Annotated in this window: 63 protein-coding genes, 1 tRNA gene and 1 pseudogene (1 of these 65 running past the window's edge); 35 read left to right on the top strand and 30 right to left on the bottom strand. The window is 70.3% G+C overall.

Features of this window, described 5'->3' with window-relative positions:
- Window positions 1-1,025, top strand: the 3' portion of a protein-coding gene (locus RTL41_RS19715) for an argininosuccinate synthase (protein WP_312166947.1). It extends 205 nt beyond the left edge of the window; 1,025 of the gene's 1,230 nt are visible here — the last part of the coding sequence; the start codon falls outside the window, past its left edge; the stop codon is at window positions 1,023-1,025.
- A gap of 372 nt (window positions 1,026-1,397) precedes the next feature.
- Here RTL41_RS19715 and RTL41_RS19710 read toward each other — a convergent pair whose 3' ends face one another.
- Window positions 1,398-1,604, bottom strand: coding sequence for a KTSC domain-containing protein (locus RTL41_RS19710; RefSeq protein ID WP_312166946.1), 207 nt, complete (start codon window positions 1,602-1,604; stop codon window positions 1,398-1,400).
- A gap of 133 nt (window positions 1,605-1,737) precedes the next feature.
- On the opposite strand from RTL41_RS19710, the gene RTL41_RS19705 reads away from it, so the two are divergent.
- The 3 genes from RTL41_RS19705 (at window position 1,738) to RTL41_RS19695 (ending at window position 3,744) form a co-directional block, all read left to right on the top strand.
- Complete coding sequence (locus RTL41_RS19705; RefSeq protein ID WP_312166945.1) at window positions 1,738-2,142, top strand: MAPEG family protein; 405 nt, start codon at window positions 1,738-1,740, stop codon at window positions 2,140-2,142.
- A gap of 297 nt (window positions 2,143-2,439) precedes the next feature.
- A complete protein-coding gene (locus RTL41_RS19700; protein WP_312166944.1) occupies window positions 2,440-3,078 on the top strand; it encodes a LysE family translocator in 639 nt (212 codons plus the stop codon).
- An 84-nt stretch (window positions 3,079-3,162) separates the two neighbouring features.
- Entirely contained in the window at window positions 3,163-3,744 is a 582-nt protein-coding gene (locus RTL41_RS19695; RefSeq protein ID WP_312166943.1) for a CC0125/CC1285 family lipoprotein, read from the top strand.
- Between the two features lie 11 nt (window positions 3,745-3,755).
- Here the strand turns inward: RTL41_RS19695 and RTL41_RS19690 are convergent.
- The 6 genes and pseudogenes from RTL41_RS19690 to RTL41_RS19665 form a co-directional block, all read right to left on the bottom strand.
- Window positions 3,756-6,139: pseudogene (locus RTL41_RS19690) on the bottom strand (EAL domain-containing protein).
- Between the two features lie 84 nt (window positions 6,140-6,223).
- Window positions 6,224-6,478, bottom strand: coding sequence for a hypothetical protein (locus RTL41_RS19685; RefSeq protein ID WP_312166942.1), 255 nt, complete (start codon window positions 6,476-6,478; stop codon window positions 6,224-6,226).
- Window positions 6,471-6,782 (bottom strand): hypothetical protein, encoded by a 312-nt coding sequence (locus RTL41_RS19680; protein WP_312166941.1) that lies wholly within the window; start codon window positions 6,780-6,782, stop codon window positions 6,471-6,473. The genes RTL41_RS19685 and RTL41_RS19680 overlap by 8 nt, the downstream gene beginning before the upstream one ends.
- Window positions 6,783-6,888: 106 nt before the next feature.
- Window positions 6,889-7,023 (bottom strand): hypothetical protein, encoded by a 135-nt coding sequence (locus tag RTL41_RS19675; protein ID WP_312166940.1) that lies wholly within the window; start codon window positions 7,021-7,023, stop codon window positions 6,889-6,891.
- Between the two features lie 130 nt (window positions 7,024-7,153).
- Window positions 7,154-7,228 (bottom strand) — tRNA-Gly (locus RTL41_RS19670).
- A gap of 85 nt (window positions 7,229-7,313) precedes the next feature.
- Window positions 7,314-8,054, bottom strand: coding sequence for a DUF6065 family protein (locus RTL41_RS19665; protein ID WP_312166939.1), 741 nt, complete (start codon window positions 8,052-8,054; stop codon window positions 7,314-7,316).
- Between the two features lie 93 nt (window positions 8,055-8,147).
- Here RTL41_RS19665 and RTL41_RS19660 point away from each other — a divergent pair, with 93 nt between their 5' ends.
- The 4 genes from RTL41_RS19660 (at window position 8,148) to RTL41_RS19645 (ending at window position 10,539) form a co-directional block, all read left to right on the top strand.
- Complete coding sequence (locus RTL41_RS19660) at window positions 8,148-8,660, top strand: prolyl-tRNA synthetase associated domain-containing protein (protein ID WP_312166938.1); 513 nt, start codon at window positions 8,148-8,150, stop codon at window positions 8,658-8,660.
- Between the two features lie 86 nt (window positions 8,661-8,746).
- The gene (locus tag RTL41_RS19655) at window positions 8,747-9,646 is read left to right on the top strand and encodes a co-chaperone YbbN (protein ID WP_312166937.1); all 900 of its coding nucleotides are present in this window, start codon (window positions 8,747-8,749) and stop codon (window positions 9,644-9,646) included.
- A 14-nt stretch (window positions 9,647-9,660) separates the two neighbouring features.
- A complete protein-coding gene (locus RTL41_RS19650) occupies window positions 9,661-10,326 on the top strand; it encodes an LON peptidase substrate-binding domain-containing protein (protein ID WP_312166936.1) in 666 nt (221 codons plus the stop codon).
- Between the two features lie 9 nt (window positions 10,327-10,335).
- Window positions 10,336-10,539: a Trm112 family protein gene (locus tag RTL41_RS19645; protein WP_312166935.1), complete on the top strand. Its 204-nt coding sequence runs from the start codon at window positions 10,336-10,338 to the stop codon at window positions 10,537-10,539.
- A gap of 123 nt (window positions 10,540-10,662) precedes the next feature.
- On the opposite strand, the gene RTL41_RS19640 is transcribed toward RTL41_RS19645, so the two are convergent.
- Both RTL41_RS19640 and RTL41_RS19635 read right to left on the bottom strand, forming a co-directional pair.
- A complete protein-coding gene (locus tag RTL41_RS19640) occupies window positions 10,663-11,916 on the bottom strand; it encodes a UbiH/UbiF/VisC/COQ6 family ubiquinone biosynthesis hydroxylase (protein WP_312166934.1) in 1,254 nt (417 codons plus the stop codon).
- A 51-nt stretch (window positions 11,917-11,967) separates the two neighbouring features.
- Window positions 11,968-12,387 carry a hypothetical protein gene (locus RTL41_RS19635; protein ID WP_312166933.1) on the bottom strand — a complete coding sequence of 140 codons (420 nt, stop codon included), beginning with the start codon at window positions 12,385-12,387 and terminating at the stop codon, window positions 11,968-11,970.
- A 130-nt stretch (window positions 12,388-12,517) separates the two neighbouring features.
- Here RTL41_RS19635 and RTL41_RS19630 point away from each other — a divergent pair, with 130 nt between their 5' ends.
- The 5 genes from RTL41_RS19630 (at window position 12,518) to RTL41_RS19610 (ending at window position 16,875) form a co-directional block, all read left to right on the top strand.
- Window positions 12,518-12,796, top strand: a complete 279-nt coding sequence (locus RTL41_RS19630) for a helix-hairpin-helix domain-containing protein (RefSeq protein WP_312166932.1) — start codon at window positions 12,518-12,520, stop codon at window positions 12,794-12,796.
- Window positions 12,793-13,365 carry an AAA family ATPase gene (locus RTL41_RS19625; RefSeq protein WP_312166931.1) on the top strand — a complete coding sequence of 191 codons (573 nt, stop codon included), beginning with the start codon at window positions 12,793-12,795 and terminating at the stop codon, window positions 13,363-13,365. The genes RTL41_RS19630 and RTL41_RS19625 overlap by 4 nt, the downstream gene beginning before the upstream one ends.
- Before the next feature lie 145 nt (window positions 13,366-13,510).
- Complete coding sequence (locus RTL41_RS19620; RefSeq protein ID WP_312166930.1) at window positions 13,511-14,611, top strand: HlyD family secretion protein; 1,101 nt, start codon at window positions 13,511-13,513, stop codon at window positions 14,609-14,611.
- Window positions 14,612-14,623: 12 nt separating this feature from the next.
- On the top strand, window positions 14,624-16,267 hold the full coding sequence (locus RTL41_RS19615; protein ID WP_312166929.1) for a DHA2 family efflux MFS transporter permease subunit: 1,644 nt from the start codon (window positions 14,624-14,626) through the stop codon (window positions 16,265-16,267).
- Window positions 16,267-16,875: a TetR/AcrR family transcriptional regulator gene (locus tag RTL41_RS19610; protein ID WP_312166928.1), complete on the top strand. Its 609-nt coding sequence runs from the start codon at window positions 16,267-16,269 to the stop codon at window positions 16,873-16,875. The genes RTL41_RS19615 and RTL41_RS19610 overlap by 1 nt, the downstream gene beginning before the upstream one ends.
- Here RTL41_RS19610 and RTL41_RS19605 read toward each other — a convergent pair whose 3' ends face one another.
- Complete coding sequence (locus tag RTL41_RS19605) at window positions 16,876-17,481, bottom strand: TetR/AcrR family transcriptional regulator (RefSeq protein WP_312166927.1); 606 nt, start codon at window positions 17,479-17,481, stop codon at window positions 16,876-16,878.
- 102 nt (window positions 17,482-17,583) lie between these two features.
- On the opposite strand from RTL41_RS19605, the gene RTL41_RS19600 reads away from it, so the two are divergent.
- Window positions 17,584-18,327 (top strand): 3-oxoacyl-ACP reductase family protein, encoded by a 744-nt coding sequence (locus tag RTL41_RS19600; protein WP_312166926.1) that lies wholly within the window; start codon window positions 17,584-17,586, stop codon window positions 18,325-18,327.
- Between the two features lie 101 nt (window positions 18,328-18,428).
- Here the strand turns inward: RTL41_RS19600 and RTL41_RS19595 are convergent, their stop codons facing one another.
- Complete coding sequence (locus RTL41_RS19595) at window positions 18,429-19,244, bottom strand: enoyl-ACP reductase (protein ID WP_312166925.1); 816 nt, start codon at window positions 19,242-19,244, stop codon at window positions 18,429-18,431.
- Window positions 19,245-19,385: 141 nt separating this feature from the next.
- On the opposite strand from RTL41_RS19595, the gene RTL41_RS19590 reads away from it, so the two are divergent.
- Window positions 19,386-19,931: a GNAT family N-acetyltransferase gene (locus RTL41_RS19590; protein WP_312166924.1), complete on the top strand. Its 546-nt coding sequence runs from the start codon at window positions 19,386-19,388 to the stop codon at window positions 19,929-19,931.
- Here the strand turns inward: RTL41_RS19590 and fabB are convergent.
- From fabB to RTL41_RS19575, 3 genes are all read right to left on the bottom strand, one after another.
- On the bottom strand, window positions 19,928-21,139 hold the full coding sequence (gene fabB, locus RTL41_RS19585; RefSeq protein ID WP_312166923.1) for a beta-ketoacyl-ACP synthase I: 1,212 nt from the start codon (window positions 21,137-21,139) through the stop codon (window positions 19,928-19,930). The genes RTL41_RS19590 and fabB overlap by 4 nt on opposite strands.
- Window positions 21,140-21,155: 16 nt before the next feature.
- The gene (gene fabA / locus RTL41_RS19580) at window positions 21,156-21,683 is read right to left on the bottom strand and encodes a 3-hydroxyacyl-[acyl-carrier-protein] dehydratase FabA (RefSeq protein ID WP_312166922.1); all 528 of its coding nucleotides are present in this window, start codon (window positions 21,681-21,683) and stop codon (window positions 21,156-21,158) included.
- An 82-nt stretch (window positions 21,684-21,765) separates the two neighbouring features.
- Window positions 21,766-22,275 (bottom strand): SH3 domain-containing protein, encoded by a 510-nt coding sequence (locus tag RTL41_RS19575; protein WP_312166921.1) that lies wholly within the window; start codon window positions 22,273-22,275, stop codon window positions 21,766-21,768.
- Between the two features lie 140 nt (window positions 22,276-22,415).
- On the opposite strand from RTL41_RS19575, the gene RTL41_RS19570 reads away from it, so the two are divergent.
- Complete coding sequence (locus RTL41_RS19570; RefSeq protein ID WP_312166919.1) at window positions 22,416-23,402, top strand: D-glycerate dehydrogenase; 987 nt, start codon at window positions 22,416-22,418, stop codon at window positions 23,400-23,402.
- 194 nt (window positions 23,403-23,596) lie between these two features.
- Here RTL41_RS19570 and RTL41_RS19565 read toward each other — a convergent pair whose 3' ends face one another.
- Window positions 23,597-24,337, bottom strand: coding sequence for a HesA/MoeB/ThiF family protein (locus tag RTL41_RS19565; protein ID WP_312166917.1), 741 nt, complete (start codon window positions 24,335-24,337; stop codon window positions 23,597-23,599).
- Between the two features lie 89 nt (window positions 24,338-24,426).
- Here RTL41_RS19565 and hslV point away from each other — a divergent pair, with 89 nt between their 5' ends.
- The 3 genes from hslV to hslU are packed head-to-tail and all read left to right on the top strand — an operon-like array spanning window position 24,427 to window position 27,138.
- Window positions 24,427-24,990 carry an ATP-dependent protease subunit HslV gene (gene hslV, locus RTL41_RS19560; protein ID WP_312166915.1) on the top strand — a complete coding sequence of 188 codons (564 nt, stop codon included), beginning with the start codon at window positions 24,427-24,429 and terminating at the stop codon, window positions 24,988-24,990.
- The gene (locus tag RTL41_RS19555) at window positions 24,977-25,819 is read left to right on the top strand and encodes a DUF4440 domain-containing protein (RefSeq protein ID WP_312166913.1); all 843 of its coding nucleotides are present in this window, start codon (window positions 24,977-24,979) and stop codon (window positions 25,817-25,819) included. Before hslV ends, RTL41_RS19555 begins: the two co-directional genes overlap by 14 nt.
- A 14-nt stretch (window positions 25,820-25,833) precedes the next feature.
- A complete protein-coding gene (hslU, locus tag RTL41_RS19550) occupies window positions 25,834-27,138 on the top strand; it encodes an ATP-dependent protease ATPase subunit HslU (RefSeq protein ID WP_312166912.1) in 1,305 nt (434 codons plus the stop codon).
- Window positions 27,139-27,150: 12 nt separating this feature from the next.
- Here the strand turns inward: hslU and RTL41_RS19545 are convergent, their stop codons facing one another.
- Window positions 27,151-27,621, bottom strand: coding sequence for a DUF2244 domain-containing protein (locus RTL41_RS19545; protein WP_312166911.1), 471 nt, complete (start codon window positions 27,619-27,621; stop codon window positions 27,151-27,153).
- A gap of 86 nt (window positions 27,622-27,707) precedes the next feature.
- On the opposite strand from RTL41_RS19545, the gene nth reads away from it, so the two are divergent.
- The 4 genes from nth (at window position 27,708) to RTL41_RS19525 (ending at window position 31,637) form a co-directional block, all read left to right on the top strand.
- Window positions 27,708-28,376, top strand: a complete 669-nt coding sequence (gene nth, locus RTL41_RS19540; protein ID WP_312166909.1) for an endonuclease III — start codon at window positions 27,708-27,710, stop codon at window positions 28,374-28,376.
- A gap of 28 nt (window positions 28,377-28,404) precedes the next feature.
- Window positions 28,405-29,316: a transcriptional regulator GcvA gene (gcvA, locus tag RTL41_RS19535; protein WP_312166908.1), complete on the top strand. Its 912-nt coding sequence runs from the start codon at window positions 28,405-28,407 to the stop codon at window positions 29,314-29,316.
- 90 nt (window positions 29,317-29,406) lie between these two features.
- Window positions 29,407-29,532, top strand: a complete 126-nt coding sequence (locus RTL41_RS19530) for a hypothetical protein (protein ID WP_312166907.1) — start codon at window positions 29,407-29,409, stop codon at window positions 29,530-29,532.
- Between the two features lie 92 nt (window positions 29,533-29,624).
- A complete protein-coding gene (locus RTL41_RS19525) occupies window positions 29,625-31,637 on the top strand; it encodes a PBP1A family penicillin-binding protein (RefSeq protein ID WP_312166905.1) in 2,013 nt (670 codons plus the stop codon).
- Window positions 31,638-31,641: 4 nt separating this feature from the next.
- Here the strand turns inward: RTL41_RS19525 and RTL41_RS19520 are convergent, their stop codons facing one another.
- On the bottom strand, window positions 31,642-31,926 hold the full coding sequence (locus RTL41_RS19520) for a hypothetical protein (RefSeq protein ID WP_312166903.1): 285 nt from the start codon (window positions 31,924-31,926) through the stop codon (window positions 31,642-31,644).
- Between the two features lie 129 nt (window positions 31,927-32,055).
- On the opposite strand from RTL41_RS19520, the gene RTL41_RS19515 reads away from it, so the two are divergent.
- The 6 genes from RTL41_RS19515 to RTL41_RS19490 are packed head-to-tail and all read left to right on the top strand — an operon-like array spanning window position 32,056 to window position 36,111.
- On the top strand, window positions 32,056-33,045 hold the full coding sequence (locus RTL41_RS19515; protein ID WP_312166901.1) for an adenosine kinase: 990 nt from the start codon (window positions 32,056-32,058) through the stop codon (window positions 33,043-33,045).
- Between the two features lie 19 nt (window positions 33,046-33,064).
- Complete coding sequence (hisB, locus tag RTL41_RS19510; protein WP_312166899.1) at window positions 33,065-33,655, top strand: imidazoleglycerol-phosphate dehydratase HisB; 591 nt, start codon at window positions 33,065-33,067, stop codon at window positions 33,653-33,655.
- Window positions 33,656-33,668: 13 nt separating this feature from the next.
- Window positions 33,669-34,301, top strand: coding sequence for an imidazole glycerol phosphate synthase subunit HisH (hisH, locus tag RTL41_RS19505; protein WP_312166898.1), 633 nt, complete (start codon window positions 33,669-33,671; stop codon window positions 34,299-34,301).
- Window positions 34,298-35,020 carry a 1-(5-phosphoribosyl)-5-[(5-phosphoribosylamino)methylideneamino]imidazole-4-carboxamide isomerase gene (gene hisA / locus RTL41_RS19500; protein WP_312166896.1) on the top strand — a complete coding sequence of 241 codons (723 nt, stop codon included), beginning with the start codon at window positions 34,298-34,300 and terminating at the stop codon, window positions 35,018-35,020. The genes hisH and hisA overlap by 4 nt, the downstream gene beginning before the upstream one ends.
- The gene (gene hisF, locus RTL41_RS19495) at window positions 35,021-35,788 is read left to right on the top strand and encodes an imidazole glycerol phosphate synthase subunit HisF (protein WP_312166894.1); all 768 of its coding nucleotides are present in this window, start codon (window positions 35,021-35,023) and stop codon (window positions 35,786-35,788) included.
- Window positions 35,785-36,111, top strand: coding sequence for a phosphoribosyl-ATP diphosphatase (locus RTL41_RS19490; protein ID WP_312166893.1), 327 nt, complete (start codon window positions 35,785-35,787; stop codon window positions 36,109-36,111). The genes hisF and RTL41_RS19490 overlap by 4 nt, the downstream gene beginning before the upstream one ends.
- A gap of 379 nt (window positions 36,112-36,490) precedes the next feature.
- Here RTL41_RS19490 and RTL41_RS19485 read toward each other — a convergent pair whose 3' ends face one another.
- Both RTL41_RS19485 and RTL41_RS19480 read right to left on the bottom strand, forming a co-directional pair.
- Window positions 36,491-36,724: a YdeI/OmpD-associated family protein gene (locus tag RTL41_RS19485; RefSeq protein WP_312166891.1), complete on the bottom strand. Its 234-nt coding sequence runs from the start codon at window positions 36,722-36,724 to the stop codon at window positions 36,491-36,493.
- 59 nt (window positions 36,725-36,783) lie between these two features.
- Entirely contained in the window at window positions 36,784-37,785 is a 1,002-nt protein-coding gene (locus tag RTL41_RS19480; protein ID WP_312166889.1) for a sensor histidine kinase, read from the bottom strand.
- Between the two features lie 145 nt (window positions 37,786-37,930).
- On the opposite strand from RTL41_RS19480, the gene RTL41_RS19475 reads away from it, so the two are divergent.
- Window positions 37,931-38,815: a type II CAAX endopeptidase family protein gene (locus RTL41_RS19475; protein WP_312166887.1), complete on the top strand. Its 885-nt coding sequence runs from the start codon at window positions 37,931-37,933 to the stop codon at window positions 38,813-38,815.
- On the opposite strand, the gene RTL41_RS19470 is transcribed toward RTL41_RS19475, so the two are convergent.
- The 5 genes from RTL41_RS19470 to timA form a co-directional block, all read right to left on the bottom strand.
- Window positions 38,796-39,104, bottom strand: a complete 309-nt coding sequence (locus RTL41_RS19470) for a polyhydroxyalkanoic acid system family protein (protein ID WP_312166885.1) — start codon at window positions 39,102-39,104, stop codon at window positions 38,796-38,798. The genes RTL41_RS19475 and RTL41_RS19470 overlap by 20 nt on opposite strands.
- A 60-nt stretch (window positions 39,105-39,164) precedes the next feature.
- On the bottom strand, window positions 39,165-40,112 hold the full coding sequence (locus RTL41_RS19465; RefSeq protein WP_312166883.1) for a TIM44-like domain-containing protein: 948 nt from the start codon (window positions 40,110-40,112) through the stop codon (window positions 39,165-39,167).
- An 81-nt stretch (window positions 40,113-40,193) separates the two neighbouring features.
- On the bottom strand, window positions 40,194-40,739 hold the full coding sequence (locus RTL41_RS19460; protein ID WP_312166882.1) for a Smr/MutS family protein: 546 nt from the start codon (window positions 40,737-40,739) through the stop codon (window positions 40,194-40,196).
- Window positions 40,736-41,872: an MltA domain-containing protein gene (locus RTL41_RS19455; RefSeq protein ID WP_312166880.1), complete on the bottom strand. Its 1,137-nt coding sequence runs from the start codon at window positions 41,870-41,872 to the stop codon at window positions 40,736-40,738. Before RTL41_RS19455 ends, RTL41_RS19460 begins: the two co-directional genes overlap by 4 nt.
- A 195-nt stretch (window positions 41,873-42,067) precedes the next feature.
- Window positions 42,068-42,679: a TIM44-related membrane protein TimA gene (gene timA, locus RTL41_RS19450; protein WP_312166878.1), complete on the bottom strand. Its 612-nt coding sequence runs from the start codon at window positions 42,677-42,679 to the stop codon at window positions 42,068-42,070.
- 151 nt (window positions 42,680-42,830) lie between these two features.
- Between timA and secB the strand changes: the two genes are divergently transcribed.
- Window positions 42,831-43,328 (top strand): protein-export chaperone SecB, encoded by a 498-nt coding sequence (secB, locus tag RTL41_RS19445; protein WP_312166876.1) that lies wholly within the window; start codon window positions 42,831-42,833, stop codon window positions 43,326-43,328.
- Between the two features lie 228 nt (window positions 43,329-43,556).
- On the opposite strand, the gene RTL41_RS19440 is transcribed toward secB, so the two are convergent.
- The gene (locus RTL41_RS19440; RefSeq protein WP_312166875.1) at window positions 43,557-44,240 is read right to left on the bottom strand and encodes a methyltransferase domain-containing protein; all 684 of its coding nucleotides are present in this window, start codon (window positions 44,238-44,240) and stop codon (window positions 43,557-43,559) included.
- A 365-nt stretch (window positions 44,241-44,605) separates the two neighbouring features.
- Here RTL41_RS19440 and RTL41_RS19435 point away from each other — a divergent pair, with 365 nt between their 5' ends.
- Window positions 44,606-45,469, top strand: a complete 864-nt coding sequence (locus RTL41_RS19435; RefSeq protein WP_312166874.1) for a cation transporter — start codon at window positions 44,606-44,608, stop codon at window positions 45,467-45,469.
- A gap of 61 nt (window positions 45,470-45,530) precedes the next feature.
- Here the strand turns inward: RTL41_RS19435 and dnaQ are convergent, their stop codons facing one another.
- From dnaQ to RTL41_RS19410, 5 genes are all read right to left on the bottom strand, one after another.
- Window positions 45,531-46,238, bottom strand: coding sequence for a DNA polymerase III subunit epsilon (gene dnaQ / locus RTL41_RS19430; RefSeq protein ID WP_312166872.1), 708 nt, complete (start codon window positions 46,236-46,238; stop codon window positions 45,531-45,533).
- Between the two features lie 31 nt (window positions 46,239-46,269).
- Window positions 46,270-46,893 (bottom strand): dephospho-CoA kinase, encoded by a 624-nt coding sequence (coaE, locus tag RTL41_RS19425; protein WP_312166871.1) that lies wholly within the window; start codon window positions 46,891-46,893, stop codon window positions 46,270-46,272.
- A 155-nt stretch (window positions 46,894-47,048) separates the two neighbouring features.
- Window positions 47,049-47,891 carry a shikimate dehydrogenase gene (aroE, locus tag RTL41_RS19420; protein WP_312166869.1) on the bottom strand — a complete coding sequence of 281 codons (843 nt, stop codon included), beginning with the start codon at window positions 47,889-47,891 and terminating at the stop codon, window positions 47,049-47,051.
- Window positions 47,888-48,484, bottom strand: a complete 597-nt coding sequence (locus tag RTL41_RS19415; protein WP_409418355.1) for a Maf family protein — start codon at window positions 48,482-48,484, stop codon at window positions 47,888-47,890. Before RTL41_RS19415 ends, aroE begins: the two co-directional genes overlap by 4 nt.
- Window positions 48,484-49,332, bottom strand: coding sequence for a pyruvate, water dikinase regulatory protein (locus RTL41_RS19410; protein ID WP_312166867.1), 849 nt, complete (start codon window positions 49,330-49,332; stop codon window positions 48,484-48,486). The genes RTL41_RS19415 and RTL41_RS19410 overlap by 1 nt, the downstream gene beginning before the upstream one ends.
- Window positions 49,333-49,845: 513 nt before the next feature.
- On the opposite strand from RTL41_RS19410, the gene hemE reads away from it, so the two are divergent.
- Genes hemE through RTL41_RS19395 form a run of 3 tightly spaced genes read left to right on the top strand, consistent with a single transcriptional unit; the run spans window position 49,846 to window position 52,376 of the window.
- On the top strand, window positions 49,846-50,877 hold the full coding sequence (gene hemE, locus RTL41_RS19405) for a uroporphyrinogen decarboxylase (RefSeq protein WP_312166865.1): 1,032 nt from the start codon (window positions 49,846-49,848) through the stop codon (window positions 50,875-50,877).
- Window positions 50,874-51,902, top strand: coding sequence for a ferrochelatase (hemH, locus tag RTL41_RS19400; protein ID WP_312166863.1), 1,029 nt, complete (start codon window positions 50,874-50,876; stop codon window positions 51,900-51,902). The genes hemE and hemH overlap by 4 nt, the downstream gene beginning before the upstream one ends.
- A gap of 12 nt (window positions 51,903-51,914) precedes the next feature.
- The gene (locus RTL41_RS19395) at window positions 51,915-52,376 is read left to right on the top strand and encodes a CopD family protein (RefSeq protein ID WP_312166861.1); all 462 of its coding nucleotides are present in this window, start codon (window positions 51,915-51,917) and stop codon (window positions 52,374-52,376) included.
- The last annotated feature ends 102 nt before the right edge of the window (window positions 52,377-52,478 follow it).

The raw sequence follows: 52,478 nt of genomic DNA, 5'->3' as shown, positions 1-52,478 counted from the left end.
ACGTGCGCGAGGAGTTCGTGCGCGACTTCGTGTTCCCGATGTTCCGCGCCAACACCGTCTATGAGGGCCAGTACCTGCTCGGCACCTCGATCGCCCGGCCGCTGATCGCCAAGCGCCAGATCGAGATCGCCCGCCAGACCGGCGCCGACGCCGTCAGCCACGGCGCCACCGGCAAGGGCAACGACCAGGTCCGCTTCGAGCTCGGCTACTACGCCCTGGAGCCGGACATCCACGTCATCGCCCCCTGGCGCGAGTGGGACTTCAAGTCCCGCGAGGCGCTGCTGGACTTCGCCGAGAAGCACCAGATCCAGATCACCAAGGACAAGCGCGGCGAGGCGCCGTTCAGCGTCGACGCCAACCTGCTGCACTCCTCGTCCGAGGGTAAGGTGCTGGAGGACCCGGCGCTCGAGGCCCCCGAGTTCGTGCACATGCGCACCATCTCGCCCGAGGACGCGCCCGACACGCCGACCGTCTTCACCATGGACTTCGAGAACGGCGACCCCGTCGCCATCGACGGCGTGAAGATGAGCCCGGCCACCCTGCTGACCAGGCTCAACCAGCTCGGCCACGACAACGGCGTCGGCCGCCTCGACCTGGTCGAGAACCGCTTCGTCGGCATGAAGTCGCGCGGCGTCTACGAGACCCCCGGCGGGACCATCCTGCTGGCCGCCCACCGCGGCATCGAGAGCATCACCCTCGACCGCGGCTCGATGCACCTGAAGGACGAGCTGATGCCGAAATACGCATCGCTCATCTACAACGGCTTCTGGTTCTCGCCCGAGCGCGAGATGCTGCAGGCGGCCATCGACCTGTCGCAGAAGCTGGTCACCGGCCAGGTCCGCGTGAAGCTCTACAAGGGCAACGTCACGGTCATCGGCCGCACCAGCCCCTATTCGCTGTACGACCAGGACCTGGTCACCTTCGAAGAGGGCAAGGTCGCCTACGACCACCGCGACGCGGCCGGCTTCATCAAGCTCAACGCCCTGCGCCTGCGCGTCGCCGCCAGGCGCGACCAGCGCGGCTGAGCCTCGCCTCCTCGTCCCCGGGCCTGTCCCGGGGACCCGCCCGCGCCGGCCGTTCATTCCCCGCAGTCATCCCGGTTTGCGCAGCAAGACCGGGATGGCACCTGTTTTTTCCGGTGGCGTTTGGCGCAAGCTGCTCGGCGGAAACACCAAGATCACGAAGGACACGAAGAGCACGAAGGCGCCGTGGGGGTGGCGGGCGTCGTGCGAGGGGTGGAGTGCGCCTTTGGCGCGTTTGTCGCGGGTCTCCTCCCCGTGTCATCCCGGAAAGCCCGCAGGGCTTGTCCGGGACCCATTGACGCCGCGCCTGACGAATGAGGCGCCGCCCGCCCCAAAGCTCAACTGACTTGATGACATCGGCGCGGGGAAAACCCTTCAGCCGTCGACCTTGTTGTACGGATACTGGTCGCGGATCTCGTAGGCGAAGAACCTGCCCTTCGAGTCCGCGTCCAGGAAGCTGCGATGCACCTCGCCGGGCACGCCGACATAGACGTAGCGGTCGCCGTCGTTGAACGTGACGAACAGCTTGGCGCGGTGCGGATCATAGGAAATCTCGTGGATCGCTTCGGAGTCGACCTGCATGGCGGGGCCTCCAATCTTCCGTGGACACCCCTAAACGCGCAGAACCGGCGAAAGAGTTCCCCGGCAAGCTGGGCCGTGCCAAGCTCCCCTCCTTAGAACGGCCGCGTCCGCCGGCCGCGATCAAGGGGGAAACATGCAACCGCACAGCTATGTGGCGCTGGTCACCATCGCCGCGCTTCTGACCTATTTCTGGATGGGCCTGCGGGTCGGCCAGGCCCGCGCCAAGAGCGGCGTCGCCGCGCCCGCCAGGACCGGCGACCCCATCCTGGAGCGGCATATCCGCGTCCACTACAACACCTTGGAATGGCTGCCGATCTTCCTGGTCGCCCTGTGGCTGTTCGCCATCTACTGGAACGACCTGGTCGCCGCCGCGCTCGGCCTGGTCTGGATCCTCGGCCGGACCCTCTACGCGCTGGGCTATGTGGCCGACCCGAAGAAGCGCGAGGCCGGGTTCATGATCCAACTGGCCGCCGCGGCCATCCTGCTGTTCGGCGCGGCCGGGCGGATCATCTGGACCCTGGCCACGGTCGGGGCCTGAGGTCCGAAGGGGCGCGGTCTCGGCCGCACTCGGTTCCCCCCATTCATGGGGGAGGGTATTTTCTCTATGGTCCGTCATGGCCGGGCCGCCAGGTCCCGGCCATCCATAGACGCCGAGCCTTGCCGCAAATCGTCGGCGCGTATGGATCCCCGGCACGCCTAAGCGGCCGGGGATGACGATCGCAGGCGGCGGGCGACGGCGCCATATGCGATCGTCCTGCGCTTCCCCGGAGAGGCGTTGGGGATTACCTCGGGGCGGCGTCAGCACTTCCACCTTCCTCCCGCCCCCCGAGCTCCCATGGACCTGCCGGTCGATCCCGCCCGCTACGCCGCCTTCCTGGGCGTGATGGCCGTCATGGCCGTGACGCCTGGGCCGGCCAACCTGTTCGCGATCGCCACCGGGGCGCAGAAGGGCAAGGCCGCCGCCCTGGTCGGCGTGGCCGGGATGAACACCGCCACCCTGGTCTGGTTCGGGGCCGCGGCCCTCGGGCTCGGCGCCCTGATCCTGGCCTTCCCGCAGGTCTTCCACCTGCTGGCCTACGCCGGGGCCGGCTACATCGCCTGGCTGGGCCTGAAATCGCTGCTGGGCGCCTTCGCCAAGCACGCCGAGCCGGGCCACGGCGCCTTCAGGCAAGGCAAGTCGGCCTATCTCGACGGCTTCACGGTGCAGATCGCCAATCCCAAGGCGGTGCTGTTCTTCACCGCCGTCCTGCCGCCGTTCCTGGATCCGGCCCGGCCGCTGCCGGCCCAGTTGGCCGCCTTCGCCTGCGCCACCCTCGCCCTGGATATCCTGGCCATGAGCGCCTACGGCCTGGGCGGCGCGGCCCTGGCCGCCAGGATGACGCAGCCCCGCTTCGCCCGGGGGTTCGCCGTGGCCGTCGGGCTGCTTCTGCTCGCCGCCGCCGTGCTGATGGCGCGAAAGGCTGGCGGAGCTTAACAAGCGCAACCATAATTAGGCCCAGGTGTTTTCTTCTGGTGCGCCACCTTCCCCGAGGGACGGGGAACTTCGGGTCCGAATGTCATGTCACGTAAATCCGCCGCCATCGTCGCCAGCCTGGCCCTCACGGCCCTGCTCAGCGCCTGCACCACCGCCACGCCTTACCAGCCGAACGTGCCGGGCCAGAGCGTCCAGGGCGGCTATTCCGAGCAGCAGCTCGAGGCCGACCGCTTCCGGGTCACCTTCGCCGGCAACAGCCTGACCTCGCGCGAGACCGTCGAGGGCTACCTGCTCTACCGGGCCGCCGAGCTGACGGTGCAGCAGGGCTACGACTGGTTCTCGATCGTCGACCGCAACACCGAGGCCGACCGCCGCACCTATATCGACCGCGATCCGTTCTACAGCCCCTGGTACGGGCCGAGCTACGGCTACTGGCGCCCCTACTGGCGCTACTATGGCGGCCCGTACGGCTGGCGGACCTGGGACCCCTATTTCGGCGACCCCTTCTGGTCGAACAGCGTCGACGTCCGCACGGTGACCAAGTTCGAGGCCAGCGCCGAGATCGTCATGCGCCGCGGCGCCAAGCCGGCCGACGATCCGCGCGCCTTCGACGCCCGGGCGGTGATGAGCAACCTCGGCCCGCGGGTCCTGCGCCCGGCCGCCTAGAAGGCGGCCGGTCAGCCGGCCTTCCGCGCCGCCGCCTCCGTCCAGTCGTCCAGCGCGCCCAGGGGGCCTGGACGGCCGATGGCGTAGCCCTGGACCTCGGCGCAGGCCTCGCTGCGCAGGAATTCCAGTTGCTCCAGGGTCTCGACCCCTTCGGCGGTGACCGGGATGTCCAGGCTGCGGCCCAGGCCCAGCACCGCCTTGACGATCGCCGTGGCGCGGTCGTGCTTGTGGATGTTCTCCACGAAGCTCTTGTCGATCTTGATCTTGTCGAACGGGAACGACTGCAGGGTCGAGAGCGAGGAGAACCCGGTGCCGAAGTCGTCCATGGCGATCCTCACGCCCAGCGCCTTCAGCCGGCGCAGGTTGTCCAGCGCCCGCTGATAGTCCTTGAAGAGGGCGGTCTCGGTGATCTCCAGCTCCAGCCGCCGCGGGGCCAGGCCCGTCTCCAGCAGCACCTCGTGCACCACCGCCGCCAGGTTCGCCTGGTGCAGTTGCACCGGCGACAGGTTGACCGCGATGCGCAGCGGCTTGTCCCAGGCCGCGGCGTCGGCGCAGGCCTGGCGCAGCACCCATTCGCCCAGCGGCAGGATCAGCCCGCTTTCCTCGGCGACCGGGATGAAGTCCATCGGCGCGACCATGCCGCGGACCGGGTGCATCCAGCGGACCAGGGCCTCGAAGCCGCAGACCTCGCCGTCCTGGGCCCTGGCCAGCGGCTGATAGTGCAGCACCAGCTCCTCGGCGGCGATGGCCTGGCGCAGCTCGCGCGCCAGGGCGCGGCGCTCGCGGATCGACTCGTCCATCTCGCGCTTGAAGAAGCGGTAGCCGCCGCGGCCGTCCTCCTTGGCGCGGTAGAGCGCCATGTCGGCGTTGGCCAGCAGGGCCTCGCCCGTGCCGCCGTCGTCCGGATAGAGGCTGACCCCCAGGCTGGCGCCGACCTGCAGCTCCTGGTCGGCATAGGCGACCGGCGCGCTCAGCACCTCCAGCAGGTCGGCGCAGAGCTCGGCGGCCGCCCCCGGCTGGTCGTCCGCGCCGATCTGCACCACCACGAACTCGTCGCCGCCCAGCCGCGCGGCGAAGGCCGGGGCGCTCACCGCCTGCTGCAGGCGGCGGGCGGTCTCGGTCAGGATCGCGTCGCCGGCCAGGTGGCCGTGCAGGTCGTTGGCTTCCTTGAAGTGGTCCAGGTCGATGCAGATCACCGACAGGCTCTCGCCGGTCAGCTTGATCCGGTCGAGCGCCTGGGCCAGGCGCGCCTGCATCATGTTGCGGTTGGCCAAGCCGGTCAGGCCGTCGTGTTCGGCCAGGTAGCGGATCTTCTCCTCTCCTCGGCCGAGCGGCGCTCGCGCAGGTCGCGGATCGCCAGCACCATCAGGTCCCCGGACGCGGCGTCGCCCCGCCGCGCCTCCAGCAGGCGGCCGAAGGCTTCGACCGGGATGTCCTCGCCGCCGTCGCGCGGCCGCAGGCGGCCCTCGCGCCGCGCGTCCAGGGCCGCGCCCGCGCCGTCCAGGATCAGCAGGTCGCCCAGGCGCTGGCCGATCAGCTCGCCGACCTCGGCCCCCGCCAGGGCGCAGAAGGCGGCGTTGGCGTCCTGGATGCGCTCGCCGCGCACCACGACGATGCCTTCATAGGCCGCGTCGGCCAGGCGGCGGGTGCGGCTGAGCGCCTGGGCGTTGGCCCCGCCCTCGATCAGGACCGCGCCCAGCCCGCCCAGGATGATCAGGCTGACGATCAGCGCCACGGCCAGGGTCATCATCACCGAGGACAGCAGTTGGGCCGGCACGTCGATCGAGGCGTCCGGGACGATGGTGATCGCGCCCATGCCGGCGAAGTGCAGGCTGCAGATCGAGACGGTCAGCAGCAGGCCGGCCAGCAGTTGCTGCGACAGGCGGCCGGCGTCGCGCGCGGCGAACATCGCCGCCAGCGCCACCCCGACCCCGACCACGACCGACGCCGCGACGATCCCGAGGTCCCAGCTCAGCACGCCCTCGGTCACATAGGCGCCCATGCCCGTATAGTGCATCGCCCCGACGCCGAGGCCGGCCAGTAGCCCGCCGGCGACCTTGCCGGCCCGGCCGGACGCGAACGCCGCGGCCGCGAACGCCGCGGCCATGAACAGGCCCGCGATCAGCAGCGAGACCAGCGTCCCCAGCGGCATGAAGCCCGCACGCAGCCCCGTGTCGTAGGACAGCATGGCGATGAAGTGGGTGGCCCAGACCGAACAGCCCGCGACCAGCCCGGTCAGCAGCACCCAGGCTGCACGTACTCCGTGCCCGGAGGCGGTTCGCATCCTTGAATATAGACGGAAGGCGGTGAAACAACCACCGAAGCAGACGAGTCCAGCGACAACAACCAGGCGCAGATCATGCTCCGTCGCCAGGCACGTTAAGACTTTGAACACTTTAAATAGAGCCCCGGCGGGTGAAGACAGGCGCCGTTTCTAGGGAATGGGGGTAAAGAAACATCTCATTTGCTCAAGAAAGCCTCAAGCGGCCGCCGCGGCGCGCCAGCCGAGCCCGACCGCGCTCACCGCCGGCATGGCGCGCAGCCGCTCCACCAGATGCCCGGCGCCGTCCGCCCCCAGGCCCGCCGTCTCGATCCGGATCGAGGTTCGCGCCGTGCCCTGCACGGCCTCCAGGACCAGGATCTGCGCGCCCTGCACCGCGAAGGGGCCGAGCACCCGCAGCAGGATGTCGGTCTCGGGACGGGCCTCGATAAGGAAGGTGCGCCGCTCAACCACGTTTGACTTCCCCGCGGCGATAGGCCCGCGCCAGCAGCAGCCGGCCGGCCTCGTCGAAGGCCCGCAGCGACAGCGCCGCCGCGGCCGCTTCCGTGGCCCAGATCAGTTCGCAGGCCGGCGCGGTGCGGGGCCAGGCGAGGTCCAGCGCCTGCTCGACGGCGAACAGCGCCTCCAGGCCGCCGTCCGCCGCCAGCGTGGCCTCCAGCCGCGCCGTCTGCTCCAGCAGGGCTTCGTGGGCCAGCGCGTCGGCGAACCGGCGGGCGGCCTGTCCCGCGCTGGCGGGATCGGAGGGGAGAAGTTCCATCGTGGTCAGTCCTTTCAGGTGTGAGGGACCGACGGAGCGCGCAACAAAAAACCCCGCTGCCTGTTCGGGAGCGGGGTTCCTGATCTTGCGATCCGTCGGCGGTGTCTTAAGTCGCGCGCGTTCGCCCCGTCCCGATGGTGGGGGTAATAATCATCATCATGGTGGTTTTGGACGCGCAGGCGGCCGCACGCGCGGCGACGCGCGCGTTCTTCAGGCCGGCAGGGTCGAAAGCCAGGATCATCGCCGCGACCTATAGCCCACGCCCGGCGCCAAGCGCAACTCGCCGGCCTTACGGCGGCGCCATGATCCAGAAAGCAAAAAGCGGCCCCGAAGGACCGCTTTGATGTCGCTTCAACTCCCCGGAGGGAAATTGGAGCGGGCGAAGAGATTCGAACTCTCGACCCCAACCTTGGCAAGGTTGTGCTCTACCACTGAGCTACGCCCGCGTTCCGAAGCAACTCGGTTTCCCGCGCCGCCCCAAAATCGAGAGCGGGCTTATGGCAGAGCGCCCGCAGGTTGGCAACACCCCTCTCAACCAAATTTCGGACTCTTCAGCCGACGCTTGTTCACGTGGTCCTTCGGGGCCTCGGCGACCTCCTCCGGGAACTCCCCGCGGAAGTAGTAGCGCTGCCAGGCTTCCTTGGTCGCGTCGGGGTCGGCGCGGAAGATGCGCTTGTTGAACTCGCTGCGGTGCTTTTCCCAGGTGTCGTACTGTTCGCGCAGCTCGGGATTGCGGTCCATGCCGCGAATCACCGGCTGGAACTCGGCCAGTTCGCGGTCCTTGGTCAGGGTGATGAAGCAGAAGGGCTCGCCCTTCTCGAAGCGCACGCGCCCGGGCCGCGTGAAGATCCAGTTCATCGTGAACGGGAACGGCAGCCACTCGGTCTCGACCAGGCCGGCCAGCGGCTGGACGCCGTCCTTGACGTGGTTGGGCGGGCCCTGGGCGATCATCGACCAGCCCGGCGGGGTCTTGAACAGGTAGCCGGGGTGGAAGGTCATCACCCCATGGCTGAAGTGGCTCTTCACGAAGTTGTGGAAGTCGGGGTGCGGCCGGTCGGCGATGAGCTTGATGTCCTCCTGCATCACCCCGCCGTTCCACTCGGCGGTGAACGCCATCGGGCAGAGGATCTCCCAGCCGGTGGTGTTGGCCATGGTCAGCGGCAGGCAGCGATAGGGGTGGCGCTCGGCGAAGCGGTCCATCCAGGCGCGCTGCGGCCGTCCCGGCACGATTTCCGGCGGCCGCTCGGCGGTGGGATAGCACTCGAGCTCCATGGGCTCCTCCAGCTTCATGTCCTTGCGACTGCTCTAGACCCGCGGACGGCGCGCCGCTAGCCGCCGCCATCGGCCATGCGCTAAGCAGGCGCCATGAAGACCCGTTCGGACCTCATCGCCTTCTTCGACGCGCACGGCGTCGACCACCACACCACCGACCATGCGGCCGTGTTCCGGGTCGGCGAGGGCGAGGGGATCAAGGACGACATCCCCGGCGCCCACACCAAGAACCTGTTCCTCAAGGACGCCAAGGGCCGGCTGTGGCTGATCTCGGCCAAGGACGACACGGCCATCGACCTCAAGCGCCTGCATACGGTGATCGGCTCGGCCCGGCTGTCGTTCGGCCCCGCCGAACTGATGGAGCAGGTGCTGGGCGTCGCCCCGGGCTCGGTGACCGCCTTCGCCCTGGTCAACGACGTCGACCGCCAGGTGACCTTCGTGCTCGACCGCCATCTGGCGCAGGCCGAGCGGGTCAACTTCCACCCGATGACCAACACCGCCACCACCGGCGTCTCGCGCGCCGGCTTCGCCAGGTTCCTGCAGGCGCTGGGGATCGCCCCCCTGGTCGTCGACTTCGCGGCCATGGCCGTGGTCGAGGACGCCTAAAGCCCCGTTGAAGCCGCGGCCCTTAGGGACCATTTTAGCGCCCGGACGCGTTACGTCCCGACAACCCCCGTTCTGGAAGACCCCTCATGAGCCTGATCGGCGAGACCCAGCCCCAAGCCGCCGCCGGCGACCTGATCAAGGACGGCACGGACGCCAGCTTCGTCGCCGACGTCATCGAAGCGTCGAAGGAGACGCCGGTCATCGTCGACTTCTGGGCCACCTGGTGCGGCCCCTGCCGCCAGCTCGGCCCGTCGATCGAGAAGAACGTCCTGGCCGCCAAGGGCAAGGTCAAGCTGGTCAAGATCGACATCGACGCCAATCCCCAGTTCGCCGGCCAGTTGCGCGTGCAGTCGATCCCGGCCGTGTTCGCCTTCGTCGGCGGCCGCCCGGTCGACGGCTTCATGGGCGCCCTGCCCGACAGCCAGGTGAAGCAGTTCGTCGACCGCATCGCCGGCCAGGCCCCGGCCAACGCCGCCGACGAGCTGCTGGCCATGGCCAAGGAGTCGCTGGACGTCGGCGACGTCGGCGGCGCGGCCCAGGCCTACGCCCAGGTGCTGCAGGCCGAGCCCGACAACCTCAAGGCCATCGGCGGCCTGGCCCGCTGCTACCTGGCCGGCGGCGACGCCGAGCGCGCGGCCGAGATCGCCGCCATGGCCCCGGAAGGCGCCAGGGACCCCGACCTCGACAGCGTCCGCGCCGCCCTGGCCCTGGCCGAGGAAGGCCCCGGCGAGACCGGCGAGTTCGAACAGCGCCTGGCCAGGGACGCCGGCGACCACGAGGCCCGCTACGAGATCGCCAAGGCCCTGGCCGCCCGCGGCGCCTGGGGCGAGGCCTCCGACCATCTGCTGACCATCATCGAGGCCGACCGCGCCTGGAACGACGAGGCCGCGCGCAAGCAGTTGCTGACCATCTTCGAGGCCGCCGGTTCCGGCTCCGACATCACCCGCGCCGGGCGCCGCCGGCTTTCATCCATCCTGTTCTCATGAGGAAGGGCCGTGTCATGCCGGCCGCTGTTTTCCGTAGAGCTTCAGACCTGCCGCAGGTGATCCCGGTGTTTCCGCTGGACGGCGCGTTGCTGCTGCCCGGCGGGGACCTGCCGCTGCAGATCTTCGAGCCGCGCTACCTGAACATGATCGACGACGTCATGGCGGGCGACCGCATGATCGGCATGGTCCAGACGCGGGCCGGCGGCGACCGCACGCGGCCGAACCTGGCCAGCGTCGCCTGCGCGGGCCGGGTCACCAGCTTCTCGGAGACCTCCGACGGCCGCTACCTGATCGCCCTGACCGGGATCTGCCGGTTCCTGGTCGGCGAGGAGCTGTCGGTGGCCACCCCCTATCGCCAGGTCCGCGCCGACTTCCAGCCCTTCGCCGACGACCTCAGCGTCGAGGCCGCCGCCATCCCCGCCTTCGACCGCCGCCGGTTCGCCGGGGCGCTGAAGCGCTACCTGAACCGCCGCGAGCTCGACATCGACTGGGAGACCGCCGAGTCCGCGCCGCTGGAAAGCCTGGTCACCTCGCTGTCCATGGGCCTGCCCTTCGAGCCCGCCGAGAAGCAGGCCCTGCTGGAAGCCCCCACCATCGCCGACCGCTGCGACGCCCTCACCGCCCTGCTGGAGATCGACAGCCTCGAGCCGGACGATGACGGACCGCAGTCGATCCAGTAGAAGCGCCCCATGACCGACGCCCTCGCCCCGCTCTCCCTGACCGCTGAGGTCGATCCGCGCCTGCTGGAAATCCTGGTGTGCCCCGTCACCCACGGGCCGCTGGTCTATGACCGCCAGGCCCACGAGCTGATCAGCAACGGCGCCAAGCTCGCCTACCCGATCCGCGACGGCGTGCCGATCATGCTGCCCGAAGAGGCGCGGACGATCGACTGACGCCTCGGTGTCATCCCGGTTTCGGCGCAGCCGACGGCCGGGACCCGTGAACACCCGATCCATCGGAAGCCGGCTCAGCCTCACCCCGTCCTGCGCCCCGCCCAGAGGGGGAGGATCCGGTTGCTACAGCGCCTCGCCCCGCAGCAGCCGCGGCAGGTCGCCTGTGGCCCCGCCCGCGTCCTCCATGAAGAACCGCCGCGCCGGGCCGATGCGGTTGACCGCCGCCATGCCGACCCCGCGGGCCAGCCGCAGCACCGGATTGTCGTTCGAGAACAGCCGCGTGAACACGTCGGTCGCCGCCGCCAGCATCACCGTGTCGAAGCTGCGCCAGCGGGCGTAGCGCTCCAGCACCAGTTCCGAGCCGATGTCCTCGCCCAGCCGGGCGGCCTCGACCAGCACCTGGGCCAGGGCCGCCGCGCCCTTGAGGCCGAGGTTCAGCCCCTGGCCGGCGATCGGGTGGATGCCATGGGCGGCGTCGCCCAGCAGCACCGCCCGCGGCGCGGTCAGCCGCTCGGCGAGCTGCAGCGACAGCGGATAGGTGAAGACGTTCCCGTCCAGGGTCGCGGCGCCCAGGAACTCGCCGAACCGGCGTTGCAGGTGGGCGTGGAAGGCCTGCGGCGAGGCGGCCTTCAGCGCCGCCGCCTTCGGCCGGCTCTCGGTCCAGACCAGGCTGGCGCGATCGTCGGTCAGCGGCAGGATCGCGAATGGCCCGCCGGGCAGGAAATATTCGTGCGCCACGCCCTCGTGGCCGCGCGCCAGCCGCACCGTGGCGACCACGCCGGTCTGCGGATAGTCCCAGCCGGTCACGCCGATCCCGGTCGCCTTGCGCACCACCGAGCCGCGGCCCTCGGCGCCCACCACCAGCGGCGCGCGCAGGGTCCGGCCATCCTCCAGCGTCACCGCCGCCGCGCCGCTTTCGAACACGACGCCGGCCACCTTGGCCGGGGCCTCGACCCGGATCTTCGCCCGCGCCACCCCGGCGGCCAGGGCCGCGCGCGTGCGGCGGTTCTCCAGCATGTAGCCCAGCGGCTCGCCCTCGGACCGCTCGGCGATCTCGGCGGAATCGAAGCGCAGGTAGAAGGGCGAGGGCTTGCGCGCCGCCGCCCCCGGCGAGAAGCCGTCGGTGACCAGGATCTGCTCGATGCGCTGGGCGTAGGGCTCGATCTCGCCCGCCAGGCCCAGGGTCCGCCACTGGCGGAACGAGGCGTAGGCGATCGCCGAGGCGCGGCCGTCGAAGGTCGGCGCCACCTGGTCGTCGAACGCCACCGGGTCGATCAGCAGCGGCTCCAGTCCCGCGCTCTTCAGCGCCAGCGCCAAGGTCGCCCCCGCCATCCCGGCGCCGGCGATGATCACGTCCGCATCGAAGGTCTCAGCCATGGCCGCGATATGCCGACGAATGACCCCTCGCGTCCAGGCCGAACCCGGCGTCTATCGCGTCAAGGCCGACCGCTCTTCGGGGTCGAGGACGCCGTCGCCGTTGCGGTCCGCCGCCTCGAACCGCCCGGCCAGCGCGCGGTTGAACACCTGGGCGCTCAGCGGCGCGCTGACCGCGCCCTCCGGGGCCGGCGGCTGTTCGGCCGGGTCGAGCACCATGTCGCCGTTCCGGTCCAGGCCGGCGAACACCCGCATCGCGCCGGACCTGTAGGCGTCCAGGTCCACGCGCCCCTCCATCCTCGCCTCGGCATAGGCGAAGGCCCGGGCGCTCACCTGGTCCAGCCCGGGGACCGACCTGGCCGCGGCCGGGGCGGCCTCGCCGTCGGCCGACCCGCCGGCGAACTCCGGCTGGCGCTGGCAGCCGCCCAGGGCCAAGCAGCCCGACAACAGCAGTACGGCGACGCTTCGATACATGCGAACCCTTTCGCTCGATGGATAGGAGCCCGCTCGCGCCCGCCAGGCAATAGCCGGCGGCGCCTCGCCGCCCTTTCCCGCAGCGAAGCTCGGGCCTATGCCTAATGATCCGCCGCCGACTGGAGCGCCCATGCCCTTCTCCGCCGACGACCGCGCCCTGCTGCTGTCCGTGAAGGGCGTCGGGCCGACCGTGATCGCCCGCCTGGAACAGGTCGGCGTCGAGGACCTCGCCGACCTCGCCGGCCGCGACGCCGACGCGATCTGCCTGGCGGCCGCGGCCCTGGTCGGCTCGACCTGCTGGCGCAACAGCCCCCAGGCCAGGGGCGCGATCGCCGCCGCCATCGCCGCGGCCCAGGCCCGGCAGGCGCAGCAGGCCAGCAGGGAGCGAGCATCCGGGGGCGCGCAATGAAGAACGTGATCGTCTACCTCGTGGGGCCTCCTGGCGTCGGCAAGTACACGGTCGGCAAGCTCGTCGCGGAACGCCTCTCGGCCAAGCTCCTGGACAACCACTTCTGGAGCAATCCGATCTTCGAGGTGGTCGAGCCTGACGGGGGCCCCTTGCCGGCGGGCGTGTGGGACAGGGCCGACGACGTCCTGTCGGCGGTGCTGGAGACCGTCGCGCGCTTCGGCCCGGCCGAGCGCAACTATGTCTTCACCCATGCGGTCTCGGACCCGGGCGGCCATCCCATCGACTGGATCATGGCCGGGCGGCTCCTGTGGGTCGCCGAGCGGCGGCGGGCGAGCCTGCTCGTGGTCCGTCTCGCGTGCGGGCAGGAGCAGCTTCGGGAACGGATCTCCAACGAGGAGCGTCGCCGCCGGTTCAAGACCACGGACGCCGGGCAGGCCGCTTCGCTGGCCTCCCTCGCCCCCTTCCCGATCAACCACGACTGGGTTCTGGACCTGGACACCAGCGGCCTCGGCCCGGCCGATACGGCCGATCGGATCGAAGGGGAGCTGCTGTCCCGCCTGCATCCGTAGGTCGGGGTCCGGCCGCGGCCTTCCGTCCCGCCAATGTTTTTTGGACGCGTTCGTCCATTTTACCCATTGCGTCGGTCCGCAGGTCGCCCTACCTGGGCTAGATTGGACTGCTGCGTCCATTTTTGGATTTTTCAGGCGCTCTCACATGGCGGTTTTGCCCAAGAAGCTCGTCCCCCTCGCCGTCGGCGGGGCTGTCGCGGTCGGCCTGCTGGTCGGCGGCGGCGCCTGGTGGATGAACAAGCAGAAGTACGAAGCCACCGACAACGCCTTCATCCAGGCCGACAAGGTCACCGTCGCGCCGCAGGTCGACGGCTACGTCGCCGAGGTGCTGGTGACCGACAACCAGCACGTCCAGGCCGGCCAGGTGCTGGTGCGGCTCGACACCGCGCCGCTGAAGGCCGCCCTCGCCCAGGCCGAGGCCAACGCCGCCGCCCTGGAGGCCGCCGTCCGCGCCGTCGACGACAAGGCCCGCCTCGAACAGGCGATGATCGCCCAGAAGGCCGCGGGCGTGGCCTCGGCCCATGCCGAATCCCAGCTCGCCCAGGCCGAACTGGCCCGCTACGGGACGCTGGCCGGCCAGGGCTGGGTTTCGCCCCAGCGCGAACAGTCGGCCCGCGCCGCCGCCGGCCAGGCCAGCGCCGGCGTCGCCCAGGCCAAGGCCACCCTGGAGGCCGAACGCCGCGCCGCCGAGAGCCTCGGCTCGGCCCGCGCACAGACCGTCGCCCAGGCCCAGGCGGCCCGCGCCGCCGTCGAGAAGGCCCGCATCGACCTCGACCGCGCCGAGATCAAGGCCCCGGCCACCGGCGTCGTCGGGGCCCGCGCCGTGCGCACCGGCCAGTACGTGCGTCCCGGCTCCTCGCTGATGACCGTGGTGCCGCTGGGCGAGGCCTATGTGGTCGCCAACTTCAAGGAGACCCAGGTCGCCCGCCTGAAGATCGGCCAGCCGGTCACCATCCACGCCGACGCCTTCGGCAAGCAGCAGATCAAGGGCCGCGTCGACAGCTTCGCCCCCGCGACCGGCTCGGAATTCGCCCTGATCCCGGTCGAGAACGCGGTCGGCAACTTCACCAAGATCGCCCAGCGCCTGCCGGTGAAGATCGTCGTCGACAAGCAGTCGCCCCTGGCCGGCGCCCTGCGCCCCGGCCTCTCGGTCGAGGTCAAGGTCGACGTCACCGCCGACACCGGCCCCAGCTTCGCCGAAGCCGCGCCCTCGGCCGAATACGCCCGGCGCGGCGTCGCGCGCTAAGGATCCGCGGCCGTGACCGACGCCGCCCTGGACCCCGATGACCTCAAGGCGGCGGGCAAGCCCGACACGCCGTCCCAGCCCGGGTCTCCGGGCGGTCACGTGACCGCCTCGGGCGAGATCGACTGGATCAAGATCTTCCTGGGCTTCGGCGGCATGGTCGTGGGCCAGTTCATGGCCACGCTCGACATCCAGATCGTGGCCTCCTCGCTCAGCCAGATCCAGGCCGGCATCGGCGCCAGCGCCGACGAGATCAGTTGGGTGCAGACCATCTACCTGCTGGCCGAGGTGGTGATCATTCCGCTCACCGCCTACCTGACCAAGATGTGGGGCACGCGGCCGGTCTACGTCTTCGCCGCCGCCGGCTTCATCGTCACCTCGATCCTCACCGGCCTGTCGACCAGCATCGAGATGATGATCGTCACCCGCGCGCTGCAGGGGCTGACCGCGGGCGCGATGATCCCGGCCGTCTTCGCCACCGCCATGACCGTCTTCCCGCCCGAGAAGCGGGTGATGGCCAACGTCACGGTCGGCCTGATCGTCACCCTGGCGCCGACCATCGGCCCGACCCTGGGCGGCCACCTGACCGAGGCGCTGAACTGGCGCTGGCTGTTCTTCGTGAACGTGCCTCCGGGCCTGCTGGTGATGTTCCTGGTCGGCCGCTACGGCGACTTCGACAAGGGCGACCCCAGCCTGGCCAAGGGCATCGACTGGTTCGGCCTGTTCACCATGACCGTGTTCCTGCTCACGATGCAGTACGTCATCGAGGAAGGCTCGAGCGAGGGCTGGTTCGACGACGACCTGATCCTCTGGCTGACCGTCACCGCGGTGATCGCCGGGGTGGTGTTCATCTGGCGCCAGCTCACCTATCACCAGCCGATCGTCTCGCTGAAGCCGTTCCGGGACCGCAACTTCACCCTCGGCTTCCTGATGAACGCCGTCTCGGGGATGAGCCTGTTCGGCGGCACCTTCATCCTGCCGCTGTTCCTGGGCCAGATCCGCCAGTATTCGGCGGCTGAGGTCGGCACCACCATGCTGGTCTCGGGCCTGACCATGTTCCTCAGCGCCCCCATCGTCGGCCGCGTCGTGCGCCTGATGGACCCGCGGATCTCGCTGGTCGCCGGCTTCGCGCTCGCCGCCTATGGCGTCGGTCTGGGGGTGCGGGTCACCGCCGAGTGGGGCTTCTGGGAGTTCGCCGCCCTCCAGGCCATCCGCGGCTTCGGGGTGATGGTGGCGATGATCGCCGCCCAGGCGCTGTCGGTCTCCACCCTGCCGATCTCGATGATGAAGGACGCCTCGGGGCTGGTGAACCTGGTCCGCAACGTCGGCGGCGCCATCGGCCTGGCGATCCTGACCACCATCCTCAGCGACCAGACCGCCGTCCACCTCTCGGAGCTGTCGGCGGCGATGAGCGTCTCCAGCCTGCAGGGCCAGGACATGCTGGAGGGCCTGACCGCGATGATGGACGCGCAGGGCCTGGCCAATCCGGAGGGCGCGGCCCGCAAGTTCCTGGGCATGGCCCTGCGCCGCGACGCCGCCGTGCTCGGCTTCGCGGACGGGTTCTACTTCCTGGCCCTGGGCTGCGCCGTCGCGGCCCTGCTCGGCTTCCTGGCGACCCCGGCCAAGAACACGGCCCCCGACGGCGACGGGGGCCACTGATGCCGCGCGCGCCCGGCCAGATCGACCTCGCCAAGACCCAGGCCATCCTCGACGCCGCCGCCCAGGTGTTCGGCGAGCGCGGCCTGGCGGCGTCGATGGAGGAGATCGCCCGCCGCGCCCGCGTCTCCAAGCAGACGATCTACAACCACTACGGCTCCAAGCCCGAGCTGATCCGCGCCATCGTCGACCGCCGGGTCAAGGAGATCACCGCCCCGCTGATGCTGCCGCAGGCCGCCGAGCATCCGGAAGAGGCCCTGGCCGCGTTCGGGCGCTCGATGCTCACCGCCGTGATGATCCCGCGCGGGACCACCATGCTGCGCATGACCGTCGAGAGCGCCGCCGATCAGCCGGACCTCGCCCGCGCCTTCTTCGAGGCCGGCCCCGCCACCTCCCGCCGCCGCCTCGCCGACTTCCTGCGGATGGAGACGCAGAACGGCCGCCTCGGCGTGGAGGATCCGGAGCTCGCGGCCGAGTTCTTCGCCAGCATGGTCATCGGCGCCCACCAGATCGCCCAGTTGCTGGGCGTCGTCCGCGCCCTCGACGCCGCCGAGATCGACCGCATCGCCCGCGAGGCGGCCCACCGGTTCATGAAGGCCTACTCAGCCTAGTCAGGGCGCGGTCAGCGGCTCCCACGCCGCCATCGCGCCCCTGGCGATGTCGAGCAGCTTGTCTTCCGAGGCGCCGTCGCGGGCCTGGATCGACATGCCCTGCTGGACGGTCAGGTAGAAGGCGGCGATCGCCCCGACGTCAATGCTGGCCGGCAGCTCCCCCGCCGCGACCGCCCGGCGCAGGCGCGTCTCCAGCCCCGACTGGCCCTGGGCGCGGTTCTCGCGCAGGGCCGCGCAGACGCTGGCGCTCGCCTCGGTGGCGTTGAGCTGCGAGAGCACCACCATGCAGCCGCGCGGCTTGCCGGGCCTTGAGAAGATATGTGCGGTGGCGGTCAGGAAACCTGCCACGGCCGCGCGCGCGTCCGGCGCGTTTTCGACCGCGTCCCAGATCTCCGGCCCCTCGGTGCGGCCATAGAGCTCGACCGCCTCGCGGAACAGCGCCTCCTTCGACCCGAACGCCGCATAGAGGCTGGGCGAGCCGATGCCCATGGCGGCGGTCAGGTCGCTGATCGAGGCGCCCTCGTACCCCTTGGCCCAGAACACCTCCATGGCGCGGGTCAGCGCCTGCTGCCGGTCGAAACTGCGTGGTCGGCCGCGCTCGGCCATGTCCGATCCTTTCTATATCGACCGATATATAAATCCCTTGACGCCGCGCCTCAAGCCGCCCATCTGCTTTCTGTATCGAACGACACAGAAATGGAGCAACCCGTGTCGAACCTCTCCGGAAAACACGCCCTGGTCACCGGCGCCAGCCGCGGCATCGGCGCCGCCATCGCCTTGCGCCTGGCCCGCGAAGGCGCGGACGTCGCCATCACCTACGAGCGCTCGGCCGACAGGGCGCAGGCCCTCGTCGAGCAGATCGAGGCCTTGGGCCGCAAGGGATTGGCCATCCAGGCCGACAGCGCCGACCCGGCTGCGGTCAAGGCGGCGGTCGACCGCGCCGCCGCCGAGCTGGGCGGCCTGGACATCCTGGTGAACAACGCCGGCATCGCCCGCGGCACGGGTCCGGTCGAGGGCTGGACCCTGGAGGACATCGACCAGTTGCTGGCCGTCAACGTCCGCGGCGTGATCGTCGCCTCGCAGGCCGCCGCCGCGCACCTGCCCCGGGGCGGGCGGATCATCAACATCGGTTCGAACCTGGCCGAGCTGGTGCCGTTCGCCGGCATCACCCTCTATTCGATGACCAAGTCCGCCCTGGTCAGCTTCACCAAGGGCCTGGCCCGCGACCTGGGACCCCAGGGGATCACGGTGAACCTCGTCCACCCCGGCTCGACCGACACCGACATGAACCCGGCCAGCGGCGAGGGCGCCGACCCGCAGCGCGCCCGCATGGCGATCCCCGAATACGGCAAGCCGGAAGACATCGCCGGCATGGTCGCCTGGATCGCCGGCCCCGAAGCCCGCTTCGCCAACGGCGCCGGCTTCGTGGTGGACGGCGGCGCCAACGCCTAGGGCGCCGCGGACGCTCCCCACTGGGACAGGGCGATCGCAGATCGAGGTCGCCGTATTTTTCCTCCCCCTTTCATGGGGGAGGGGGAGGATCTAAGGAAGGCTCAGCCCTCCTCGTCTTCCGTGAAGCCCATCATGTGGAAGCCGGCGTCCACATGGACCAGCTCGCCCGTGGTCGAGCGGCCGAGGTCCGACAGCAGCCACAGGGCCGCGCCGGCGACGCCTTCCATCGAGGTGTCTTCCTTCATGGCCGAGAGGTCGCGGCCCTTGGCCAGCATGCCCTTGCCGCCCGAGATCCCGGCCAGCGACAGGGTGCGCATGGCCCCCGGCGACAGGGCGTTGACGCGGATGCCCTTGGGGCCAAGGTCGCGGGCGACGTAGCGGGTCGCCGCCTCCAGCGCCGCCTTGGCCACGCCCATGGTGTTGTAGTTCGGGATGGCGCGCTCCGAGCCCATATAGGTCAGGCAGATGATCGAGCCGCCGTTCGGCATCAGCTTCTCGGCCCGCCGCGAGCAGTCGACGAAGCTGTAGGCCGAGATGTCCATCGCCTGCAGGAAGCCCTCGCGCGTGGCGTTGTCGACGAACGAGCCCTTGATCTGGTCGCGCGGCGCATAGGCGATGGCGTGGACGAAGAAGTCGATGGTCCCGAACGCCTGCTTCACCGCCTCGAAGGCGGCGTCCATCTGGTCGTCCTGGGTGACGTCGACGGGAACCACCGTCTTGACGCCGATGCTCTCGGCCAGCGGCTGCACCCGGCGCTCCATGCCCGGCAGGTGGAAGAACGCCATCTCCGCGCCCTGCGCCGCCAGTTGCGAGGCGATGCCCCAGGCGATCGAGTCGTGGTTGGCGACGCCGATCACCACGCCCTTCTTGCCCTTCATCAGATCGCCCTTGGGCAGATCCCAGCCATCCTTGGCCATGCGCGTCTCCTCGCGAATTTTCGTGGGGGTTTTTGGACGGGTGCGCGGATCGGCGCAAGCCCCGGCGCCCGGACGATCCGATGCTGGCGCGCCCGCGGAAGGCCCTGATAGAACTGAGCGAAGGCGTCGAGGGGCGAGGCGATGGGCGATCTGCCACCGCACATAGAGACGGCAAGACTGACCTTGCGGCCCATCGAGCCCAGGGATGCGCCGGCTCTCGCGCGCAATCTGACGTCGGCCGTCACTCAATGGCTGGCTTCGTGGCCAGATCCCATGACGCCCGAGATCGCCCTGGCCAGGATTGAACGGTCGCGCTCAGCGATGCGTCGCGGAGGCCACGTCTTCTATGCGCTGGAACGCCGGGAAGATGGTCGCATGATCGGCGGCTTCAGCGGCGGGCTGACTGCCGGCGACCTTACCCGGATGGAGATCGCCTACCACCTGGCAGAGGACTGCCACGGCTTGGGCTACATGCGGGAAGCTTCGCAAGCAGCACTCGACGCCATTTGGGAGCGCCTCCCGATCGAAGCCGTGGAGGCGGGCGCCCAGATCACCAACAGCGCCTCATTCGCGGTCATGAAGGCTATGGGCATGACCGCCATCGACGAGCGGATGGTCTATTCGCCGGTTCGCGACCGCGAAGAAGCCTATCGCTTCTACGAACTGCGGCGACCGCGCGGGCCCTAGGCCCGCGCCATCACCAGGCAGCCGTTGGTGCCGCCGAAGCCGAACGAGTTCGACATCACGGTTTCCAGCTCCACGTCCTTGCGCTGAAGCAGGATCGGCAGGTCGGCGAACTCCGGGTCGAGGTTCTCGATGTGGGCGCTCTGCGCCGCAAAGCCGTTGTTCAGCATCAGCAGGCTGTAGATCGCCTCCTGCGCCCCGGCCGCGCCCAGGCTGTGCCCGGTCAGCGACTTGGTCGACGAGATCAGCGGCACGTTCGAGCCGAACACCTCGCGCACCGCGCCCATTTCCTTGCTGTCGCCCACCGGGGTCGAGGTGCCGTGCGGGTTCAGGTAGTCGATCTTGCGGCCGCCCAGCTCGGCCATGGCCAGGCGCATGCAGCGCACCGCGCCCTCGCCCGACGGCGCGACCATGTCGAAGCCGTCGGAGTTGGCGGCGTAGCCGACGATCTCGCCGTAGATCTTGGCCCCGCGGGCCTTGGCGCGCTCGTACTCCTCCAGCACCACGATCCCGGCCCCGCCGGCGATCACGAAGCCGTCGCGGTCCTTGTCGTAGGCGCGGCTGGCGCTGGCCGGGCGGTCGTTGAAGTTCGAGCTCATCGCGCCCATGGCGTCGAACAGCACGCTGAGCGACCAGTCCAGCTCTTCCGTACCGCCGGCGAACACCACGTCCTGCTTGCCCAGCAGGATCTGCTCGTAGCCCGAGCCGATGCAGTGGGTGGAGGTGGCGCAGGCCGAGGAGATCGAGAAGTTCAGGCCCTTGATCTTGAACCAGGTGGCCAGCGTCGCCGAGGCGCCCGAGCTCATCGCCTTGGGCACCGCGAACGGGCCGACGCGCTTGGGGCCGCGCGCCTTGGCGGTGTGCGCGGCCTCGATGATCGCCTTGGTCGAGGGACCGCCCGAACCGACGATCAGGCCGGTGCGCTCGTGCGAGACCTCGGACTCTTCCAGCCCGGAATCGGCGATCGCCTGTTCCATGGCGATGTGGCCATAGGCCGTGCCCTGGGCCAGGAAGCGGGCCGCGCGGCGGTCGACCATCGACTCCCAGTCCAGGCCCGGGTCGGCGTGGACCTGCGAGCGGAAGCCCAGCTCGGCGTATTCCGGCGAGAAGCTGATCCCCGACCTGGCCTCGCGCAGCGAAGCCAGGACTTCATCGGCGTTCCGGCCGATGGACGAGACGATACCGATCCCGGTTATGACGACGCGGCGCATGTGTCTGTCCGTGCTCTCAGACCAGGTCCTTGGCGTCGAACAGGCCGACGCGCAGGTCCTTCGCCTCATAGATGGGCTTGCCGTCGGCTTCGAGCACGCCGTCGCCGATCCCCATCACCAGCTTGCGGATGATCACCCGCTTCAGGTCGATCTTGTAGACCAGCTTCTTGACCTTGGGCGTCACCTGGCCGGTGAACTTCACCTCGCCGACGCCCAGGGCGCGGCCCTTGCCGGGCGCGCCCGACCAGCCGAGGAAGAAGCCGACGAGCTGCCACATGGCGTCCAGGCCCAGGCAGCCGGGCATGACCGGGTCGCCGATGAAGTGGCACTGGAAGAACCAGAGGTCCGGATTGATATCCAGCTCGGCTTCCAGATAGCCCTTGCCGTGCGCGCCGCCGTCTTCCGTGATCTTCACGATCCGGTCGAACATCAGCATCGGGGGCACGGGCAGTTGCGCGTTGCCCGGGCCGAACATCTCGCCTCTGCCGCAGGCCAGCAGCTCTTCGAGATTGTAGTGGTCCTTGGCCTTGGCGCCCTGGATCATGCTTGGCTTTCTTGGCGGCGGCTCATTTTTCATAGCCTCGGGAATCGTGGATTTCAGGCCCTAGCAGAGCCGGGCGGCCGGCTCAACGGCTGCGCGCGGCTTGCGGGCGGGCGACTTTGCACTGGATGGCGTCCGAAGTTCCCCACAGTTCGGCCGCCGGAGCCCATCCGGAAACCCCGTCGCTGCGCACCCGGCACCAGCCGTCCTGGCAATCCTTGACCAGTTCGGCGATCGAGCGCGGGTTGAGATAGGCGACGATCTCGGCCTCGGCCCGCGGTTTCCGATGCAGGCCAAGGCGTGTCGGCTTCACCCGCATCACCGTGGCCTCGCCGGAGGTCAGCCGCCGGTGGACCCAGGCCATGCCGCCGTCCGGGTCGCAGATCCGCCGCCACTCGGTGTTCTCGGCGATCACCTGCACCGGCAGGCCCTTGGCCTGGTAGACCCACAAAAGCTTGTGATCTTCGCCCGGCCCGGCCCGCGCATAGACCTTGTCGAACTTCAGCGTGACGTAGCGCGGCACCGGCTGGCCCGACGGCGTCAGGCGCGGCGCCGCCTGCGCGGCGGGCGCAAAGGCGGCCAGAATCAGCGCCACCGTCAAAAAAGTGAGCGTTGCGGACTTCCACAGTCCAATCGTTCGAGGCTCGCCTTGGCCGTCCATGGGGGCTTTGCTAGAGGTTCTCTGTCACAACGCAAGGCGCGCCACGCGCAGTTAAAGATTCCTTTCGAACGCCCATGGCCCCTCGCAAACCAAAAGTCATCGTCACCCGCCGGCTGCCCGACCAGGTAGAGACCAGGATGCGGGAACTGTTCGACACCGAGCTCAACCTCGACGACGCGCCCCTGGACCGCGACGCGCTGGTCCAGGCGGTGCAGCGGGCCGACGCCATCGTGCCCACCATCACCGACCACATCGACGCCGACCTGATCGCCGCGGCCGGCGACAAGCTGAAGCTGATCGCCAATTTCGGGGCCGGGGTCGATCACATCGACGTGGTCGCGGCCAACGAACGTGGCATCGCGGTCACCAACACGCCCGGCGTGCTGACCGAGGACACCGCCGACCTGACCATGGCCCTGATCATGGCCGTCTCCCGCCGCATCGTGGAGGGCGCCAATGTCGTCCAGGCCGGCCAGTTCACCGGCTGGACCCCGACCTGGATGATGGGCCGGCGGGTCAACGGCAAGCGGCTGGGGATCATCGGCATGGGCCGGATCGGCCAGGCGGTGGCGCGCCGCGCCAGGGCCTTCGGCATGCAGATCCACTATCACAACCGCAAGCCGGTCAGCCACGTGATCGCCGAGGAGCTGGAGGCCACCTACTGGGAGAGCCTCGACCAGATGCTGGCGCGGATGGACATCATCTCGGTCAACTGCCCGCACACCCCGGCCACCTACCACCTGCTCTCGGCCCGGCGGCTGAAGCTGCTGCAGCCGCACGCCGTGGTGGTCAACACCGCCCGCGGCGGCATCATCGACGAGGGGGCCCTGGCCGACCTGCTGGCGGCCGGCGCCGTGGCCGGCGCGGGCCTGGACGTCTTCGAGTTCGAGCCGGCGATCAATCCCAAGCTGCTGACCCAGCCGAACGCCGTGCTGCTGCCGCACCTGGGCTCGGCCACCGTCGAGGCCCGCATCGACATGGGCGAAAAGGTGATCATCAACCTCAAGACCTGGATGGACGGCCACCGCCCGCCCGACCGGGTCATTCCGTCGATGCTGTAGGGCGGGCGCACGCCGGGCTGGGAACCCGCCAGACGGCGCGTTTGCGACGTCCTTTTCAACCACCAAGCCCACCAAGAACACCAAGGCGTCGCCGTTTCCCGAGCCTCTTGGTGTTCTTGGTGTGCTTGGTGGTGAATTCTACGGCGTGGCGGCCGCTTGGCGTCGCCGGTCGAAGACAGCCGCTGCGCGGCCCCTCAATGCCCCCCGCACACCTCGCATTCGGGATCGGCCCCGATCCGCACCGTCCGACTCTCGCCCGCCAGCCCGTCATAGATCAGCAGCCGCCCGGCCAGCGGCTCGCCGGCGCCGGCGATCAGCTTGATGGTCTCCAGGGCCATCATCGAACCGATCACCCCGGCCAGGGCGCCGACCACCCCGACCGTCTGGCAGGTCTCGGCCTCGGGCGGGACGTCCGGCACCAGGCAGCGATAGCAGGGCCGCCCCCGGAACACCCCGACCTGGCCGGTCCAGCGGCCGATGGCCCCCGAGACCAGGGTCCGCTCGTGCTTCACGCAGGCGGCGTTGACGGTGAAGCGGGTGGCGAAATCGTCGGTGCCGTCCAGCACCAGGTCGACCCCCGACACCAGCGGCCCGACATTGCACGGCTCCACGTGCACCGGCGCGCAATCGACGTGCACGTGCGGGTTCAGCGCCCGCAACTGGTCGGCGGCCGCCTCGACCTTCAGCCGGCCGACGTCGGCGTCGCGGAAGATCACCTGCCGCTGCAGGTTCGAGGTGTCGAGCACGTCGCCGTCGGCCAGCACGATCCGGCCGACCCCGGCCGCGGCCAGGTAGAGCGCCGCGGGCGCGCCCAGGCCCCCGGCCCCGACGATCAGCACGCTGGCGCCCTTCAGCCGCTGCTGGCCCTGGCCGCCGACCTCGCGCAGCACCAGATGGCGGGCGTAGCGCTCGACTTCGTCGTCCGTGAAGCTCATCGTCGCCTCGCTACGTTTCCGCGCGCCGCCGTCCGGTCCGGTTCGCGCCGCGCTTGACCTCGCCCGTCCCCCTGGCCACATCGAGAGCCATGACGACAAGCTCGAACTTCCCCGCCGGCTCTTTCCCCGATTGGCACGGCACCACCATCCTCGCGGTGCGCAAGGGCGGCAAGACCGTGATCGCCGGCGACGGCCAGGTCTCCATGGGCCAGACCGTGGTCAAGGGCAACGCCCGCAAGGTGCGGACCCTGGCCGGCGGCAAGGTGCTGGCCGGGTTCGCCGGCGCCACCGCCGACGCCTTCACCCTGATCGAACGGCTCGAGGCCAAGCTGGAGCAGTATCCCGACCAGCTCGCCCGGGCCTGCGTGGACCTGGCCAAGGACTGGCGCACCGACCGCTACCTGCGCCGGCTGGAGGCCATGCTGCTGGTCGCCGACAAGGATTCCATCTTCACCGTCACCGGGGTCGGCGACGTGCTGGAGCCGGAGACCGGCGTGGCGGCGATCGGATCGGGCGGCAACTACGCCCTGGCCGCCGCCCTGGCCCTGGCCGACACGGAGCTCTCGGCCGAGGACGTGGCCCGCAAGGCCATGGCCATCGCCGCGCGGATCTGCGTCTACACCAACGGGGAACTGACGGTTGAGAGCCTCTAGCCTCCTCCTGGCGGCGCTGCTCTTTTCGACCCCCGCCCTGGCCGACGCCGATCCCTCCGCGGTCGTGGCCGCCGAGCGCGCCTTCGCGGCCGACGGCCTGGCGCTGGGGATCAAGCGCTCGTTCCTGAAGCACTCGGCCCCCGACGCCATCCTGCTCGCGCCCGACCCGGTCAAGGCGCACGAGCTCTACGCCGGGCGGCCCGACAAGCCCCATCCGCCGCTGGTCTGGTGGCCGCTGTGGGCGGGGATCGCCCGCTCCGGCGACCTCGGCTTCACCACCGGCCCGACCACCTTCGGCGGCCAGGAGAACGGCTGGTACTTCACCGTCTGGGCCCGCCAGGCCGACGGCGGCTGGAAGTGGATCTATGACGGCGGCGCGCCCAGCGCCCATGGGAACGCCGCGCCGCAGGGCTCGGCCCCGGCCTACCTGGCCGCAGCGACGGGCCAGGAGACCACCGCCGAGGCCGCCATGGCCGCCGTCCGCGCCGCCGAAACCGCCCTGGCCGACCGGGCCGCCGCCGACGCCCGCGGCGCCTATCTGGCCGCGCTGGCCCCCGACGCCCGGATCGCCGGTTCGCCCGAGGTCCCGGCGACGACGCCGGACGCCGTGAAGGCCGAACTGGCGCGCCGCGCTCCGGCCATCGCCTTCTCCGCCCTCGGCGGCCGGGCCTCGCAGGCGGGCGACCTGGCCTGGACCTATGGCGACGCGCGCTGGCAGGACGGGCCGGCGGAACACCGCGGCCACTATGTCCGCATCTGGCAAAGCCGCGCCGACGGCTGGCGGCTGGTCTTCGATCAGATTCTTCCTGTCGCACAGCCCGCGTCGTGACTATCTAGCGGGCCATGACTGAGTTTTCCCCCCGCGAGATCGTCTCCGAGCTCGACCGCTACATCGTCGGCCATCCCGACGCCAAGAAGGCCGTCGCCGTCGCCCTGCGCAACCGCTGGCGCCGCCGTCGCGTACCCGCCGACCTGCGCGACGAGGTGACGCCCAAGAACATCCTGATGATCGGCCCGACCGGGGTCGGCAAGACCGAGATAGCCCGCCGCCTGGCGCGGCTGGCCCAGGCGCCGTTCCTGAAGGTCGAGGCCACCAAGTTCACCGAGGTCGGCTATGTCGGCCGCGACGTCGACCAGATCGTCCGCGACCTGGTGGAAAGCGCCATGGCCATGGTCCGCGACAAGCGCCGCGCCGCCGTGCGCGCCCGCGCCGAGGCCGCCGCCGAGGAGCGCCTGCTCGACGCCCTGACCGGCCCCGGCTCCACCGCCGCCCGCGACAGCTTCCGCAAGAAGCTGCGCGCCGGCGAGCTGGACGACAAGGAGGTCGAGCTGACCCTGGCCGAGACCGGCGGCGGCATGCCGATGTTCGACATTCCCGGCCAGCCCGGCGCCCAGATGGGCATGCTCAATCTCGGCGAGATGATGGGCAAGGCCTTCGGCGGCCGCACCAAGACCCACAAGACCACCGTCTCCGGCGCCTGGGCCCCGCTGATCGCCGAGGAAAGCGACAAGCTGCTGGACCAGGAGGCCCTGACCCAGGAGGCCCTGGAGCTGGCCGAGAACAACGGCATCGTCTTCCTGGACGAGATCGACAAGGTCGCCTCCAACCGCGAACGCGCCGGCGCCGACGTCAGCCGCGAAGGCGTGCAGCGCGACCTGCTGCCGCTGATCGAGGGGACCACCGTCTCCACCAAGTACGGCCCGGTGAAGACCGACCACATCCTGTTCATCGCCTCGGGCGCCTTCCACGTGGCCAAGCCCTCGGACCTGCTGCCCGAGCTGCAGGGCCGCCTGCCGATCCGGGTGGAGCTGAAGGCCCTGACCCGCGACGACTTCCGCCGCATCCTCACCGAGCCGGAAGCCAACCTGATCCGCCAGCACCAGGCGCTGCTCGCCACCGAGGGCGTCACCCTGAAGTTCACCGAGGACGCCGTCGACGCCCTGGCCGACGCCGCCGTCACCGTCAACGGCAGCGTCGAGAACATCGGCGCCCGCCGGCTGCAGACCGTGCTGGAAAAGGTGCTGGAGGAGATCAGCTACACCGCCTCAGACCGCGACGGCGAAACCGTCAACATCGACGCGGCCTATGTGAAGGAGCGGGTCGGGGGCCTGGCCCAGAACACCGACCTCAGCCGGTTCATCCTCTAGGGCCGGCCGGCCTCAGCCCCGTCGCGCGGCGTAGATCGCCCGCTCGAGCGCCCGCGCGAAGTCGGCCCGCTCGACCGGGCTGAGCGCCGCCGCGACGCTGGCGTGGCGGCCCGACATCGCCAGCCGCACCCCATGCACGACGTCGTCCTCGTCGATCTCCAGGGCGACGCGGGTGAAGGCGGTCGGGCTTTCCCAGACCACCTGGCTGGACTTGGGCGTCTCGCGCACCACCCGCACCTCGCGCGCGGTGACCAGCACCCGCTCGATCTTCTTGGCGGCGGCGTAGCTGGCGGCGAAGGCGGCGATCACCGCCAGCACGTCGAGGCCCAGGAACACCGGCACGAAGGTCGCGCCCATCGACAGGAAGACCGCGGCGGCCAGGCAGTTGACCAGGGTGACGATGCCGATCAGCACCACGAAGCCCCGCTGCGAGAGCGAGCGGTTGGGCGTGATCACGGCGTCCATGTAGACGAGGCTGTCCATCGGGGGCCCAGTCTAGCGCCGAAAACGGCTGCGCAAAGCCCGCGCCTCTTGGCGGCGCGCGCGACGCGGGCGATGGTCGCCGCGCCATGGCCAAGTCCGTCACCAAGAAGCGCCTGTCGCCCGCCGAGAAAGCCCGCGTCGAGGAGCTGTTCCACCGGTTCCTGTCGCTCAGCGACGACCCGCGCACCGAGCTGAACTACGACAGCCCCTACACCCTGGTGGTCGCCGTGGCCCTGTCGGCCCAGGCCACCGACGTCGGCGTCAACAAGGCCACCGCCAGGCTGTTCGCGGTCGCCGACACGCCCGAGCAGATGCTGGCCCTGGGCGAGGAGGGGCTGATCCCGTACATCAGCTCCATCGGCCTCTTCCGCACCAAGGCCAGGAACGTCATCGCCGCGGCCAGGATCATCGTCGAGCAGCATGGCGGCGAGGTGCCGCTGAGCCGCGAGGACCTGATGGCGCTGCCCGGCGTCGGGCGAAAGACCGCCAGCGTCGTGCTCAACGAGCTGCGGGTCGAACCGGCCATCGCCGTCGACACCCACGTCTTCCGGGTCGCCCACCGCCTGAAGCTCTCGTCCGGCAAGACCCCCGACCAGGTCGAGGCCGACCTGATGGCCATCGTGCCCGAGCCCTACCTGACCCGCGCCCACCACTGGCTGATCCTGCATGGCCGCTACACCTGCGTCGCCCGGCGGCCCAGGTGCGGGGAATGCCCGGTCGCCGACCTCTGCCCGTCCAAGATCCTGTTCGTCTGAACCTGCGAGCCCCATCTCCCTCAAGGCCATGGCCCACCATCTGCCGCTCAACGCCCTGCGGGTCTTCGAGGCCTGCGCCCGCCACGGCAGCTTCCTGAGCGCCGCCGAGGAGCTGGCCATCACCCCGGGCGCGGTCTCGCGCCACATCAAGGGGCTCGAGGCCGAGCTGGAGGTGCGCCTGTTCGACCGCTTCAACCGCGCCGTCCGCCTGACCGAGGCCGGCGAGCAGCTTTCGGTCGGCGTGCGCCAGGGGCTCTCGACGATCCAGTCGGCGGTGGACGCCGTGCGCTCCAAGCGCGACGCCCCGCTGGTGGTGACCGTGCTGCACTCGCTGGCCGCCCGCTGGCTGGTGCCGCGGCTGCACGACTTCCAGCGCCGCTATCCCGAGGTCCAGATCCTGGTCGCCGCCTCCGACCTGCCCGCCGACCTCGCGCGCGAGAACATCGACGTGGCCATCCGGCTGGGCCGCGGCCCCTATCCCGGCCATCACGTCACCCACCTGTTCGACACCCTGATGGCGCCGGTGTGCAGCCCCGGCCTGATCGAGAAGTACGGCCCCTTCAACCATCCCAACGACCTGCACGGCGTCACCCTGCTGCACGACGTGCTGATGCTGCCCGAGGAGCCCGACTGGGCCGACTGGCTGAAGGCGGCCGGGGCCGACCGGGTCGATCCCAATCCGGGACCGCGCTTCTCCAACACCTACCTCGCCGTCGAGGCCGCCCTGTCCGACCGCGGCATGGCCTTCGCGCACAAGGCCATGGTGATCGACGACCTGGCCAGCGGCCGGCTGGTCCAGCCCTTCGACCTGACCCTGCCCAGCCCCTTCAGCCATTGGGTTCTGTCGCTGCCGGAAAAGGCCGACCAGCCCAACATCCGCCGCTTCCGCGCCTGGCTGCTCGAACAGGCCCTGGCCGACGGCCTGGCCTTCGCCGAGTGATCTGAAGTCAACTGACGGGCGCTAAGCTCGTTTGTCGCAGCGCAGCAAATCTGGGAAATTACGGGCGTCCGCCGTTGTAGGAGCCTCCCCGTGACCTGCACCTATCCTCAATCGATCGAGATTTCGCGCACCAAGCTGCTGCGCGACCTGATCCTCGTCTTCGCTGTCGCCGTGATCGCCGCCCCCGCAGCGATCGCGCTCTTGGGCGCGGCCTGACGAGCGCGGGCCGGCTTCCCTCCTCCTGAGCCGGCCCGCCCCCTTCCGCGCCGCCGCGAGACTCCTGGCGCGCGGCTTGCAAAGATCGGGGCGTGACGTCCCCGCCCGCCGCCAACTCGAAACGCTTTCGCCTGCGCCCGCCGCCGATCAACTGGCGCGCGGCGGTGCTGACCGTCTTCATCCTGGCCAATGTCGGCCTCGGCGGCTGGTTCGCCTTCGACCGCGCCTTCCTGCACGACCTGCCGGCCGTGCCGGACAAGGAGGCCCTGTGGTCCATGGGCCGCCCGCCCGGCCTGACCTTCGTCGGGCCGGACGGCCAGGTGGTCGGCCGCCGCGGGCCGCGCCACGGGCCGCCCGTGCGCCTGGCCGAGCTGCCCCAGCACGTGCCGCTGGCCTTCCTGGCCATCGAGGACCGCCGCTTCTACCAGCACGGCGCCATGGACCTGCGCGGCGTCCTGCGGGCCCTGAGCGTCAACACCCGGGCCGGGGCGGTGGTCGAGGGCGGCTCGACCATCAGCCAGCAGTTGGCCCGCAACCTGTTCCTGAACCCCGACCAGACCCTGCGCCGCAAGGTCCAGGAGGTGCTGCTGGCCGCCCGGCTCGAGCGGATGATGAGCAAGGACGACCTGCTCGAGCTCTACCTCAACCGCATCTATTTCGGCGGCCGCGCCTATGGCCTCTCGGCCGCGGCCGAGACCTATTTCGGCAAGGCCCCGCAGGACCTGACGCTTTCGGAGGCCGCCGTCCTCGCCGGCCTGCCCCGCGCCCCGACCCGCCTGTCGCCGGCCAACGCGCCGCAGGCCGCCTGGGCGCGCGGCCAGCTCGTGCTGCGCCGGCTGGGCGAGATGAACTGGATCGACCCGGCCCTGACCGCCCAGGCGGCGGCCGGCCCGCCCCCTCCCCTCGCCCGGCTCGCCGCCGACGGCGAGGGCGACATGGCCTGGGCGTTCGACGCCGCCGCCGCCGAGGCCCGCCAGCGGCTGGGCGGCGCCACCCCCGACCTGGTCATCCAGCTCACCGTCGATCCCCAGGCCCAGGCCATCGCCGGGCACATCGTCCGCCGCACCATGGCCCGCGAGGGCTATCGCCGCGGCGCCTACCAGGCCGCCCTCGTCGCCCTGGCCCCCGACGGCGCGATCCGCGCCATGATCGGCGGGGTCGACCACGCCGCCAGCCCGTTCAACCGCGTCACCCAGGCCCGCCGCCAGCCCGGCTCGGCCTTCAAGCCGATCGTCTGGGCGGCCGCGCTCGATCACGGCGTGCGGCCGATGGACTGGCGCCAGGACGCCCCGATCCGCATCGGCGGCTGGCGGCCGGGCAACTACGGCGGCGGCTATCACGGCCAGGTCTCGGTCCAGCGGGCGCTGCAACTGTCGATCAACACCGTCGCCGTGCGGCTGGCGCGCGAGGCGGGCCTGGGCAAGGTCGGGGCCCTGGCCCGGCAGTTCGGCCTGTCGGGCGTGCCCGAGCATCCCGGCGGCTCGGTGGCGCTGGGCGCCTACGAGGTCACGCCCCTGGAGCTGGCCGGCGCCTATCAGGTGCTGCAGAGCGGCGGCGGCAAGACCTCGTCCTATCTCGTCTCCAGGATCACCGACGCCCGCGGCAAGCTGCTCTACATCCGCCCGCCCAGCGCCGCGGTCCCGATCTATCCGACCTACCAGGCCGCCCAGATGGTGCAGATGATGCGCGGCGTGATCCTGGCCGGCACCGGCCGCGAGGCGGCGTTCGGCCGGCTGGCCGCCGGCAAGACCGGCACCAGCCAGGACCACCGCGACGCCTGGTTCGTCGGCTTCACGCCCGACTGGCTCTGCGCGGTCTGGGTCGGCAACGACGACAGCCGCCCGATGGCGCGGGTCACCGGCGGCCAGGTCCCGGCCCACATCTGGCGCGACTTCATGGCCGGCGCCCACCGCGGCCTGCCCGACCTGGAGTTCGACTGGTTCCCGGCCCTGCCGCCGCCGCTCTATGTCGAGGAGCCCGAACCGCCGGCCCCGTTGCAGAACGCCTTCGGCCCGGTGCGCCACAACGCCATGGCGACCGACGCCGGCCTTCCGGCGGCGGCCGAAGCCGAGCCGGAGGCCGACTGGTCGGAGATCCCCTACTGAGGGGTCAGGTGATGCGCTTGACGCTCACCGGGTCGCTGCTCGGGAAGCTCTCTTCCAATCCCTCGTCCAGCAGCGCTTCCTGCCGGTCTTCCGCCCGCTTTTCCTTCTCGGCGAGCTGATCGGGCTTCTCGTTCTTGCCCAGCGGCTTGGCGGCGGTGCGCGCGTGCGGCGCCTCGCTCCGGTGGTCGCCCATCTGCGGGCGGCCCTCGACGGCGGCGTCGGCCGCCGCCGCGCCCGAGCCGATCGACCGGCCTTGCGCCTTGGGCTTGTCGCGCTTCAGTATCGCCATTGTGGTCCTCCGGGGTTGCCCAGAGTGAACACTCGGGACCGGAGGCGGTTGCCCCCGCCTGGGCTTTCCCTGCCCCGGCTTTCCCTGTAGGAGGCGAGGTCCGTTTCAGCGAAAGCCGACCTTCCCAGCATGACCGAGCTCTACGACGTCGCCGCCATCGGCAACGCCATCGTCGACGTGATCGCCCCGGCCACCGACGACTTCCTGATCCAGCAAGGCATGGACAAGGGCGCCATGATGCTCGTGGACGAGCAGCGCAGCGCCTCGCTCTACGCCGCCATGGCGCCGGGCCTGGAAGCCTCGGGCGGCTCGGCGGCCAACACCGTCGCCGGCCTCGCCTCGTTCGGCGGCCGCGGCGCGTTCCTGGGCAAGGTCGCCGACGACCAGCTCGGCAAGGTCTTCACCCACGACATGCGCGCCATCGGCGCCCACTTCGACACCCCGCCCCTGCTGAACGGCAAGGCCACGGCGGTGTCGATGATCAACGTCACGCCCGACGGCGAGCGGACCATGTCCACCTTCCTGGGCGCCTCGACCGAGTTCGCCTCGGACGACATCGACGCCGCCGTCGTCGAGGCGGCCAGGATCGTCTACCTGGAAGGCTACCTGTTCGACGCCGAGGCGGCCCGCCGGGCCTTCGCCAAGGCCGCGGCCCTGGCCCATGGCGCGGGCCGGATGATCGCCATCACCCTCTCGGACGGCTTCGTGGTCGAACGCCACCGCGAGGCGCTGCTCGGCTTCCTGGAGACCCAGGTCGACCTGGTGTTCGCCAACGCCACCGAGGTCGCCTCGCTGTTCCAGACCGACGACTTCGACGCGGCGGTGAACGCGCTGCGCTCCAAGGTGAAGATCTGCGCGGTCACCCGCAGCGCCCAGGGCTCGGTCATCGCCGCCGGCGGCGAGACCTTCGAGGTTTCCGCCTTCCCGGTCGAGAAAGTCGTGGACACGACGGGCGCGGGCGACCAATACGCAGCCGGGTTCATGTACGGCCTCGCGACCGGCCGGCCGCTCAATGTCTGCGGCCAGCTCGGCTCGCTCGCGGCGGCCGAGGTGATCTCGCACTACGGCCCGCGTCCTCAGGTCAGCCTGAAGGATCTCGCGGCGTCAAAAGGACTCTAAGGCCAAAGGACTTTCAGGGATGGCCCGCACCGCGGAAGTGGTCCGCAACACCAAGGAGACCCAGATCACGGTTCGCGTGGATCTGGACGGCTCCGGCGTGGCCGATGTCGAGACCGGCGTCGGCTTCTTCGACCACATGCTCGACAGCTTCGCCCGCTTCGCCGGCGTCGACCTCCATGTCCGCACCAAGGGCGACCTGCACATCGACTTCCACCACACCGTGGAAGACACCGGCATCGTCCTGGGCCAGGCGATCAACAAGGCGCTGGACGGCTTCAAGGGCATCCGCCGCTTCGGCCACGGCTATGTCCCGATGGACGAGACCCTGACCCGCTGCGCCCTCGACCTCTGCAACCGGCCCTATCTGATCTGGAAGGTCGCCTTCAAGACGCAGAAGATCGGCGAGTTCGACACCGAGCTCTTCAAGGAGTTCCACCAGGCGTTCGCCATGCACTCGGGCGCCTGCATCCACCTTGAGACCCTCTACGGCGACAACAGCCACCACATCGCCGAAAGCGGTTTCAAGGCGCTGGGCCTCGCCCTGCGCGCGGCCGTCGAACTCGACCCCAAGTCCCACGGTCGCGCCCCGTCGACCAAGGGCGTCCTGTAGGAAAGTATCCCCTATGCAGAGCGTCGCCCTGATCGACTACGGGTCGGGCAACCTGCGCTCGGCCGAAAAGGCCCTCGTCCGCGCCGCGGCGGGAACGAGCCAGATCATCGTCACCAGCGATCCGGACGTCGTGGCCGCCGCTGACCGGGTCGTGCTGCCCGGCGTCGGCGCCTTCGCCGCCTGCATGACGGCGCTGTCCGAGCGTCCCGGCCTGATCGAGGCGATGACCATCGCCGTCCAGGAGAAGGGCCGCCCGTTCCTGGGCGTCTGCGTCGGCATGCAGTTGCTGGCCACCCGCGGCCTGGAGTTCGGCGAGACCCCCGGCCTCGGCTGGATCCCCGGCGACGTGCGCCGCGTGGAGCCGACCGACCCGGCCGCCAAGATCCCGCACATGGGCTGGAACACCCTGATCGACCCGCACGGCCCCGCGCCGATCGCCGGCGTCGGCGAGGCCCCCATGTACTTCACCCATTCGTTCGCCTTCTTCCCGGACGATCCCGCCGACGTGGCCGCCTATGTCGACCATGGCGGAAAGTTCCCGGCCGCCGTCGCCAGGGGCCATGTGGCGGGCGTACAATTTCACCCTGAAAAGTCGCAAAGCGCCGGCATCGCCCTGCTGGCGCGTTTCCTGGAGTGGCGACCGTGATCCTCTATCCGGCCATCGACCTCAAAGACGGCCAGTGCGTCCGTGTCCTGCACGGCGACCTCGACACCGCCACGGTGTTCAACAATTCGCCCGCCGCCCAGGCGACCAGCTTCGTGGAAGCCGGCTTCCACTGGGTCCACGTCGTCGATCTGAACGGCGCGGTGCAGGGCAAGGCGGTCAACGAGAAGGCCGTCGAGGCGATCCTCGAGGCGGTCTCGATCCCGGTCCAGCTCGGCGGCGGCATCCGCAGCCTGAAGGACGTCGAGCGCTGGATCGAGGCGGGCGTCAGCCGCGTCATCCTCGGCACCGTCGCGGTGACCGAGCCGCAGATCGTCCGCGAGGCCGCGCGCCTCTGGCCCGAGCAGATCGCCGTCTCCGTCGACGTCCGCGCCGGCAAGGTCGCGACCCAGGGCTGGACCGAGAGCTCCGACCTCGACGCCGTCACCGTGGCCAAGCGCTTCGAGGACGCCGGCGTCGGCGCCCTGATCATCACCGACATCGACCGCGACGGCACGGTCATGGGCTTCAATGTCGAGGCCTTCGGCGCCATCGCCGACGCGGTGGCGATCCCGGTCATCGCCGCCGGCGGCCTGGCCAGCATCGACGACATCATCAAGATCAAGGCCCGCAAGGGCGTGCCGATCGCCGGGGCCGTGCTCGGCCGGGCGCTCTACAACGGCGCGATCTCGCCGGAAGAAGCCCTGAAGGTCGCCGCCTAGATGCTGAAGGTGCGCGTCATCCCCTGCCTGGACGTCAAGGACGGCCGCGTGGTGAAGGGCGTGAACTTCGTCTCGCTGCGCGACGCCGGCGACCCGGTCGAACAGGCCACCGCCTATGACGCCGCCGGCGCCGACGAGCTGATGTTCCTCGACATCACCGCCAGCCACGAGCGGCGCGGCGCGATCCTCGACGTCATCGCCCGCACCGCCGACGTCTGCTTCATGCCGCTCAGCGTCGGCGGCGGCATCCGCCAGGTCGAGGACGCCCGCCGGCTGCTGCTGGCCGGCGCCGACAAGATCAGTGTCAACACCGCCGCGGTCGAGAACCCGGACCTGATCAGCGCCTGCGCCGACGCCTTCGGCTCCCAGGCCGTGGTCGTGGCCATCGACGCCAAGCGCACGGCCGATGGCTGGCGGGTGTTCACCTATGGCGGGCGCACCGACACCGGGCTCGACGTGGTCGAATACGCCGTGAACGCCGTGAAGCGCGGGGCCGGCGAGATCCTGCTGACCTCCATGGACCGCGACGGCGCCAAGACCGGCTATGACCTCGACCTGCTGAAGGCCGTGACCAGCGCGGTCAACGTGCCGGTCATCGCCTCGGGCGGGGCCGGCAACGCCCAGCACATGGTCGAGGCCGTCACCCAGGGCGGCGCCGACGCCGTGCTGGCCGCCTCGATCTTCCACTTCGGCGAGGTCTCGATCGCCGAGGTCAAGCGCCAGATGGCCAGGGCCCACATCCCGGTCCGCATCACGGAGCCCGCATGAGCCGCTTCTCCGAGACCTTCGAGCGGCTCGCCGCGACCATCGAGGCCCGCAGGGGCGCCGACCCGACCAGCTCCTACACCGCCAAGCTGCTGTCCGAAGGGATCGAGCGCGCGGCCAAGAAGTTCGGCGAGGAAGCCGTCGAGGCGGTGATCGCCGCCGCCCAGGGCGACCAGGACGGCCTGGCCGCCGAAAGCGCCGACCTGATCTATCACTGGCTGGTGCTGCTGGCCCGCGCCGGCGTCAGCCTCGACGACGTCGCCGCCAAGCTCGAAGCCCGCGAGGGCGTGTCCGGCCTGGCCGAAAAGGCCTCGCGCCCCAAATAGGCGCCCACGAAGGCGCCGTGGGGCGGATGGCGCGATGCGAGGGGTGGAGCGCGCCTCTGTCGCCTTCGTCGCGGGTCTGCTTCCCGTGTCATCCCGGAAAGCCCGCAGGGCTTGTCCGGGACCCATTCGCGCCGCGCCTGACGAATGAGGCGCCGCCCCGCCCCAAAAGCTCAACTGACTGGATGACGCCCGAAAGCCGAACGGGCGGGGCGATCGCATATGAATCTTTCCCCATAGCTCGTCATGGCCGGGCCGCCAGGTCCCGGCCATCCATAGACGCCGAGGTCCGCCGGCGATCCCAGGCGCGTATGGATCCCCGGCGCGCCTGCGCGGCCGGGGATGACGATCGCAGGATCTGGGGCGCGCTCAAGCGCCTCCCTCAGGAACGCGGGTCCCAGCGCATCTTCATGTAGATGTCGCCGTCCTCCAGCTCGTCGAGCATCTGGTCCAGGCGCTTCTGGCGGGTCTCGGGCTTCCGCGCCCGCCTGATCCAGCCGAGATAGTCGTTCCGCTGAAACGGCGGCCGGGCCTCGTAGGCCGCGCTCAGGCCGCGCTCTTCGAGCGCCGCCCGGACTTCCGGCGGCATGGGATTGAGGTCGCGCTTCAGCGTCATAGGGGCCTCCGTCCGCCTATAACGAAGAACTACGGTGAAGGTTCTCTCGCGCCTCGCCGTCAGTGCGGCAGCACCAGGGTATGGCTCACCCCCGGGCCCTCGCCGCGGGTCAGCGCGCCGCCGGCCTGGCGCGCGAACCCCTCGACCAGCTTGCGGCCCAGGCCGGTGCTCCTGATCTCGGCCTCGGGCGGCATGCCGACCCCGTCGTCGACCACCGTCAGCTCGCAGCCCGCCTCGATCTGCCTGAGCGACACCAGGATGCGCCCCGACCGGCCGGCCGGGAAGGCGTACTTGGCCGCGTTGGTGACCAGCTCGTTGACCACCAGCCCGACCGCCACCGCGCGGTCGCGGCTGACCGGGCAGGGGGTGAGCCAGCTATCCAGCCGCACCTCGCCGGTCAGCAGCAGGCTGTCGGACAGGTTCTCGCACAGGTCGCCCAGATAGGCGCCCAGGTCGATGGCGTCCCCGGCCTCGTCCGGCGAATAGAGGTTGGCGTGGGCCTGGGCCATCGAATGAACCCGGCGCAGGGCGTCGGCCAGGGCCTGCTCGGCGCCGGCGCTGGCCGAACGGCGGCGCTGCATGTCCAGCAGGCTCTCGACCATCTGGAAGTTGTTCTTCACCCGATGGTTCAGCTCGCGCAGCAGCAGGTCGCGCACCTCCAGCTTGCCGGCGCGCTCGGCCTCGGCGGCGCGATAGGAGGTGCGGAACGCCTGGGCGACGGCGATCACCGCCAGGCCGCTGATGGCGTTCAGCAGCAGGGCGACGCCCTCGGCCGCGCCCAGCGGGCCGAACCGCGCCGGGAACAGCACGATGTACCAGACCCCCAGCAGGATGATGGTCAGGCTGTAGATCCCCGCCCGCCAGCCCGCGAGCAGGGTCGCCAGCAGCACCAGCGGATAGAGGAAGACATAGGGCGGCGGGGTCGGGACCAGCAGGTCCACGATCACCCGCAGCAGGCCGGCCAGCGCCGCGCACGCCCCGGCGCACACCCACTCGGTCACCCAAGCGGGCACGTCCGGCGCCAGCCGTTCGCGCAGATTGAGGTCACCCAGCCCTAGCATCGCCTACACAACGTCTTCATGCGGCGCGGCGGTCAAGGCAGGAATCGCGTTATACGCGAATTTTGTCAGAAAACATCCCGCGTGAACACGCCCCGGCGCCGCGCCGCCCATGGCGTAAAATGCGGCCCCGGCGCATAGTCCTGCGGTGCTCGCCCCGTTCCCCTTTCTGCAGGCCGTAACCGACCGCGACCGCCGCTGGCCGCGGGTCGCGGCCATGGCTGCGGCGACGCCGGCGGCGGTCCTCGTCCTCACCCTGGTCTTCGCGATCGTGCTCGGAATCCTGACCGGCGGCGCCATGTTCGAGAGCGCCGGCGGGCCCAGGCTGCAGCGCTCGGCGATCTACGTCCTGCAGCTCGGCGCCGGGCTGGGTTCGATGGCGCTCGCGGTGATGCTGGCGGCGCGCTACGTCTTCGCCCGGCCGATCGCCACCTGGCTGACCGCCGCGCCGCGGTTCCGCTGGCGGCTGATGCTGACGGGCGCGGCCCTGACCGTCCTGGGCGTGGGCGTGCTGATGGTCGCCGACGCCCTGACCCGCCACGGCGAGTTCGAGCTGCCGATCTTCGATCCCACCGCCAGCTTCGCCCTCAAGGGATTCTATGCGCTCGCCGTCGTGGTCGGGCTGTTCGTCGCCGCCACCGCCGAGGAGGCGGTGTTCCGCGGCTACCTGCTCCAGCAGACCGCCGCCTTCACCCGCAACACCTGGGTCCTGATCGGCCTCAACGCCGCGGTGTTCGCCGTGGCCCACCTGGAGTTCGACCCCGCCGCCCTGACCGCCCGGGCCCTGGCCGGGGCCGCCTTCGCCTGGGCGGCGCTGCGGCTGGGCGGGCTGGAGTTCGCCATCGGCGCGCATGTGGCGACCAACCTGATGATCGCCTTCTTCCAGGCCCCGATGCTGCCGGACGACCCCGAGGTCGCCGGCGGGCTCGACGACATGGTCATCGAGGTGCTGCTGGCCTTCTACATGGTGGTGATCGTCGAACTGGTGCGCAAATCGCCCCGGCTGATGGGGTCTATTTCTTCTCGAGCATGAGCTGGCCTTCCTTCTTCAGGCGGCCCTTCACCTTGTCGGCGATCATCGCGAAGAACGGCGGCAGGTCGACCTCCATGCGCACCGCGTCCTCGGCCACGTCCAGGCGGCCGGCCACCGCCTGGCCGACCACCTTGGCGGAAAACGACAGGCGGTCTCCCTCCCAGGCCCGGCTCAGCTTCACGCCTTCGCCGAACTGGTGGATCAGCTTGCCGACCCCTTCCTCGATGCGGCGGTGCGCCTCGGCCTTGCCGAGCTCATGGGGAATGGTGACGACGACGGGCTTGGCCATGGGCTGGTCCTCCAGCTCCTATAACGGCCCGCCGGCTCAAGCGCTCCCGCGCGCCGTTTCTCAGGCGTCCTGGATGGCCGAGAGCTTCCAGCCCTCGCCCGGCTGGCGCACGAAGGTCCACAGCTCCGTCGTCTCGGTCGGGCGCTCGGCGTCGCCCTCGACCACCGCCCCGGTCTGGCGGTCGACCATCACGTCGATGCTCGAATAGCGCAGGGCGGCGGTGGCGTATTCCAGCGGGCCTTCGCGCCAGGCCTCGGCGACGTCGCCCTCCAGCATCTTCACGTCGCGTACCTCGTTGCGGCGGCCGGCGGTGGCGTTCTGGCCCAGCTCCTCGGCCAGGTAGCCCATGATCTCCGGCGTGGTGCGCTCGCGGATCGCGCCGTAGTCCTCGCGGCCGAAGGCGTCCTGGATCTCGCGCAGCAGCCGCTCGAAGGCCTCGCGGTCGCCGTTGGTCACCGTGAAGTCCTGGCCCAGGTCGACCGGCGCATAGGTCTGCGGCGCGGCCTGGGCCGGCTGCTGCACCTCGAAGGGCGAGCGGAAGCTGGCGGTGTTCGCCGCGGCCTGCGCCGGCTTGCGGCGCGAAGCGAAGAAGCGGAACGCCAGCATCGCCGCCAGGGCGATCGCCGCCACCTGCAGCAGCCCGCCCAGCATGCCGGCCAGGCCCGCGCCGAAGCCGTGGCCCAGCAGCAGGCCGATCAGCCCGCCCAGCATCAGCCCGCGCACCAGCGGATTGCCGAGGAAGCCCGGCCTGGCCGCGTTCGCCGGCGTCGCCGCATTCGGGCGGGCGGGCGCGGCCGCGGTCTGGCCCGGCTGGCGCTCGGTCATCGAGCGCTGCACCGGCGCGGCCTCGTTCGGGGCGGTCTTGGTGGGCGGCGGCGCCTGATAGGTCCGCGCGCCGCGGCTGCCGAAGCTTCCTCCCCGGCGGGCGTCCGCCTCGGAGGCGAGCGAGAGCCCCATCACGACCGAGAGGCCCATGACGGCGAAAAGCTTGGGAAGTCGGGAAGTCAAAACGGCGTTTCCTTGTATTTGTCCGCGCGCATATCATGCGCTGACCTTGGGAATTCCAGGGGGGATACGCAGATGTGACCGCTATCGCCTCGGCTTTCGCTTCAGCGCCACATAGAGCGCGCCCTCGCCGCCGTGCCGCCGATGCGCCTCGGAGATCCCGGCCACCACCCCGCGCAGCGCCATGCCGCCCAGCCATTCCGGCGCGCGCCGGCGCAGCACGCCGTCGCCCAGCGTCCCCTTGCCGGTGATCACCAGCACCGCGCGGTAGCCCTCGTCCCAGGCCCGCAGCACGAAGGCCTCCAGCGCCGCCTTGGCGCGGCTCTGGTCCATGCCGTGCAGGTCGATCCGCGCCCCGATCGGGTCGCGCTCCTTGGCGATGCGGTGCTTGCGGCGCGGTTCGATGCCCTCCGGCTCGCCCCGCTGCGGCGGGCGCAGGGCAGGGCGCATCTCCGACAGCGGCAGGCGCGCGGCCGGATCGACGACCCGGCCCTGGTTCTTCGGCGGCGGCGGAATGGCCGGCTCGGCCGGCGGCGCGGGCCCGGACGGCTTGCGGCCCGGATGCGGGTGGACGGTGGCGGCCACCATCGCCCAGAGCTTCTGCTCCTCAGGGCGGATGGGGCGCTTCATCTATAGGGGCCGACCTTCGGGACCAGCCGGTGCATGCGCAGGGTGTGGCGGACCCGGCCCGCCTCGGCCCCGGCCCGGTCGCCCTGGCCCAGATAGAGGTCGGCGCGCACCGGCCCCTTGATCGCCCCGCCGGTGTCCAGCGCCATCGCCAGGCGGCGATAGGCCGGGAAGGCGCCCGACAGGGTCGGCGCCACCCCCTCGATGAAGAACAGGTCGCCCAGCGAATTGCGGCTGGTGTCGATGGCGATCGCCCGGCCGGCCGGCAGCGGGATGCCCGCCGCGCCCACCGGCTGGCGCCCGTCGTCCGGCGCCAGGGTGAAGAACACGTAGCGCGGGTTCAGCCGCATGACCTCGTCGGCCCGCGGCCCGCGGTTGTCGGCCAGCCAGGCGCGGATCGCCTCGCCCGAGGTGTTGTTGGCCGGCAGCAGCCCGCGGTCGCGCATCGGATTGGCGATGCCCAGGAACGGCTTGCCGTTGGTGGCGGCGAACACCGCCTTGGCCCGGCGCCCGTCCGGGAAGGTCAGCACGCCCGAGCCCTGGATCTGCAGGAAGAACAGGTCCTCGGGCCGCATCCAGGCCAGGGCCGGGCCCGACGAGGCCTTCTCGATGTCGGCGCGGTCGGGATAGGGGCCGAGCTGCCCGCCGGCCCCGCGCTTCAGCGCCTCGGCGCCGGCCACGCCCTTGCCGACCAGGTCGGCCGGCTTGGGCCGCACCGGGGCGGAGAACTCCACGCTCTGGCGGTCGCGGGCCTCGTACTCGGGCGAGAAATACGCGGTCAGCACCCCCTCGCCGACCAGCCGCTCGGGCCGGAAGTTCTCTTCGAAGAAGGCGCGGGCGCGGGCGGCGTCCAGCGGCCCGATGGCCCGGGCCCGGCGGCAGACCTCGCCCATCGCCGGGTCGCGCGCCACGCCGCAGGTGGTGCGGAACGCCTCGTAGCCGGCGGCGTGATCGTCCTGCGCCCAGCCGGGCACGTCGGCGAAGCTCTCCGGCTGGGCCGGGGCCGGCGTCGGCAGGGCCGGCTGCGTCGGGGTCGGGCGGGGCGGCGGCGGGCGCGGCCCGGGCGGCGGCGGCTTGGGCGTGGCGCAGGCGGCGACGAGCAGGGTCAGGACCAGCGCCGGGACGAGACGGCCCATGTGTCGGAAATTCAAGTTCGCCCCCAATCCTGGCCCGGCCGTCGAGATGGCGGCCCCTCGGCCGCCGCCACGCGCAACCCTAGAAGAACGCCCGGCGCACGACGCGCGCGCTCGTCCCTTCATAGCCTTGCGTTGAGGGCGGGAAAACGGCGTAAGGGTTAACAAACCCTTGACGCAGCTTGGCTTTCGCCGCGCCTAGGCTTCGGCGGCGGCGACGTTGACCAGCAGCCAGTTGGGGTCGCGGCTCTTGATGCTGCGCTCGAAGGTCCAGAGTTCGGCGGTGCGCTTGTCGTCCACCGCCTCGCCTTCCGGGCCCTTGGTGCGGCTGCGGAACTCGGCCAGGAAGCGGACGGTGATCCGGGCCATGTCGCCGTGCAGGTCGGCGCGCTCCATGTCGGCGCGCGGCGGATGCAGGAACTCGACCGTCTCGGTCATGCCCTGGGCCTCGCGCTCGGTGATGGCGCTTTCGAAGCTGGCCAGCACGTTAGGCGCCAGCAGGTTGCCCAGGGTCTCGCGGTCGCCGCTGGCGAACGCCCGCACCACCATCTCGTAGGCGCCCTTGGAGCCGCCGAGGAAGCGCGAGAGGTCGAAGGAGGGGTCGCGGTGCTTGATCGCCGGCAGGCCGGTCAGGTCCACGCCGTCATCGACCTGGTCGAGCGCCGGGGCCTGGCGCGCGCCGGCCGCGACGGAGTCCGCGGCGGGCGTGTCCTCGGGCTGACGGCCGACGCGCCGGCCCAGCACCGCATAGAGCTGGTACAGGACGACACCGGCCAGACCGGCGAAGATGATCAGTTCGAGGACTTGCAATTCTTTGGGCTCGCGGGACGTCGGAAGACTTCAATATAGGACAGCGTAACGCCTACGTCAGGGGCGACGTTGCCATGGCATGGGGCGCATGATAGCAGCCCAGCCCACAACAGGACGTGAATCCGCGTCTCCAACCCGGAATTTCCCGACTATGACCGATACCGACGCCGCCGGCCCCGAGACCAACGGTGCGGGCGCCCCCGAGCCCGGCATCCGCATCCTCGCCCAGTTCATCCGCGACCTGTCGTTCGAAAACCCGCGCGCGCCCGAGACCCTGCGCGCCCAGAACGCCACCCAGCCGCAGATCGAGATGGGCGTCGAAATGAACGCCCGCGGCCGCGAGGACGGGCTGTTCGAAGTCGACCTGAAGCTGTCGGCCCGCGCCGAGCGCGAGGACGGCCCGGTGTTCCACGTCGAGCTGCTCTATGGCGGCGTGTTCCAGATCACCGGCGTCAGCCAGGAAGAGCTCGAGCCGGTGCTGCTGGTCGAGTGCCCGCGCTTCATGTTCCCGTTCGCCCGCCAGATCATCGCCTCGGTGACCTCGGACGGCGGCTTCCCGCCCTTCATGCTCGACCCCATCGACTTCGCCGGCGTCTACGCCGCCCGCAAGGCCCAGGCCCTCGGCGGCGAAACCGTCGGCAACGCCTGACCCGCCCCAATCCTCCCCCGCTGGGGGAGGGGTATCGCCTATGAATCTTCTCCATGGCTCGTCATGGCCGGGCCGCCCGGCCATCCATGGACGCCGAGGTCTGCCGGCGATCCCAGGCGCGTATGGATCCCCGGCACGCCTACGCGGCCGGGGATGACGATCAGAAGGTGTGGGGCCAGGACGATGGCGCCACATGCGATCGCAGGGAGCCCCGAGCGACCGCGCGCCCTAAGGCCGCTCGGCCACGAACGTCCCGTAAACCCCGTCCTGCACGTGCTCGACGATCTTGAACCCGCAGTCGGTCAGCATCCGCTCGATCGCCCAGGCGAAGGTCGAATACTCCTCGCGGATATGTGAAGCGCCTTCCGCCCGCGAATAGCCGGTGTTCTGCGTCAGCCAGACGATCCAGCCTTCCGCCGTGGCGGCCAATTGCTGGCCCGGAACGTCGAACATCACGTCGCGCAGATAGAGCCGGCCGCCCGGCTTCAACGCGGCGTACATGCGGGTGAACGCCATCGCCTTCCAGAAGTCGGGCAGGTGGTGCAGGGCGTTCTTGGCGGTGATCAGGTCAAAGCTCTGCTCCGGCGCTTCGAATGAGAGGAAGCCCGCGCGCTGGAAGCTCAGGTTCTCGCATCCAGCCCCACGCGCCTTCGCCGCCGCCAGCATGGTCGCCGAGACGTCGATCCCCACCGCCGCCTTGCACATCTGCGCCGCCTCGCGGACCAGGATGCCCGTGCCGCAGCCGATGTCGGCCATGGTCATGTGCGGCTTCAGGCCCAGGTGCTCGAGCAACGCCCGGTCGCGCTCGGCCGACCCGCCCTGGCGCGCGTCATAGGTGGCGACCTGCGTCTCGTCCTCGAAATCGAGCCCGACCTGCCGGGCGTCGTCGTACCACCAGTCGTAGTGTTGCATTTAAATTCTCCATCAAAGTCAAGCGGATGGAGAGCGCGCCGATCCATCCGCAGGTGCGGGGATCGGGCGGCGCGAAAGGCTAGGGCCGAGCGCGGGTCCACGTCCCCTGAGCGGGGACGGTTACGGTCAGGATGCTGCGCGGCTCGGCGGTCATGGCGTCAAGCTACGGCATAACCCTGGTCCGCGACAAGTGAGCCGCCCCTCGACGCGAACGCCGCGATGGGGTCTGCTGGCGGCGGTTGAGCCATCAGGGCGCACGCCGCATGACCCCGCAATCCAGTCCGCCCTCGGCGCCCCATCCTTCGGCCCCCCATCCCTCGGCCCCCCATCCCTCGGCCAGGGAACAGCGGCTCCTGGCCACCTCGATGGCGACGACCATCGTCTTTGCCGTGGCCAGCATCGGCTTCGGCGTCTGGCTGGGCTCGAAATCGGTCACTTTCGACGGGCTGTACGACCTGATCGACGCGGCCATGACCGCCATCGCCCTGTTGATCGTGCGCCTGATCGCCCGTGGCGACGACCGCCGCTTCCAGTACGGCTACTGGCACCTGGAGCCGATGCTGGCCCTGCTCAACGGCCTGGTGCTGAGCTTCGCCTGCATCTACGCCTTCCTCGACGGGCTGAACGGCCTGCTGGCCGGCGGCCGCCACGTCCAGTTCGGCCTGGGCGCGGCCTATGCGGCGGTGAGCGGCGTGCTCAGCTTCGGCATGTACGCCTATGTCCGCGGCTCGGCCCGCAATCTCAGCTCCCAGATGCTCGACGTCGATTCCCGCTCCTGGCTGATGGGCGGGGTGCTCAGCGCCAGCCTCTGCGTCAGCTTCCTGATCGGCGACGCCCTGGCCGGCAGCGGCGCGGCCTGGATGGCGCCCTATGTCGACCCGATGATCCTGGTCATCGTCGCGGTGTGCCTGATCCCGTTCCCGGCCGTGACGCTCTGGCGCGCCAGCCAGGACATCCTGATGATCGCGCCGACCGAGCTCGACCAGCGCACCCGGGAGCTGGCGGCCCAGATCGCCGCGCGGCACGGCTTTTCCAGCTTCAGCTCGCATGTGGTCCGCTCGGGCCGCCAGCAGTTCATCGAGATCGGCTTCGTCGCTCCCTCCGGCCAGACGACCAAGAGCTTCGAGGAGCTCGACGCCATCCGGCGCGAGATCGCCCTGGCCATGGGCGGCCTCGATCCCGGCTACTGGCTGACCGTCGACTTCACCGCCGACGAGCGGTGGATCTAGAGCATTTTCAGCCGAAGTGGGCGTCCGGTCCGGCGAAGAAAATGCGCCAAGCTCAAGGATTCTAGAGCCCGAACTTGGCCCAGAGCTCTTCGTTCTTGACCACCTCGCGCACGAACCTGGCGTGCAGCTCGCGCTCGGCGTCGGTCGAGCGGAAGGGCAGGGGCCGCGGGCGCGCGCCATAGGCCGCGGACCTGGCGACCGCCACCGCATGGGCGGCCATTTCGCGGGTGGTGAGCTCGAGCGTCAGGGCGCGGCCGCCCTTCAGCTCCAGATAGACCGCCGCTAGCAGCCGGGCGTCGATCAGCGCCCCGTGCTTGTCGCGCTCGGAGAGCGAGATCTTGAAGCGCTTGCAGAGCGCGTCGAGCGAGTTGTGCATCCCCGGGAAGCGCTTGCGCGCCAGGGCCAGGGTGTCGATCCACTGGTCTTCCGGCAGCGGGGCCAGGCCCAGCCCCTCCAGTTCGTAGTTCACGAACGTGCGGTCGAAGGTGGCGTTGTGGGCGATGATCGGCGCGTCGCCGACGAAATCCAGGAAGTCCTGGTGGATCTCCTTGTCGCGGAACTTCGGCTTGCCGCGCAGGAACGCAGCCGACAGCCCATGCACCTTCTCGGCCTCCGGCGGCATGTCGCGCTCGGGGTCGATATAGACGTGGAAGCTGCGCCCGGTCGGCAGGTAGTCCTCGATCTCCAGGCAGGCCAGTTCGACCAGCTTGTGGCCGAGGTGCGGCTCGAAGCCGGTGGTTTCGGTGTCGAGAACGATCTCACGCGCCATGGGAACTACTTCGGCTGCTTCGAGCCGCGCTTCAACCCGGCGCCTGGTCGCGCGCCGGTCTGCGCTGTGGATCGCGCATCACCGCGATGATCTCGGCGACCTGGGCGCGGGCCGGCTCCAGGCCCTGGCCGGTATCGACCACGAAATGGGCGCGGGCGCGCTTTTCGGCGTCGTGCATCTGGCGCGACAGGATCGCGTCCAGGCGGTCGGCGGTCATCCCTGGCCTGGCCAGCACCCGTTCGCGCTGCTGGGATTCCGGGGCCGAGACCACCACCACCGCATCCATGTTGGCGTGGCCGCCGGTCTCGTAGAGCAGCGGGATGTCCAGCACGACCATGTCGGCCTTGGCCGCCTCCGCCGCCTTGAAGAAGTGCACCCGGTCGGCGCCGACCAGCGGGTGGACGATGGAATTGAGCCTGGCCATCGCCTCGTCGTCGCCCAGCACGCGCTGGCGCAGGGCCTCACGGTCGACGGCGCCGTCCCGGGTCACCCCGGGGAAGGCGGCCTCCAGCGGCGCGACCGCCGCGCCGCCGGCCTCATAGAGATCGGCCACCGCCGCGTCGGCGTCATAGACCGGGATCCCCGCCTCGCGGAACATCGCGGCGGTCGTGGACTTGCCCATGCCGATGGAGCCGGTCAGGCCGATGATGAGCATGCTCGCCCCTCCGAATTGCTCCCCCACTGGGGGAGCTGGCGGCCGCAAGGCCGACTGAGGGGGACTTTGACTTATCCCGCGACGAGAGCAGTCCCCCTCCGTCTCGCCGCTTCGCGTCGATCCACCTCCCCCAGGAGGGGGAGGATCTTCAAGATCTAGAGGCCCAACGCCCTGATCGCCAGGCTGCGCACGTCCACCTCGCGGGGCGGCGGCTGGCCGAAGAAGTATTCGAAGCTGGGGACCGCCTGGCCGATCAGCATGGCCAGCCCGTCCACCGTCCGCCGGCCCAGCGCCTGGCCCTGCGCCAGGAACGGCGTCTTCAGCGGCTTGTAGACCATGTCCATGATCACCGCGTCGGCCGGCGTCGCCTCCAGCGGAACCTCCAGCGCCGCCGAGCCCGACAGCCCGGCCGAGGTGGCGTTGACCACCGCGACCACGCCCGCGAACGCTGCGGCCGCTTCGCTCAGCGGCAGGGCCGTGGCGCCCAGCGGCCCGGCGACCTCCTGGGCCTTCAGCAGGGTGCGGTTGACGATGCGGACCTCGGGGCAGCCGGCCTCGACGAACGCCGCCGCCGCGCCGCGGGCCGCGCCGCCCGCGCCCAGGATCGCCACCGGCCCGGCCTGCGGATCGAAGCCCGGCGCCTGCTCGGCGAACGCCGCCAGCATGCCCAGCCCGTCGGTATTGTCGGCGAAGATCATGCCGTCCTCACCGAACACCAGCACGTTGGCGGCCTCGGCCGACCTGGCCCGGAAGCTGGCCTCGTCCGCCAGGGCCAGGGCCTCGGCCTTGAACGGCAGGGTGACGTTGAGGCCCGCCACCGATCCGCCGCGCAGCGATTGCGCGAAGGCCGTGAACCGGCCCGGCTGGGTCGAGAACGGCACATAGACCCCGTCGATCCCCGCCGCCGCCAGCCAGGCGTTGTGCAGGATCGGGCTCATCGAGTGGGCGATCGGACGGCCGACCACGCCCGCGACCCTGGTCGCCCCCGAAAGACTCATGTCGCCAGCGCCCCGTGCCGCCGGAAGAGATCCAGCAGCCCCATCAGCGGCAGGCCGAGGATCGCGAAATAGTCGCCCTCGATCCTGGAGAAGAGCTGCGCGCCCGGGCCTTCCAGCCGATAGCAGCCGACCGAGCCCAAGGCATGTTCGCCCTCGGCCGCCAGGTAGTCGGCCAGGAACTCGTCGGAGAACTCGCGCATGGTCAGGGTCGCCGAAACGATCTCGCGCCAGATCGGCGCGCCGTCCTTGGCCACCACCACCGCCGAGTGCAGCTTGTGCGGCTTGCCGCGCATGGCCTTCAGCCGTTCGGCCGCCGCCTCCAGGGTTTCGGCCTTGTCGTAGAGCCTGCCCTCGAACTCCAGCGTCTGGTCCGAGCCGATCACGAAGCCGGGCCGCCCGGCCGAGATCCGCACCGCCTTGATCTGCGCCAGGGCGTCGGCGACGTCGCGCGGGGTCGCGCCTTGCGCCAGCATCGCGGTCTTGACCGCGTCCTCGTCGACCCCGGCCACCGCCACCTCGAACGGCACGCCGGCCCCGGTCAGCACCGCGCGCCGCGCCACGCTCTTCGAGGCCAGGATGATCGGTTCGCCCATCAGCCCAGCACCTCGACCTGGCCATGGCCGCCATGCAGCAGGTTCATCACCGCCGCGGCCGTCTCCTCGACGCTGCGCCGGGTGACGTCGATCACCGGCCAGCCCTGGCGTTCATAGAGCCGGCGCGCCTTCACCGTCTCCTCGCGCACCGCCTCGATGTCGATATAGCTGCTCTCCCGGTCTTCCTTCAGGCTCAGCAGCCGGTTGCGGCGGATCTGGATCAGCCGGTCGGGCGAGATGGTCAGCCCCACCACCAGGGTGTTCTTCAGGTCGAACAGCTTCTCCGGCGGCGACCGGGTCGGCACCAGCGGCACGTTGGCCGCCCGCACCCCGCGGTGGGCCAGGTAGATGCAGGTCGGGGTCTTCGAAGTCCGCGAGACGCCGACCAGCACCACGTCGGCCTGCTCCAGGTCCTGGCCGCCCTGGCCGTCGTCGTGGCCGATCGCGTAGTTCAGCGCGTCCATGCGGTTGAAATAGTCGTTGTCCAGCGCGTGCTGCACGCCCACCCGCCGGCTGATCGAGGCGCCCAGATAGCGCTGCAGCGAGGAGACCAGCGGGTCGAGCGCGGCGATGCACGGCATGTCCAGCCGCCGCACCCCCTCTTCCAGCGCCGTGCGCAACTGGTCGTCGACGATGGTGTGGATCACCACGCCGGGCGCCTCCTCGATGTCGGTCAGCGCCCGCTCGAGCTGCCGGGGCGAGCGCACCAGCGCATAGATGTGCTCGATCGGCAGCACGTTCTCGAACCGCGCGCACACCGCCCGCGCCATCGCGTTCAGCGTCTCGCCGGTCGAGTCCGACACCAGGTGGACGTGGAAGTAGGTCGCAAAGCGCTGGGGGGTGGTCATGAAGCCCTTGTCGGCTCGTAAAGGGGAATCCGCGGAGTCCGGATCGAAAAGCTGGGGACGAAAGAGTCGAAACCTTCTTAACGAAGCAGGACCGTTTTGGGGAAGAGCGCACGCGCCGCCGGAGCCCATGTGTACGAACGGGATAAACCCCCGGCTTTGCGCCGGCCTCGTCCACGGGTCCGTTGGTTAAGAAAGTATGAACAGGGCCGCGTTCGCCGGCGGCTTTGATGACTCCGGTTCGCTATCGTTAACTCCCCGTTAACCTCCTAACGAAAGGTAAATCCTAACGAGGGTTTAACGCTTATCCCCGCAACTCACAGGTCTGACTTAACCATGTTGGGAAACGCCTCGCAGCCTTGTTGAAAAGGGGTTGGCGCGGTATGGCCGGGCGAAGTTGTCCCCACTTCTCCTAGGGCCAACCTCTAACTCCACTTCCTATTCAAGACTCTTAGATATGAAGAAGAAGGGCAGGCGGGCTTGAGCCTTTCGTCCGAAGTCGATTTAACGACCCGCATGTCGGAAGGTTCTAAACCGCGCCTCTTGAGGGCGCTCGCGGGTGAAACGCTCGATCGGCCGCCGGTCTGGTTCATGCGTCAGGCCGGGCGCTCCCTGCCCGAGTACCGCGAGCTGCGGGCCCGGGCCGGCGACTTCATCGCCTTTTGCCACAATCCCGAGATGGCCGCCGAGGCGACGCTGCAGCCCATGCGCCGCTTCCCGCTGGATGCGGCCATCGTCTTCGCCGACATCCTGCTGATCCCGCGGGCGCTGGGCCAGGACGTCTGGTTCGAGGCGGGGGAGGGGCCAAGGCTCGGCGCCCTGCCGCCGATCGAAGCCCTGGCCGACCAGGTCGAGGCCTCCACCGGCCGCCTGGCCGCCATCGGCGAGACCCTGGGCCGCGTGCGCGCCGAGCTGGAGCCCGAGCGGGCGCTGATCGGTTTCGCCGGCGCGCCCTGGACCGTCGCCACCTACATGATCGAGGGCCGCGGTTCGCAGCGCGAGGCCGCCCGCGCCTACGCCTACCGGCATCCCGAGACCCTGGACGCCCTGCTGGACGTGCTGGTGGAGTCCACCGCCCGCTACCTGGTCATGCAGGCCAGGTCCGGCGCCCAGGTGCTGAAGCTGTTCGAGAGCTGGGCCGAAAGCCTCTCCGAGGACATGTTCGAGCGCATCGTCATCCGCCCGCACACGGCGATCGTCGAGAAGGTGCGCGCCGCCGGGATCGACGTCCCGTTCATCGGCTTCCCGCGCGGCGCCGGCGCCCAGGTGGTCAACTACGCCGCCAAGGTCCCGGTCCAGGCGGTCGGTCTCGACACCCAGGCGACGGCCGCGCTCGGCCGCCAGGTCCAGGCCGGCGGCAAGACCATCCAGGGCGCGCTCGACAACCTGCTGCTGCGCGCCGGCGGCCCGGCGCTGGACGCCCGGGTCGACGCCCTGATCGAGCAGTGGAACGGCGGCCCCTACATCTTCAACCTCGGTCACGGGGTAATGCCCGATACGCCGATCGAGCACATCGAGCGCACGATCCGCAGGGTGACCGGCAAGTGACCAGGCTGGCCGTCGTCCTCTTCAACCTCGGAGGACCTGACGGGCCCGAGGCGGTGAAGCCGTTCCTCACCAACCTCTTCAGCGACCCGGCGATCATCACCCTGCCGGCGATCGTCCGCCTGCCGCTGGCGAGGTTCATCGCCGCCGGCCGCGAGGAGACCGCCAAGGCCAACTACCAGGTCATGGGCGGCGCCTCGCCGCTGCTGCCCGAGACCCGGCGCCAGGCCGATGCGCTGCAGGCGGCCCTGGCCGCCGCCCGGCCGGATCTGGAAAGCCGGGTCTTCATCGCCATGCGCTACTGGAAGCCGTTCGCCAACCAGACCGCTCGCGAGGTGGCCGCCTTCGCGCCCGACGAGCTGGTGCTGCTGCCGCTCTATCCGCAGTTCTCGACCACCACCACGGCCTCGTCGCTGAAGGACTGGGCCCGCGCCTATTCCGGCCCCGGCGCCGGCCACGCGGTCTGCTGCTATCCGACCGCCGCGGGCCTGGTCGAGGCCCACGCCCGGGCGATCAGCCAGACCTGGCTGAAGGCCGGCCGTCCCGACAATGTGCGGCTGCTGTTCTCCGCCCACGGCCTGCCGGAAAAGGTCATCGCCGCCGGCGACCCCTACCAGGCCCAGGTCGAGGCCACCGCCCAGGCGGTCGCCGCCCTGCTGCCCGAGCTGCCGGACTGGAGCGTCTGCTACCAGAGCCGGGTGGGCCGGCTGAAATGGATCGGTCCGTCTACGGACGACGCCATCCGCCAGGCCGCGGCCGACGGCAAGGGCGTGCTGGTCAGTCCGATCGCCTTCGTGTCGGAGCACGTCGAGACCCTGGTCGAGCTCGACCACGAATACGCCGCCCTGGCGCGGACCGTAGGCTGCGCGCCCTATCTGCGGGCGCCGACCCCGACCATCGATCCGGCATTGATCGATGTCCTGGCGGCCGCGGCCCTGGACGCGCTGGATCGCGGCGCGGCGCCCGCGCCCTTCGGCCCATGGCGCTGCCCGGCCGCCTATGGCAAATGCGCCTGCAGACAAGGTTAGGGGGAGCCGAGGATGAACCATTTCGACCTGCTGCGCGGCCTGCACATCATAGCCGTGATCGCCTGGATGGCCGGCATGATGTACCTGCCGCGGCTCTACGCCTACCACACCGAGACTGCGCCCCCGGGCAGCGAGTTCGACGCCCACTTCCTGGTCTGGGAGCGCAAGCTCCTGAAGATCATCATCAACCCGTCGATGATCATCGTCTGGATCCTCGGCGTCGGCCTGATCCTCTTCCACGTCTATGCGGTCGGCGAGGGCTGGGCCTTCCTGCTGCAGCCCTGGATGATCGTGAAGCTGGCCGCCGTGCTGTTCATCTCCGGCTGGCACGGCTTCCTGGCCGGCTCGTACAAGAAGTTCCTGGCCGGCCAGCGGCCCAAGTCGGCGAAGTTCTGGCGCGCCACCAACGAACTGCCGTTCCTGGCCGCGGTGATCGCCGTCCTGGCCGTCACCCTTCAATTCGGCCAGCGCTGATCCTACATTCCCCCAAGCGTCATCAAGTCGGTTGAGCTTTTGAGGCGGGGCCGCGCCTCATTCGTCAGGCATGGCGCGAATGGGTCCCGGACAAGCCCTGCG

The sequence above is a fragment of the Phenylobacterium sp. genome (assembly GCF_031984885.1).
Lineage (GTDB): Bacteria > Pseudomonadota > Alphaproteobacteria > Caulobacterales > Caulobacteraceae > Phenylobacterium.
The sequence above is the reverse complement of the archived record's forward strand: the minus strand, read 5'-3'. Positions and strand labels throughout refer to the sequence as shown.

Bases quoted from the DNA above. Each gene is read 5' to 3' on its own strand.
- RTL41_RS19710 (WP_312166946.1), bottom strand. From the start codon at position 1,604: ATGCAGGTCGACTCCGAAGCGATCCACGAGATTTCCTATGATCCGCAC.
- RTL41_RS19705 (WP_312166945.1), top strand. From the start codon at position 1,738: ATGCAACCGCACAGCTATGTGGCGCTGGTCACCATCGCCGCGCTTCTG.
- RTL41_RS19700 (WP_312166944.1), top strand. From the start codon at position 2,440: ATGGACCTGCCGGTCGATCCCGCCCGCTACGCCGCCTTCCTGGGCGTG.
- RTL41_RS19695 (WP_312166943.1), top strand. From the start codon at position 3,163: ATGTCACGTAAATCCGCCGCCATCGTCGCCAGCCTGGCCCTCACGGCC.
- RTL41_RS19680 (WP_312166941.1), bottom strand. From the start codon at position 6,782: ATGGAACTTCTCCCCTCCGATCCCGCCAGCGCGGGACAGGCCGCCCGC.
- RTL41_RS19675 (WP_312166940.1), bottom strand. From the start codon at position 7,023: ATGATCCTGGCTTTCGACCCTGCCGGCCTGAAGAACGCGCGCGTCGCC.
- RTL41_RS19665 (WP_312166939.1), bottom strand. From the start codon at position 8,054: ATGGAGCTCGAGTGCTATCCCACCGCCGAGCGGCCGCCGGAAATCGTG.
- RTL41_RS19660 (WP_312166938.1), top strand. From the start codon at position 8,148: ATGAAGACCCGTTCGGACCTCATCGCCTTCTTCGACGCGCACGGCGTC.
- RTL41_RS19655 (WP_312166937.1), top strand. From the start codon at position 8,747: ATGAGCCTGATCGGCGAGACCCAGCCCCAAGCCGCCGCCGGCGACCTG.
- RTL41_RS19650 (WP_312166936.1), top strand. From the start codon at position 9,661: ATGCCGGCCGCTGTTTTCCGTAGAGCTTCAGACCTGCCGCAGGTGATC.
- RTL41_RS19645 (WP_312166935.1), top strand. From the start codon at position 10,336: ATGACCGACGCCCTCGCCCCGCTCTCCCTGACCGCTGAGGTCGATCCG.
- RTL41_RS19640 (WP_312166934.1), bottom strand. From the start codon at position 11,916: ATGGCTGAGACCTTCGATGCGGACGTGATCATCGCCGGCGCCGGGATG.
- RTL41_RS19635 (WP_312166933.1), bottom strand. From the start codon at position 12,387: ATGTATCGAAGCGTCGCCGTACTGCTGTTGTCGGGCTGCTTGGCCCTG.
- RTL41_RS19630 (WP_312166932.1), top strand. From the start codon at position 12,518: ATGCCCTTCTCCGCCGACGACCGCGCCCTGCTGCTGTCCGTGAAGGGC.
- RTL41_RS19625 (WP_312166931.1), top strand. From the start codon at position 12,793: ATGAAGAACGTGATCGTCTACCTCGTGGGGCCTCCTGGCGTCGGCAAG.
- RTL41_RS19620 (WP_312166930.1), top strand. From the start codon at position 13,511: ATGGCGGTTTTGCCCAAGAAGCTCGTCCCCCTCGCCGTCGGCGGGGCT.
- RTL41_RS19610 (WP_312166928.1), top strand. From the start codon at position 16,267: ATGCCGCGCGCGCCCGGCCAGATCGACCTCGCCAAGACCCAGGCCATC.
- RTL41_RS19605 (WP_312166927.1), bottom strand. From the start codon at position 17,481: ATGGCCGAGCGCGGCCGACCACGCAGTTTCGACCGGCAGCAGGCGCTG.
- RTL41_RS19595 (WP_312166925.1), bottom strand. From the start codon at position 19,244: ATGGCCAAGGATGGCTGGGATCTGCCCAAGGGCGATCTGATGAAGGGC.
- RTL41_RS19590 (WP_312166924.1), top strand. From the start codon at position 19,386: ATGGGCGATCTGCCACCGCACATAGAGACGGCAAGACTGACCTTGCGG.
- fabB (WP_312166923.1), bottom strand. From the start codon at position 21,139: ATGCGCCGCGTCGTCATAACCGGGATCGGTATCGTCTCGTCCATCGGC.
- fabA (WP_312166922.1), bottom strand. From the start codon at position 21,683: ATGATCCAGGGCGCCAAGGCCAAGGACCACTACAATCTCGAAGAGCTG.
- RTL41_RS19570 (WP_312166919.1), top strand. From the start codon at position 22,416: ATGGCCCCTCGCAAACCAAAAGTCATCGTCACCCGCCGGCTGCCCGAC.
- RTL41_RS19565 (WP_312166917.1), bottom strand. From the start codon at position 24,337: ATGAGCTTCACGGACGACGAAGTCGAGCGCTACGCCCGCCATCTGGTG.
- hslV (WP_312166915.1), top strand. From the start codon at position 24,427: ATGACGACAAGCTCGAACTTCCCCGCCGGCTCTTTCCCCGATTGGCAC.
- hslU (WP_312166912.1), top strand. From the start codon at position 25,834: ATGACTGAGTTTTCCCCCCGCGAGATCGTCTCCGAGCTCGACCGCTAC.
- RTL41_RS19545 (WP_312166911.1), bottom strand. From the start codon at position 27,621: ATGGACAGCCTCGTCTACATGGACGCCGTGATCACGCCCAACCGCTCG.
- nth (WP_312166909.1), top strand. From the start codon at position 27,708: ATGGCCAAGTCCGTCACCAAGAAGCGCCTGTCGCCCGCCGAGAAAGCC.
- gcvA (WP_312166908.1), top strand. From the start codon at position 28,405: ATGGCCCACCATCTGCCGCTCAACGCCCTGCGGGTCTTCGAGGCCTGC.
- RTL41_RS19520 (WP_312166903.1), bottom strand. From the start codon at position 31,926: ATGGCGATACTGAAGCGCGACAAGCCCAAGGCGCAAGGCCGGTCGATC.
- RTL41_RS19515 (WP_312166901.1), top strand. From the start codon at position 32,056: ATGACCGAGCTCTACGACGTCGCCGCCATCGGCAACGCCATCGTCGAC.
- hisB (WP_312166899.1), top strand. From the start codon at position 33,065: ATGGCCCGCACCGCGGAAGTGGTCCGCAACACCAAGGAGACCCAGATC.
- hisH (WP_312166898.1), top strand. From the start codon at position 33,669: ATGCAGAGCGTCGCCCTGATCGACTACGGGTCGGGCAACCTGCGCTCG.
- hisF (WP_312166894.1), top strand. From the start codon at position 35,021: ATGCTGAAGGTGCGCGTCATCCCCTGCCTGGACGTCAAGGACGGCCGC.
- RTL41_RS19490 (WP_312166893.1), top strand. From the start codon at position 35,785: ATGAGCCGCTTCTCCGAGACCTTCGAGCGGCTCGCCGCGACCATCGAG.
- RTL41_RS19485 (WP_312166891.1), bottom strand. From the start codon at position 36,724: ATGACGCTGAAGCGCGACCTCAATCCCATGCCGCCGGAAGTCCGGGCG.
- RTL41_RS19480 (WP_312166889.1), bottom strand. From the start codon at position 37,785: ATGCTAGGGCTGGGTGACCTCAATCTGCGCGAACGGCTGGCGCCGGAC.
- RTL41_RS19470 (WP_312166885.1), bottom strand. From the start codon at position 39,104: ATGGCCAAGCCCGTCGTCGTCACCATTCCCCATGAGCTCGGCAAGGCC.
- RTL41_RS19460 (WP_312166882.1), bottom strand. From the start codon at position 40,739: ATGAAGCGCCCCATCCGCCCTGAGGAGCAGAAGCTCTGGGCGATGGTG.
- RTL41_RS19455 (WP_312166880.1), bottom strand. From the start codon at position 41,872: ATGGGCCGTCTCGTCCCGGCGCTGGTCCTGACCCTGCTCGTCGCCGCC.
- secB (WP_312166876.1), top strand. From the start codon at position 42,831: ATGACCGATACCGACGCCGCCGGCCCCGAGACCAACGGTGCGGGCGCC.
- RTL41_RS19440 (WP_312166875.1), bottom strand. From the start codon at position 44,240: ATGCAACACTACGACTGGTGGTACGACGACGCCCGGCAGGTCGGGCTC.
- RTL41_RS19435 (WP_312166874.1), top strand. From the start codon at position 44,606: ATGGCGACGACCATCGTCTTTGCCGTGGCCAGCATCGGCTTCGGCGTC.
- dnaQ (WP_312166872.1), bottom strand. From the start codon at position 46,238: ATGGCGCGTGAGATCGTTCTCGACACCGAAACCACCGGCTTCGAGCCG.
- coaE (WP_312166871.1), bottom strand. From the start codon at position 46,893: ATGCTCATCATCGGCCTGACCGGCTCCATCGGCATGGGCAAGTCCACG.
- aroE (WP_312166869.1), bottom strand. From the start codon at position 47,891: ATGAGTCTTTCGGGGGCGACCAGGGTCGCGGGCGTGGTCGGCCGTCCG.
- RTL41_RS19415 (WP_409418355.1), bottom strand. From the start codon at position 48,484: ATGGGCGAACCGATCATCCTGGCCTCGAAGAGCGTGGCGCGGCGCGCG.
- RTL41_RS19410 (WP_312166867.1), bottom strand. From the start codon at position 49,332: ATGACCACCCCCCAGCGCTTTGCGACCTACTTCCACGTCCACCTGGTG.
- hemE (WP_312166865.1), top strand. From the start codon at position 49,846: ATGTCGGAAGGTTCTAAACCGCGCCTCTTGAGGGCGCTCGCGGGTGAA.
- RTL41_RS19395 (WP_312166861.1), top strand. From the start codon at position 51,915: ATGAACCATTTCGACCTGCTGCGCGGCCTGCACATCATAGCCGTGATC.